At 34.8% G+C, this 57,671-nt stretch carries 58 protein-coding genes, 9 tRNA genes and 1 other RNA gene (1 of these 68 running past the window's edge); 55 read left to right on the forward strand and 13 right to left on the reverse strand.

The features are described from left to right. A partial coding sequence (locus ACGHIN_RS07430) for a hypothetical protein (RefSeq protein ID WP_390452215.1) occupies positions 1–260 on the reverse strand: 260 nt, incomplete at its 3' end. 109 nt (positions 261–369) lie between these two features. On the opposite strand from ACGHIN_RS07430, the gene ACGHIN_RS07435 reads away from it, so the two are divergent. From ACGHIN_RS07435 to ACGHIN_RS07665, 47 genes are all read left to right on the forward strand, one after another. Beyond that, positions 370–969 carry a hypothetical protein gene (locus ACGHIN_RS07435; RefSeq protein ID WP_390452217.1) on the forward strand — a complete coding sequence of 200 codons (600 nt, stop codon included), beginning with the start codon at positions 370–372 and terminating at the stop codon, positions 967–969. Between the two features lies 1 nt (position 970). After that, positions 971–2,194, forward strand: a complete 1,224-nt coding sequence (locus ACGHIN_RS07440) for a DEAD/DEAH box helicase (RefSeq protein WP_390452219.1) — start codon at positions 971–973, stop codon at positions 2,192–2,194. Between the two features lie 6 nt (positions 2,195–2,200). Further along, entirely contained in the window at positions 2,201–3,118 is a 918-nt protein-coding gene (locus ACGHIN_RS07445; RefSeq protein WP_390452220.1) for a Lin1244/Lin1753 domain-containing protein, read from the forward strand. A 122-nt stretch (positions 3,119–3,240) separates the two neighbouring features. Further along, complete coding sequence (locus ACGHIN_RS07450) at positions 3,241–4,215, forward strand: P-loop NTPase family protein (RefSeq protein WP_390452221.1); 975 nt, start codon at positions 3,241–3,243, stop codon at positions 4,213–4,215. After that, the gene (locus tag ACGHIN_RS07455; RefSeq protein WP_390452223.1) at positions 4,187–4,660 is read left to right on the forward strand and encodes a hypothetical protein; all 474 of its coding nucleotides are present in this window, start codon (positions 4,187–4,189) and stop codon (positions 4,658–4,660) included. The genes ACGHIN_RS07450 and ACGHIN_RS07455 overlap by 29 nt, the downstream gene beginning before the upstream one ends. A gap of 72 nt (positions 4,661–4,732) precedes the next feature. Beyond that, complete coding sequence (locus ACGHIN_RS07460) at positions 4,733–5,173, forward strand: RusA family crossover junction endodeoxyribonuclease (RefSeq protein ID WP_390452224.1); 441 nt, start codon at positions 4,733–4,735, stop codon at positions 5,171–5,173. Then, entirely contained in the window at positions 5,170–7,938 is a 2,769-nt protein-coding gene (locus ACGHIN_RS07465) for a DNA methyltransferase (protein ID WP_390452226.1), read from the forward strand. Before ACGHIN_RS07460 ends, ACGHIN_RS07465 begins: the two co-directional genes overlap by 4 nt. Position 7,939: 1 nt before the next feature. After that, complete coding sequence (locus ACGHIN_RS07470; RefSeq protein WP_390452228.1) at positions 7,940–9,487, forward strand: DNA cytosine methyltransferase; 1,548 nt, start codon at positions 7,940–7,942, stop codon at positions 9,485–9,487. A gap of 23 nt (positions 9,488–9,510) precedes the next feature. After that, positions 9,511–9,849, forward strand: a complete 339-nt coding sequence (locus ACGHIN_RS07475; protein ID WP_390452229.1) for a DNA cytosine methyltransferase — start codon at positions 9,511–9,513, stop codon at positions 9,847–9,849. A 112-nt stretch (positions 9,850–9,961) separates the two neighbouring features. After that, positions 9,962–10,465: a hypothetical protein gene (locus ACGHIN_RS07480; RefSeq protein WP_390452231.1), complete on the forward strand. Its 504-nt coding sequence runs from the start codon at positions 9,962–9,964 to the stop codon at positions 10,463–10,465. Beyond that, complete coding sequence (locus tag ACGHIN_RS07485) at positions 10,462–10,941, forward strand: ASCH domain-containing protein (protein WP_390452233.1); 480 nt, start codon at positions 10,462–10,464, stop codon at positions 10,939–10,941. The genes ACGHIN_RS07480 and ACGHIN_RS07485 overlap by 4 nt, the downstream gene beginning before the upstream one ends. Next, positions 10,938–11,756 carry a hypothetical protein gene (locus ACGHIN_RS07490; RefSeq protein ID WP_390452235.1) on the forward strand — a complete coding sequence of 273 codons (819 nt, stop codon included), beginning with the start codon at positions 10,938–10,940 and terminating at the stop codon, positions 11,754–11,756. The genes ACGHIN_RS07485 and ACGHIN_RS07490 overlap by 4 nt, the downstream gene beginning before the upstream one ends. Before the next feature lie 65 nt (positions 11,757–11,821). Further along, on the forward strand, positions 11,822–12,430 hold the full coding sequence (locus tag ACGHIN_RS07495) for a ParB N-terminal domain-containing protein (RefSeq protein ID WP_390452237.1): 609 nt from the start codon (positions 11,822–11,824) through the stop codon (positions 12,428–12,430). Beyond that, positions 12,420–13,310, forward strand: a complete 891-nt coding sequence (locus ACGHIN_RS07500; protein WP_390452239.1) for a GREB1-related protein — start codon at positions 12,420–12,422, stop codon at positions 13,308–13,310. The genes ACGHIN_RS07495 and ACGHIN_RS07500 overlap by 11 nt, the downstream gene beginning before the upstream one ends. Positions 13,311–13,336: 26 nt before the next feature. Continuing rightward, entirely contained in the window at positions 13,337–13,522 is a 186-nt protein-coding gene (locus tag ACGHIN_RS07505; protein WP_390452241.1) for a hypothetical protein, read from the forward strand. Beyond that, positions 13,515–13,991 carry a hypothetical protein gene (locus tag ACGHIN_RS07510; protein WP_390452243.1) on the forward strand — a complete coding sequence of 159 codons (477 nt, stop codon included), beginning with the start codon at positions 13,515–13,517 and terminating at the stop codon, positions 13,989–13,991. The genes ACGHIN_RS07505 and ACGHIN_RS07510 overlap by 8 nt, the downstream gene beginning before the upstream one ends. 340 nt (positions 13,992–14,331) lie before the next feature. Continuing rightward, positions 14,332–14,430, forward strand: a tRNA-OTHER gene (locus ACGHIN_RS07515). A 168-nt stretch (positions 14,431–14,598) separates the two neighbouring features. Continuing rightward, positions 14,599–14,671: transfer RNA gene (locus ACGHIN_RS07520), tRNA-Cys, on the forward strand. A gap of 127 nt (positions 14,672–14,798) precedes the next feature. Then, the gene (locus ACGHIN_RS07525) at positions 14,799–15,431 is read left to right on the forward strand and encodes a hypothetical protein (RefSeq protein ID WP_390452245.1); all 633 of its coding nucleotides are present in this window, start codon (positions 14,799–14,801) and stop codon (positions 15,429–15,431) included. After that, entirely contained in the window at positions 15,431–16,036 is a 606-nt protein-coding gene (locus ACGHIN_RS07530; RefSeq protein WP_390452247.1) for a hypothetical protein, read from the forward strand. Before ACGHIN_RS07525 ends, ACGHIN_RS07530 begins: the two co-directional genes overlap by 1 nt. Before the next feature lie 11 nt (positions 16,037–16,047). After that, positions 16,048–16,605 carry a 3'-5' exonuclease gene (locus ACGHIN_RS07535; RefSeq protein ID WP_390452249.1) on the forward strand — a complete coding sequence of 186 codons (558 nt, stop codon included), beginning with the start codon at positions 16,048–16,050 and terminating at the stop codon, positions 16,603–16,605. Next, positions 16,598–18,112 (forward strand): hypothetical protein, encoded by a 1,515-nt coding sequence (locus tag ACGHIN_RS07540; RefSeq protein ID WP_390452250.1) that lies wholly within the window; start codon positions 16,598–16,600, stop codon positions 18,110–18,112. The genes ACGHIN_RS07535 and ACGHIN_RS07540 overlap by 8 nt, the downstream gene beginning before the upstream one ends. 527 nt (positions 18,113–18,639) lie before the next feature. Further along, entirely contained in the window at positions 18,640–19,053 is a 414-nt protein-coding gene (locus ACGHIN_RS07545; protein ID WP_390452251.1) for a hypothetical protein, read from the forward strand. A 500-nt stretch (positions 19,054–19,553) separates the two neighbouring features. After that, complete coding sequence (locus ACGHIN_RS07550) at positions 19,554–19,853, forward strand: hypothetical protein (RefSeq protein WP_390452253.1); 300 nt, start codon at positions 19,554–19,556, stop codon at positions 19,851–19,853. Positions 19,854–20,589: 736 nt separating this feature from the next. Continuing rightward, entirely contained in the window at positions 20,590–21,675 is a 1,086-nt protein-coding gene (locus tag ACGHIN_RS07555; RefSeq protein WP_390452328.1) for a phage portal protein, read from the forward strand. Between the two features lie 96 nt (positions 21,676–21,771). Then, positions 21,772–22,638 (forward strand): hypothetical protein, encoded by an 867-nt coding sequence (locus ACGHIN_RS07560; RefSeq protein WP_390452254.1) that lies wholly within the window; start codon positions 21,772–21,774, stop codon positions 22,636–22,638. 16 nt (positions 22,639–22,654) lie between these two features. Then, positions 22,655–23,941: a phage major capsid protein gene (locus ACGHIN_RS07565; protein ID WP_390452255.1), complete on the forward strand. Its 1,287-nt coding sequence runs from the start codon at positions 22,655–22,657 to the stop codon at positions 23,939–23,941. A gap of 59 nt (positions 23,942–24,000) precedes the next feature. Further along, positions 24,001–24,291, forward strand: a complete 291-nt coding sequence (locus ACGHIN_RS07570) for a hypothetical protein (protein ID WP_390452257.1) — start codon at positions 24,001–24,003, stop codon at positions 24,289–24,291. Between the two features lie 65 nt (positions 24,292–24,356). Next, positions 24,357–24,971: a hypothetical protein gene (locus tag ACGHIN_RS07575; RefSeq protein WP_390452258.1), complete on the forward strand. Its 615-nt coding sequence runs from the start codon at positions 24,357–24,359 to the stop codon at positions 24,969–24,971. Beyond that, the gene (locus ACGHIN_RS07580; RefSeq protein ID WP_390452260.1) at positions 24,961–25,545 is read left to right on the forward strand and encodes a hypothetical protein; all 585 of its coding nucleotides are present in this window, start codon (positions 24,961–24,963) and stop codon (positions 25,543–25,545) included. The genes ACGHIN_RS07575 and ACGHIN_RS07580 overlap by 11 nt, the downstream gene beginning before the upstream one ends. Before the next feature lie 113 nt (positions 25,546–25,658). Then, complete coding sequence (locus tag ACGHIN_RS07585; protein ID WP_390452261.1) at positions 25,659–26,420, forward strand: hypothetical protein; 762 nt, start codon at positions 25,659–25,661, stop codon at positions 26,418–26,420. 40 nt (positions 26,421–26,460) lie between these two features. After that, positions 26,461–26,928, forward strand: a complete 468-nt coding sequence (locus tag ACGHIN_RS07590; RefSeq protein WP_390452263.1) for a hypothetical protein — start codon at positions 26,461–26,463, stop codon at positions 26,926–26,928. After that, positions 26,921–27,181, forward strand: coding sequence for a hypothetical protein (locus ACGHIN_RS07595; RefSeq protein ID WP_390452265.1), 261 nt, complete (start codon positions 26,921–26,923; stop codon positions 27,179–27,181). The genes ACGHIN_RS07590 and ACGHIN_RS07595 overlap by 8 nt, the downstream gene beginning before the upstream one ends. A gap of 58 nt (positions 27,182–27,239) precedes the next feature. Beyond that, positions 27,240–27,797 carry a hypothetical protein gene (locus tag ACGHIN_RS07600; protein WP_390452266.1) on the forward strand — a complete coding sequence of 186 codons (558 nt, stop codon included), beginning with the start codon at positions 27,240–27,242 and terminating at the stop codon, positions 27,795–27,797. Positions 27,798–27,799: 2 nt separating this feature from the next. Next, positions 27,800–28,216, forward strand: a complete 417-nt coding sequence (locus ACGHIN_RS07605; RefSeq protein ID WP_390452267.1) for a hypothetical protein — start codon at positions 27,800–27,802, stop codon at positions 28,214–28,216. A 6-nt stretch (positions 28,217–28,222) separates the two neighbouring features. Next, entirely contained in the window at positions 28,223–28,552 is a 330-nt protein-coding gene (locus ACGHIN_RS07610; RefSeq protein WP_390452269.1) for a hypothetical protein, read from the forward strand. A 62-nt stretch (positions 28,553–28,614) separates the two neighbouring features. Then, positions 28,615–32,127, forward strand: a complete 3,513-nt coding sequence (locus ACGHIN_RS07615) for a tape measure protein (RefSeq protein ID WP_390452271.1) — start codon at positions 28,615–28,617, stop codon at positions 32,125–32,127. Further along, positions 32,127–34,250, forward strand: a complete 2,124-nt coding sequence (locus ACGHIN_RS07620) for a hypothetical protein (RefSeq protein ID WP_390452273.1) — start codon at positions 32,127–32,129, stop codon at positions 34,248–34,250. Before ACGHIN_RS07615 ends, ACGHIN_RS07620 begins: the two co-directional genes overlap by 1 nt. After that, positions 34,247–36,151 carry a hypothetical protein gene (locus ACGHIN_RS07625; protein WP_390452275.1) on the forward strand — a complete coding sequence of 635 codons (1,905 nt, stop codon included), beginning with the start codon at positions 34,247–34,249 and terminating at the stop codon, positions 36,149–36,151. The genes ACGHIN_RS07620 and ACGHIN_RS07625 overlap by 4 nt, the downstream gene beginning before the upstream one ends. Positions 36,152–37,281: 1,130 nt before the next feature. After that, positions 37,282–39,642, forward strand: a complete 2,361-nt coding sequence (locus tag ACGHIN_RS07630) for a GDSL-type esterase/lipase family protein (protein ID WP_390452276.1) — start codon at positions 37,282–37,284, stop codon at positions 39,640–39,642. Positions 39,643–39,658: 16 nt separating this feature from the next. Further along, complete coding sequence (locus tag ACGHIN_RS07635) at positions 39,659–40,162, forward strand: phage holin family protein (protein WP_390452278.1); 504 nt, start codon at positions 39,659–39,661, stop codon at positions 40,160–40,162. Beyond that, positions 40,113–40,688 carry a hypothetical protein gene (locus tag ACGHIN_RS07640; protein WP_390452279.1) on the forward strand — a complete coding sequence of 192 codons (576 nt, stop codon included), beginning with the start codon at positions 40,113–40,115 and terminating at the stop codon, positions 40,686–40,688. Before ACGHIN_RS07635 ends, ACGHIN_RS07640 begins: the two co-directional genes overlap by 50 nt. Further along, complete coding sequence (locus ACGHIN_RS07645; protein WP_390452280.1) at positions 40,685–40,972, forward strand: ubiquitination-like system serine protease family protein; 288 nt, start codon at positions 40,685–40,687, stop codon at positions 40,970–40,972. Before ACGHIN_RS07640 ends, ACGHIN_RS07645 begins: the two co-directional genes overlap by 4 nt. 16 nt (positions 40,973–40,988) lie before the next feature. Beyond that, positions 40,989–41,537, forward strand: a complete 549-nt coding sequence (locus ACGHIN_RS07650) for a glycoside hydrolase family 19 protein (RefSeq protein WP_390452281.1) — start codon at positions 40,989–40,991, stop codon at positions 41,535–41,537. 274 nt (positions 41,538–41,811) lie between these two features. Then, positions 41,812–42,042 (forward strand): hypothetical protein, encoded by a 231-nt coding sequence (locus ACGHIN_RS07655; RefSeq protein ID WP_390452282.1) that lies wholly within the window; start codon positions 41,812–41,814, stop codon positions 42,040–42,042. A 67-nt stretch (positions 42,043–42,109) separates the two neighbouring features. After that, the gene (locus ACGHIN_RS07660) at positions 42,110–42,439 is read left to right on the forward strand and encodes a hypothetical protein (protein WP_390452284.1); all 330 of its coding nucleotides are present in this window, start codon (positions 42,110–42,112) and stop codon (positions 42,437–42,439) included. 15 nt (positions 42,440–42,454) lie between these two features. Continuing rightward, entirely contained in the window at positions 42,455–43,246 is a 792-nt protein-coding gene (locus tag ACGHIN_RS07665) for a GLPGLI family protein (RefSeq protein WP_390452285.1), read from the forward strand. Positions 43,247–43,340: 94 nt separating this feature from the next. On the opposite strand, the gene ACGHIN_RS07670 is transcribed toward ACGHIN_RS07665, so the two are convergent. The 12 genes from ACGHIN_RS07670 to rpsU all read right to left on the reverse strand — a co-directional run bounded on the left by ACGHIN_RS07670 (position 43,341) and on the right by rpsU (position 47,353). Further along, positions 43,341–43,568 (reverse strand): hypothetical protein, encoded by a 228-nt coding sequence (locus tag ACGHIN_RS07670; RefSeq protein ID WP_390452287.1) that lies wholly within the window; start codon positions 43,566–43,568, stop codon positions 43,341–43,343. Continuing rightward, positions 43,565–44,815 carry a hypothetical protein gene (locus ACGHIN_RS07675; RefSeq protein ID WP_390452288.1) on the reverse strand — a complete coding sequence of 417 codons (1,251 nt, stop codon included), beginning with the start codon at positions 44,813–44,815 and terminating at the stop codon, positions 43,565–43,567. Before ACGHIN_RS07675 ends, ACGHIN_RS07670 begins: the two co-directional genes overlap by 4 nt. Before the next feature lie 109 nt (positions 44,816–44,924). Continuing rightward, positions 44,925–44,996, reverse strand: a tRNA-Thr gene (locus ACGHIN_RS07680). A 41-nt stretch (positions 44,997–45,037) separates the two neighbouring features. Then, a tRNA-Gly gene (locus ACGHIN_RS07685) sits at positions 45,038–45,110 on the reverse strand. Positions 45,111–45,196: 86 nt separating this feature from the next. Further along, a tRNA-Tyr gene (locus ACGHIN_RS07690) sits at positions 45,197–45,277 on the reverse strand. A 19-nt stretch (positions 45,278–45,296) separates the two neighbouring features. Further along, positions 45,297–45,370 (reverse strand) — tRNA-Thr (locus ACGHIN_RS07695). 89 nt (positions 45,371–45,459) lie between these two features. After that, positions 45,460–45,532 (reverse strand) — tRNA-Gly (locus tag ACGHIN_RS07700). 85 nt (positions 45,533–45,617) lie between these two features. Then, a tRNA-Tyr gene (locus ACGHIN_RS07705) sits at positions 45,618–45,698 on the reverse strand. A gap of 19 nt (positions 45,699–45,717) precedes the next feature. Then, positions 45,718–45,791: transfer RNA gene (locus ACGHIN_RS07710), tRNA-Thr, on the reverse strand. Between the two features lie 107 nt (positions 45,792–45,898). Next, positions 45,899–46,189, reverse strand: a complete 291-nt coding sequence (locus tag ACGHIN_RS07715; RefSeq protein ID WP_390452290.1) for an HPF/RaiA family ribosome-associated protein — start codon at positions 46,187–46,189, stop codon at positions 45,899–45,901. Next, on the reverse strand, positions 46,186–47,073 hold the full coding sequence (locus ACGHIN_RS07720) for a tyrosine-type recombinase/integrase (RefSeq protein WP_390452292.1): 888 nt from the start codon (positions 47,071–47,073) through the stop codon (positions 46,186–46,188). The genes ACGHIN_RS07715 and ACGHIN_RS07720 overlap by 4 nt, the downstream gene beginning before the upstream one ends. Positions 47,074–47,155: 82 nt before the next feature. After that, on the reverse strand, positions 47,156–47,353 hold the full coding sequence (gene rpsU, locus ACGHIN_RS07725) for a 30S ribosomal protein S21 (RefSeq protein ID WP_007846872.1): 198 nt from the start codon (positions 47,351–47,353) through the stop codon (positions 47,156–47,158). Positions 47,354–47,672: 319 nt separating this feature from the next. Here rpsU and ACGHIN_RS07730 point away from each other — a divergent pair, with 319 nt between their 5' ends. The 8 genes from ACGHIN_RS07730 to rnc all read left to right on the forward strand — a co-directional run. After that, positions 47,673–50,810 carry a T9SS type B sorting domain-containing protein gene (locus ACGHIN_RS07730; RefSeq protein WP_390452295.1) on the forward strand — a complete coding sequence of 1,046 codons (3,138 nt, stop codon included), beginning with the start codon at positions 47,673–47,675 and terminating at the stop codon, positions 50,808–50,810. A gap of 86 nt (positions 50,811–50,896) precedes the next feature. Further along, positions 50,897–51,298: a transfer-messenger RNA gene (ssrA, locus tag ACGHIN_RS07735) on the forward strand. A gap of 444 nt (positions 51,299–51,742) precedes the next feature. Continuing rightward, the gene (locus ACGHIN_RS07740; protein WP_390452296.1) at positions 51,743–54,025 is read left to right on the forward strand and encodes a phage tail family protein; all 2,283 of its coding nucleotides are present in this window, start codon (positions 51,743–51,745) and stop codon (positions 54,023–54,025) included. Positions 54,026–54,028: 3 nt separating this feature from the next. Next, positions 54,029–54,364, forward strand: a complete 336-nt coding sequence (locus ACGHIN_RS07745; RefSeq protein ID WP_390452298.1) for a hypothetical protein — start codon at positions 54,029–54,031, stop codon at positions 54,362–54,364. A 1,145-nt stretch (positions 54,365–55,509) separates the two neighbouring features. Then, positions 55,510–55,677, forward strand: coding sequence for a hypothetical protein (locus ACGHIN_RS07750; protein WP_390452299.1), 168 nt, complete (start codon positions 55,510–55,512; stop codon positions 55,675–55,677). 242 nt (positions 55,678–55,919) lie between these two features. Next, positions 55,920–56,159, forward strand: coding sequence for an acyl carrier protein (locus tag ACGHIN_RS07755; protein ID WP_002976354.1), 240 nt, complete (start codon positions 55,920–55,922; stop codon positions 56,157–56,159). A 34-nt stretch (positions 56,160–56,193) separates the two neighbouring features. Beyond that, entirely contained in the window at positions 56,194–57,438 is a 1,245-nt protein-coding gene (gene fabF / locus ACGHIN_RS07760; RefSeq protein ID WP_390452306.1) for a beta-ketoacyl-ACP synthase II, read from the forward strand. Positions 57,439–57,447: 9 nt separating this feature from the next. Continuing rightward, on the forward strand, positions 57,448–57,671 hold the start of the coding sequence (gene rnc, locus ACGHIN_RS07765) for a ribonuclease III (protein WP_390452308.1). It continues 538 nt past the right edge of the window; the window shows 224 of its 762 coding nt (coding positions 1–224); the start codon lies at positions 57,448–57,450; its stop codon lies off the right edge, out of view.

A 57,671-nucleotide genomic window follows, 5' to 3' on the forward strand; every position in this document is an offset into this window, starting at 1 on the left:
CTTGGGGTTCCGCTACTGTTGAGGCTTGGGGTTCCGCTACTGTTAGGGCTTGGGGTTCCGCTACTGTTGAGGCTTGGGGTTCCGCTACTGTTGAGGCTTCGGGTTCCGCTACTGTTGAGGCTTCGGGTTCCGCTACTGTTGAGGCTTGGGGTTCCGCTACTGTTGAGGCTTGGGGTTCCGCTACTGTTAGGGCTTGGGGTTCCGCTACTGTTGAGGCTTGGGGTTCCGCTTATATCAATTCCTATAATACAATTGAACATAAAATTTCTGATAAAGTAATTCTAAGGTACTATTACGAGAATAGAGTTGTATTGGCGGATGTAAGCAGTTTAAAAACAGTTTAAAATTAACACTTCAAAATAAATTAAAATGTCAAATAACGCAATCGAAATTAACGAAGATCAATTACAGTGGTTGGTTGATCAGGTAAATCAAGAAAAGCAAATTGAAATCAAATCAGGATCCCTTAAGGACCATTTTCTTACCTACTCTTACGAATTGCTTGTAGGTCTTATGAAAGGTGATGAAATTTCCCGGAAAGGGGTTCATATTGTACATGACGATATGTTAGAATCTTTTAAGCTTTTAGATGTATTCTTTGCACATGTTGATGGAGCTTTTCACTGGTCAAATAACCAGACTCCGATTCAGGAATTGGAAGAACATGAGGACTTGGATAACTATTTCGTTTCGGCTTTCAAAATTACCGGAACCGAAGAAAACAAATCTGTAATTCTTTCCGGATCTAAAGTGGTAAGTGTCGGGACAATTACATTCAGCACACCTAAAATTAAGCTTGACAACAGCAACTATCTGTATGTTGAGGAGTTAAAAAACAGGCTTGATACTGTAATTGAACAGGTGGAAGCTTATATGAACGGTAAAACAGCTCCTCAATATGAGCAGCTTTCCATGGAATTCCCAGATGAAGACAGTGAACAAGATTTTGAAAATGCAAAAGTAGATTAATATGTCAATAGCTGAAATCGTAAAGGAAAACGCACCCAATTTATTTACCATTGATGAAAAGCCGAAATTTACTTTAAGGCCGTATCAAAAGGAAGCGGTTGAAGCTGGCATAAGATACTTCCAGGGCAACTCAAAAAAGAACGTTCTTCTTATCCTAACAACTGGAGCAGGTAAATCTGTAGTCATTGCAAATATGCTTACTCCATTGACCGGGAAAACGATCATACTTCAGCCCTCCAAAGAGATATTGGAACAAAACTTTGCAAAGTATATCAGTCAAGGCTTTAAAGCTGCAATTTATTCAGCTTCTGCAGGTCAGAAAAAGGTCGGCCCGGTTACTTTCTGCACAATCGGCAGCATCATTAATAAAAAGCACCTTTTTGAAGGTCTGGAACATATAATTATTGATGAGTGTCACTTGGTAAATCCGAAAGGAGGGATGTACGAAGAGTTTATTTCTGCTTTCCCGAAAGCTAAAGTATTGGGACTTACAGCAACCCCTTACAGGCTTCATAATTCTTTAGAGGGCGCTCAACTGAAATTTTTAACCAGGACCAAACCTAAAGTATTTGATGAGGTTTTATACTATATCCAAAACAGTGAGCTTTTCGATAACGGATATCTGGCCAAATTAGAGTATTTCTCTTTTAATGTTGTGGATAGATCAATGCTTCAGGTGAACAGTTCAGGAACCGATTTCACAGAACAGTCTTTGAGGAGATATTACAGATCTATTGATATGCCTTCCATTATTGTGAAGTACGCGGGCAGGTTACTGGCTAAAAAACCGAACCTTCTTATTTTCTGTTCACTTATTGAAGAAGCTGAAAATGTAACTAAAAGGATTCCAGGAGCTGTAATTCTGACGAGATCTACCAGAAAAGAAGATCGGGAAAGAATTCTTTCACAATTTAAATCCGGGAAAATAAAATGTGTTGTAAACGTAGGTGTACTTACTACCGGTTTTGATTACCCTGAATTAGAATGTGTCCTTATCGCCCGTAGTACAATGTCGTTGGCACTCTACTACCAGATCGTAGGACGGGCAATGAGACCATTTACGTTTCCTGACGGCACAAAAAAAACTTCATGGATTGTAGATCTGGGAGGAAATGTGAATTTCTTCGGGAAAATTGAAACAATGAAAATAGAGCAAACTCCTACAGGATTGTATTACATATCCAACAATGGGAGGCAGCTCACGAATGTACCATTTCAAAAATAAAATAAAGTGGCAAGACCTTTAAAAACAGGATTGGATTATTTCCCATTAGATACCGATATCGCTTCAGATGATAAAATTGAACTGGTTGAGGCTGAATTTGGTTTAAAGGGCTTTGCTGTTGTGATTAAACTTTTCTGCAAGATATATGCTGATAAAGGATACTACTATAATTGGACTGAAGTAGAGAAACTTTTGTTTGCTAAGAAGATGGGTGAATCCGTTGGCTTAGTCGATGAAATTGTTAAGAGGTCGGTTAAGTGGGGGTTATTTAATGAGCCCGTGTTTAATCAGTTTCAAATACTAACATCGTCTGCAATTCAAAGTAGATTTTTAGAAGCAGTTATAAGGAGAGAAAACATTGAAATGTTTAAAGAATTGATGCTAATTGATATTAATGATTACAAAAATAAAGTTAATGTCAACATTAATTCTATAAATGATAACAATAGTACACAAAGTAAAGGAAAGGAAATAAAAGGAAAGAAAAAGAAAGGAGCGGTTTCGCCTCCCGGCGAGTCTTCTCCACCTAAAATTCCTAAAGATCAAAAACCAAAATCAGAAGGTAAAGGTGATGGAGATCCACCAAAAGCCCCACAGGAACCAATATCAGATAAAATTGATTTTAACAAACTCTTGCAATTGATAAACAAAGAAACCGGGCGTGGATTCCAGGTAATAAATGAAAAAGTAAGAAAAAGTTTTCGGGCTAGGCTTAAAGAAGGGTACTCCAAAGAGACAATTTTAAAAGCAATCAAGACAGCTCCTCAAAGTGAATATCATAAAGGAACAGGCTGCCAGTATCTGACCCCTGAATTTTTTTCAAGATCTGATACCCTGGATAAGTATGGAAATGACACTTCAGAATCTAAGCAAATTGTTGAACCAATAAATAACGAAGCTCCAGCAGGAGTTTGGAATGTATGAGTTTCATAGACTTACAGGGTAATGTACAAAGGAAAATGCGTCATATACGCGAACATGGTGAATTGATCCCTGTACACTTCGGATTTCACACATGGAACCAATTTGACAAGGGCAAATATATTATGGGATCCAGAAAAACCACCATTTTGATTGGTGGTGAGCCTAACCATGGTAAATCCCAATTCACAAATGAACTTGTAATGCAGCTGATTGAAAAACACAATTTCAAAGTGGCTTTATTTACAACGGAATCCGGAGATGTGGAAAAGGTATTTACCCATTTTTGCGGTCTCTACCAAGGGAAACCATATTCCCTGATTCGACCAGATGGAACTAAGAATCCCTATGCAATGACAGAAGCTGAGGCCGATGAGGCTGAACACTATCTTTTAGATAAACTCTACATTTTTAGGCAAAACCGGAAAGATTCCAAATATCAGACCCTTGAGAATATCTATAATGAATTGGAAAAAGCCGAGAAGTTCTACGGGATAAAATTTGACACCCTTGTTATTGACCCAATTTACGATGTTGATGATTTTGAACCAAAGGCGGATGAGGTATTGAGGGTTTTGAATAGGATCAATTTGGAAGCTGAAGAGAATAACCGGTACGATATCATAGTAAACCACGTAGGGGACACTCATAAAACTTTTGACCCAAAGACCGGGAAACGTAAAAAATCGCTGGCTTTGGCAGATGAGTTCTACGGAGGAAAGAACAACAACAGGAAAGCGATGCTTCAGGTTTTAGTTCACAGGCCGGAGCCGAACAATGATCCCTCTATAGGTCCAATTGTTAAAGAAAACCAGACAAACATCCATATCCTGAAAGTAAAGCCGGAAGGGATTGCAAAATGGGGAGTTTATGAAATTTACTTCGACTGGAAAAGCCGGAGATATTACGAGGACTATGTTGAAAATGAAGTGACAAAATTCGTTTTTGCCAGCTGCACAAAGTTTTATGATCGAAGTCCAGTAAGTAATTTGAATATACACAATTTAAGATTTACACCAGAACAAGCATTTGACAATGGACCACCGCAACCAACAACAGGAAACTTCCAAGATGACGATGAAGACGACTTCCCATTCTGAAACAGCTGCAGCTTTCAAAGCCTATATGGCCAGATGGAATGATAATGTTGTAACTCAGGATGATATAGAGACACAGTTTATTGTCCGTGAGAAGCTTACTAAAGCTTTTGGAATGATCGAATTCTTATTGAATAAAAGCGATGAGAAAGCAATGATAAAGGCTAGAGGCAATCTGATTCCAGGTTCCAGAGAAGCACTGGATAAAGAAGTTTTTGCCATGAGAGAAAATCAAAAAAAATCCTGGTATCACGATATGAAAACCGTGAGTAATACATTGAGCTACGTCCGCATTATTCTTGAAAATGTTTACGAGATCAAAAACAGGAGAAGTTATGAATGTTTCAAGCTTCGGGCAGACAATGCGAAACTCCGATCCGAGAATGAAAAGTTGAGAGAAGAAATTTCAAAACTTAAAAATGAAAAAAAAATAAACCCGAATGGTTAAAGCCTCTCCAAGAGCTTTACGCCCAAAACAGAAGAGATAAAAGCAATTACAACCACTCCAAAAATAAAGAAAATGAATCTGAAGCTAAAAATATTAGGAACTCCACAGCCAAAACAGTCAGCGAGGTTCGCAATAAGAAAAAATAAGGGAGGACAACAATTCATGCAAAAGTATCAATCAAAAGAAGTAGTACAAAACGAACGGAATATTGCATTTGATGTGAAGTCACAGCTTCCCGCTGAATTCGTTCCTTTTAGTGAGGCTATCAAAGTGAAGGTATTATTTGTTTTTCCTCCGTTGAAGAATTTTACCAAAGCTAAAATGAACGCTTTATCAACAGGATCAATTATTTATAAAACTACAAAGCCGGATCTTACTGATAACCTTATGAAAGGGACTATGGATGCTTTAAATGGGATTGTTTTTACCGATGATGCAATAATTGCCAAAGTTGAAAGTCAAAAAATTTATGGAACTGTTCCCCGAATAGAATTAGAATTTGAAGAATTATGAGATACGAAGAATTTTTAAAAAATAAAGTCATTGTTTCTGAAAACTTCGGATTTGAAGTAAAAATGGTGTCACCAAAATTACACCTACATCAACCGGATATTGTAAGATGGTGTCTGAGGGGAGGAAGAAGGGCAATTTTCGCTTCTTTTGGATTGGGTAAGTCAATGATGCAGCTTGAAATCGGAAAGCAGTGTATTATCAAGGAAAACAAGCCATTTTTGATAGTTTGCCCCCTAGGTGTAGTTCAGGAATTTAAGCGAGATAATAAAAAGCTCGAAACAGATTTAAGCATTGTTTACATTACAGATACCGACGATATTGCGACGCAGCAAGCCGAGCAAAAAGTTCAGGAAAATTACGGAACCGAATATGAAGATGATTTTGTTCATGAGTACATCGATACTCTTGAAAATCAAGAATCGAGAATATTTAATTTTCGAGCAGACACCATATATATCACCAATTATGAGCGGGTTAGAAAGGGCGATATAGATCCTTCAGTTTTCAGTGGCGTTTCATTCGATGAGGCTTCAATATTAAGAAACCTAAAAACTGAAACTACAAATTATGTTTTGAAATACTTTAAAAAAGTTCCTTACAGATTTGTAGCTACAGCAACTCCTTCTCCGAATGATTTTATTGAGATTTTAAATTACGCCGATTATTTAGGGGTTGCGGACCGTGGGCATCTTTTAACAAGATTTTTCAAACGAGATCCGAAAAAAGCAGGAAACCTGCAGCTGTTGGAAAACAAAAAAGATGAATTCTGGAAGTGGGTTTCTACCTGGGCGGTATTTATCAATACTCCTTCAGATTTAGGGTATGAAAATAAAGGGTATGATTTGCCTCCACTGAATTTTATCGAGCACCGGTTAGATTTAACTTCAGATGAATATTCAACAAATAAGTCCGGTAAGCTGGTTTTATTCAAAGACAATACAAAAAGTCTTTTAGATACAGCAAAAGAGAAGCGGGAAAGTATTCCGGAAAGAATTAAAAAAACGATTGAAATACTGGATTCTAATCCAGATAAAAATTTCATTCTTTGGCATCATCTGGAAAGTGAAAGATATGAACTGGAAAAAGCGTTAAAATCCAGGGGAGTAAGTTTTAAAAGCGTGTATGGCTCCCAAACCAATGCTCAAAAAGAACAAATACTTTTGGATTTTTCAGAAGGCAAATTCCAGTATTTAATCACAAAACCTCGCATCGCAGGATCCGGATGTAATTTTCAAGAATACTGCAGCGATATGATCTTCGTGGGAATTGATTACAAATTCAATGATTTCATCCAGGCAATTCACAGGATTTACAGATTTGGCCAAACCCTGCCGGTAAACATCCATATCATTTACACCAATAATGAAGACGAGGTATTTGCAACGCTTCTTAAAAAGTGGGCCAAACACAAAGAACTTCAGCGAGAAATGATCGCTTTAGTTCGTGAATATGGACTTAATTCAGAATTAATTAAAATGCAAATGGAAAGACAAATATTTAATCAAGGTGATAAGATTGAAATCGGAAATGCAATTCTTTACAATAACGATTGTGTAATTGCATTGGATGATATTAAATCAAATTCTGTAGGTTTAGTAATAACCTCCATTCCTTTCGGAAATCTTTATGAATATTCCGATAATTACAATGACTTTGGACACAACGACAGCAATGAGAAATTCTTTGAGCAAATGGACTTCCTAATTCCAAAGTTGTATGACAGTTTAGAAGATGGCAGATTGTGCTGTATCCATGTCAAAGACCGTGTAAGGTACTCTTACCAGAACGGAACCACATTCGAAACAACAGAATCATTCACATCTGATACAATTGATGCCTTTACCGGAAAAAATATCAAAAAGGAAATTGCATTTTATGAAAATGAGATCGCAAAGTTCCGTGAAATGATAAAATCTTCTCCATCTCAGAAAGATATTTTTCAGGATGTAATATCTGGCTTTGAATTAACAATTTCAGAATTGCAAGAAAAATTAAAATTAAGATTCCATTTGATTTCAACAATTACCATCTTAACCGATGTTGTGGCAGAAAATGCACAGACCTACAGATTAGGTTGGTCCGAAAACTGCAAGGATGCGACTTCATTAGGAAAAGGCACAAACGAGTATGTTTTGATCTTCAGGAAAATAACCAATACCGGAAATTCCTATGCTCCTAACCGTGTTTCAAAAACTAAAGAAGAATATACCCGCGGAAAATGGCAGATTGATGCTTCCGGATTATGGCTTTCAAACGGAAATTGCCTTGTAACATTCGAGGAACTTCAGAAAATGAGCAGTTATGAAAAAATAATGGCAATCTGGAAGAAATGGCAGGATGAAGGGTTGTACAACTATGAAGCACATCAAAAGTTTCTGGAAATTATGGATGAAAAAGGAAAGTTGGAAAGCTCAAAATCTACATTTCCTATCAAAAAGGAAACCGATAAGGTTTGGACCAACATCAACCGATTGAGAACCCTCAACGCCAATCAAGTCCAAAAGAAAAAGGAAAAGCATGTATGCCCACTGCAGTTTGATATTGTTGAAAGGTTAATTTTTGAATTCAGCAATGAAAATGATGTCGTATTAGATCCTTTCGGTGGATTAATGACGGTCCCTTATTTAGCTTTAAAACATAACAGAAAGGCTATCGGAATTGAGCTTAATTCAGATTATTACAAAGATGGACTTTTCTATGTTCGTTCAATGGTTGAAAAAATGAACATGCCTACTCTATTTGATTTACTTGAAGAAACTTTATAAAATGAAAAATAAATATATTAAACTAGGACTACTTTCGATCAGCCTTTTATATGTTGACCTTTTCTGCGGAGCTGGGGGAACTTCTACCGGAGTTGAAACAGCAAAGGTTCACGGCGAAAAATGTGCAAAAGTAATTGCGTGTGTCAATCATGATGCCAATGCGATCGCCTCACACGCAGAAAATCACCCGGAATCGATCCATTTTACCGAAGACATTAGAACACTTGAATTAGGTCCTTTGGTTGAATATGTAACCAAAATGCGTAAAGAATATCCATTTGCAAAATTGGTTCTTTGGGCTTCTTTGGAATGTACCAATTTCAGTAAAGCAAAAGGTGGTTTGGCCCGTGATGCTGACAGCCGAACTCTTGCAGAACATTTGGACCGTTATATTGACGCTATAAACCCTGATTCTGTTCAAATTGAAAATGTAGAAGAATTTATGAGTTGGGGAGACTTGGATGAAAAAGGAAAGCCGATCAGCAAGGATAAGGGAAGATTATTTACTAAATGGGTAGATCATATTAAAAACTTTGGTTACAATTACGATTATCGTATTTTAAATGCGGCTGATTATGGGGCTTTAACTTCACGTAAAAGGTTCTTTGCACAATTTAATAAACCGGAATTTCCAATTGTATGGCCGGAACCGACTCACGCTAAAAACCCGGTTAATGGATTGTTTGAAAGTCTTGAAAAATGGAGGCCAGTTAAAGAGGTTCTGGATTTTTCTGATGAAGGTGAAAGTATATTCACCAGAAAGAAACCTTTGGTTGAGGCAACACTCGAAAGAATTTACCAAGGATTAATAAAATTTGTTGCAGGAGGAAAAGAAAAGTGGCTTTTGAAATATAATTCAATTAATGGTAAAACAAAAAAACATATTCCACCAAGTATTGATGATCCATGTCCAACCGTATCTTGTCAGGGAAGGTTGGGCGTAGTAAGTACACAGTTTTTGTCAGCTTACTACGGTAACGGTCATAATCATTCTGTTAATAGACCATCTCCTACTGTCACAACTAAAGATAGGTTGGCATTCATAAACCCTAAATTTTTATGTTCTTACAATTACAAAGATGAACCGAAAGACTTAGAAGACCCTTGCCCTACAGTCTTAACAAAAGATCGTTTTGCGTTGGTAACTCCCCAATCATTAAATGAATCAGTTATTTTACATTGTGACTGTGGACATACATGGATTACGACTGAAATCAAATACCTAAAAGAACCTTGTGAAAAATGTGGAGGTTTTGGAGGTCAGGTAACATTTATAGATCAGCAATTCGGAAAAAGCAAGCCATCTTCAGTAGATACAGTTCTGGGAGCTGTAACCACTAATCCTAAATACGCCAAAGTTTCCGCAGAATGGTTGATGAATACCAACTTTAAAAATATTGGAAGCAATATTGAGGAACCTGCACCAACCATCACCGCAAACCGTAAATGGCACTACTTAATGGATGCTCAGTATGGTAGAATTGGAAACGATATTAATCAACCTTGCTTTACATTAATTGCAAGAATGGATAAACCCCTCCATATTTAATGGAAATTACTCAAAAAGGGGAAATGTTACCATTTATAAAAATTGAAGGAAATTTCATTGTCTATGAAGTCTATGAAAATGATTCTCCAATGATGATGAAGATAAAAGAATTCATGGCTTTTTATGGTCTAATGGACATCAAAATGAGAATGCTGAAGATCCAGGAGTTAAAAGAAATTATGGGATTCCCTAAAGATTATGTTTTGATAGGAACCCAGGCAGATCAGAAAAAATTCATCGGAAACGCCCTGTTTCTCTTTCCGGAATCGAAAACAACAATGGCTGGATTAAGATTGAAAGTGAAGATTTTCCAAAAGAAAGTGGATGGTTTTGGATTAAAACAAGTGATGATACTCTTGTAGTATATTGGGTAAACCACAAAATGAAATTTGTTGATAATGACTGTAGGTATTATTTCAACGATGTAACACATTACAAAAAAATTGAAGAACCTAATCCCCCAATATACTAGCCATGACAAAAGAAGAGCTACTACGAATTTACTCGGCTTATCTGCCGTATAACGTAACGATAACGGACATTTCAAATGATCAAGAATTTATTTTAGATCATGATAATTTAGCAGGAGTATTGAATGATGCTGAACATCTGGATACTATTAGGCTTCACCTTTATGACCTCTCCTATCTCACTAAAGAAATAGAGCATGCAGGGAAAAATTTTGTGCCAATTAAGAAATTATGTGATATGGTTTATTATGGTCAGGAAGCAATTGGAGATCCAAGTAATGGAGACTTTGGGTGGGGACAGGAGTTTGGGAGTAATGGAGTGGTAACGGGAACACTAGAGATATATAATGATCTGACAATATGTTGTTACTCTAATAAAAAAGGTAAACCATATAGAGCAATAAACCAGTTTAGTGCTTATCAAAAACTTTTAGAATGGCAATTTAATACATATAAACTTAGGAAAGATCAGTTCATAAACAAAGCTACATTAAATCAGAAATCATGAAAACTTTAAGTATAAAACAACCGTGGGCTTCTCTTATTGCTCATGGAATCAAAGACATTGAAAACCGGAAATGGAAAACAAATTTTAGGGGTCGAATCTATATTCATGCATCTGCTTTATGGGTTCCAAAACCTATTGACGCGGGAAATCATGGGCCAATCTACACAGATGCTCAATGGAACGAAATTTTGGAAAAATATGACAATCATCTGTCTTCACTTTTGGATCCAAAACAAATTTTTGATAAACTTCCTACTTCTGCAATTATAGGAGAAGTTGACATCATTGATTGTGTGATAAATCATGAAAGTATCTGGGCGGAACAGACTTCAAGTAGAGCCTTTGCAGATAAACAATATTATTTTGATAAACCAATTTACAATTGGGTTTTAGCAAATGCTGTACACTATGAGAAACCAATACTAAATGTGAAAGGGAAGCTTTCTTTCTGGGAATTTGAAAATAACTTATTATGAAAAATTTAAATTACACCGAAGAAATGAAATTCAGATACAGCGGATTAGAATTTCAAATAACTAACATTTCTGATAAAAAAATTCTGTTTAAAAACCTAAAATATCCAGGTTCCTTAGACAGTATGGGAAAAGCCGCCTTCGAACAATTGTTTATTTCAGGAAAAGCAACATTTATTAAATCTTATGGCGATCTACCGAAGTTAATAGCCACCGATTGGGATTTTGTTTGCGCAAAAGAAATGATGTTTTACCAATATCTTCCAATAAAGTTCCCAGAAAGTCAGGTTTTGCAGATTGAAAAAAGGCTCAATGTTTTTTTATCCCTTATTGCTAAAATCGTGACGGATTTTAAAGACACTTATGGAAAGGAAGAGTTTTACAATTCCTACATTTATTTGACGGCCAAAAGACAATACGTTTCGAAGGAAAAACCAATGAACCGCCCCGGATATCATTCTGACGGATTTATGACCGATGATATAAATTATATCTGGAGTGACCGGAACCCAACCATTTTTAATTCTACCAGATTTAATCTAACTTTAGATGATCAGCTTTCATTGAAAGAAATGCAGGAGCAAGCGTTACCGGAAAATGAAGTCACCTATCCGAATTATTCTATTCTTAGATTGGATCAGTTTAATATCCACAAAGTGAATGAAAATGTTGAGGAGGGTATGCGGACCTTTATTAAAATCTCATTCAGCAAAGATAAGTATGATCTGGAAGGCAACTCCCACAACTATGAGCTTGATTACAATTGGGAAATGAAACCCAGAAAGAAATCACGAAATATTCCACAAAGCAAATTCTAATTTCATTCATAAAGTATTCTTTTAGAATACTTTTTTGTATATTTGTGTTATAATTGATTGAAAAAATGGGTATCAAGAAAGATAGACGTAATTATCGTAAACACTCTGAAGAAAATCAAGAGTTGATAAATAAATCTCTCACAGAATTCGGTGCGGGTCGATCTATCCTAATCGACAATGAAGATGAAATTATAGCAGGAAATGAAACCTATACTCAGGCTGAGAAATTGGGTATCCCTATCAAGGTTATAGAAACTGACGGAAAAACTTTAATTGCTGTTAAGAGAACTGATTTATCTACGGATGATGAAGCGAGAAAACAATTGGCAATTATTGATAATCTCGCAAACGATAAATCTGAATTTGATTTTCAGCTCCTTTCAGACGATTTTGAAATAGGTTTCCTTGAAGATATAGGATTTGATAAAATTGACTTTATCCCAAAAGAAGTTGGAGAAAATAACCCTTCGGAAGAATGGGAAGACATACCAGAGTTTGAACAAGAAGATTTATTACCTAAAAACAGGGTAATTGTTTCCTTCGAAAATGATGAGGATAGATTTGCATTCGCTAAGCTTATCGGCGCTAAAATAACAAGGGATACGAAATCTATTTGGTTCCCGGAAAAGAAACCTGACAATGTAAAAGATTTAAGGTACAAAGATGAAGAATAAATTTACTATTTACATCGTTTCCAAAGGTCGATATGAGATTCGATTGACAAGTGAATCACTTTCCAGAATGAAAGTTGATCATTATATAGTTGTTGAGGAACAGGAATATGACTTGTATAGGAAACATACTAAAGGAAACCCTTATGTTACCTTATTGATTTTGGATAAAACTTTCCAGGATAACTACGAAACCCTTGACGATCTTGGAAACACTAAAAGTAAGGGACCCGGACCAGCCAGAAACTTTGTCTGGGATCACTCAATGAAGAACGGATTTGAATGGCACTGGGTTATGGATGATAATATTCAAAGCTTCTACCGATGGAACCGCAACCGACAAATTAGGGTAGAGACCGGAGCCATATTTGCAGCAATGGAAGATTTTTGCATGAGATATGAAAATGTTGTCATGGGTGGCCCAAACTATTTCATGTTTGCATGCTCAAAGCAGAAGACAGCTCCCTTCATTCCTAACACGAGAATTTACAGCTGCAATTTGATCCGAAATGATATCCCTTTCAGATGGAGAGGCCGTTATAATGAAGACACTATTTTATCTCTTGATATTCTTACTGCTGGACTTTGTACTGTACAATTTTACGCTTTTCTGCAGGAGAAACTGAGAACACAAGTTTTGAAGGGCGGCAACACCGGAGAATTTTACGCTAAAGAAGGAACACTTCCTAAATCGAAAATGCTCGTAGACGTATACCCACAATATTCAAGATTAGTATATAAGTTCAAAAGAATTCATCATCATGTTGACTACACCCCTTTCAAAAAAAATAAGTTCATTAGAAAACAAATAGATATTTCACCGGGGGTGAACAACTACGGAATGGAAATTAAAAATATTACTACCTTAGATAAAAATTCTTAGGTATGAAACCCGAAAATAAAAAACTCATGGACTTACAAAAAGTTTTAAAAAATAAGGTGAAAAGAGCCAAAGAGAAAAAGAAAGATCTGGAAGTTCTTATCGATAGTGGATCTGCTTCTCCAAGACATAAGCAGGAATACGTTGAAATAAAAGCGAAAATAGAAGCCTGGGAAGACACTCTTGACTTAATGGACGGAATGATTGATGATTAATAAAAATACACCGATGGACAAACAACGGGATAACAACGGTCGATTTACAAAAGGAAATACTGAGGGGAATAGATTCTCTACAGAAAACCAGCCCGAAAATAATGGCAGGAAATCTAAAAATGTTTCAGACTTCCTAAAGGAGTACGGAGATAGTAATGATGTGACTTTTGAAATTACTGTCTTCAAAGACGGAAAAAAGAAAGTTCAGAAAGGCTCTATTAAGAGCAAAGCATCAATAAATGAATTGATCGCTATAACAATTATTAAAAATGCCATTCAAGGGGATAATAAGACAATAACAACTTTTCTCGAAAGAACAGAAGGGAAAGTGGCTCAAAATTTAAATTTAGGAGGGCAAGAAAATAATCCAATTAAGACTTCTCGTTTTCAATCTGAAGAGGAGGAAAAAGATTATTTGGAATTCGTACAACAAAAATACAAACCTAAAAAAGATATCAAGAAAAGGTAATTTTTTTTATTCAAAAAAGTATTCTTTTAGAATACTTTTTACTAACTTTACAAAGTTAATTTTTAGTAAGCTAAAGCACTTTAGAAAGGGATTAGCAAGGACCGAATTCAAAGAACGTTTATTATTCAAAGCATCCCAATCAGCGCAGAAGTTCAAACAGTGCTTTTTTTCGTTAATACAAACTTTTTTTCATATTAATATTTTGTGTTTAGTGAAGCTCTCTGCTGTGAAGCCCAGAGCTTTTTCAAAATTCTTTTCTCATTTAAGAATTAAAACCAAAGTGAGGGGTGTCGTTATCAGAGAAGCCGTTTCCTAACCCTAAAAAGCGAAAGTGTGATCTGGAGAAGTGGCGGAATTGGTAGACGCCGGAGTCATGACCGCGATATAGCAGGCAACAATCTGTTGAAATGCGTTACAGGTTCGAATCCTGTCTTCTCTACAACCTATTAAGCAGCGCGAGAACGAATATAAGTAGCTTATGTGTGAGGTTCCGGTATCCTGAAACAACTGGTGACATCTTGGAAAGAATAGAGATATGACAAGACAGACAGGTATTAGCACACTAAACGGTAAAAATATTCTGACAGCCGGGAAAGCACCGGCAACCGGGAAAGTAGCTCAGTGGTTAGAGCATGACGGTGCAAACGACAAGGTCGGTGGTTCGAATCCACCCTTTTCCACAACATGGCGTTAAACTACAGGAAATTGTGGCCGTGTTATGATTCTCATGTTTAATTTGAGTTTTCATGGTTATTAGTTTTTAGCCCGGCTGGAATATTCCGGTCGGGCTTTTTAAACAACATTTGTATGACAGAGAAAATTATACAAAAAGCTTTATTGAAGAACTGGCATTCTCATCTATATAAATTTATCAATGTTTTCTATTTTGATAACGAAAGTGATTGGTTAAGTTTTTTACAAAATGGTTATTGCTATGAAGTAGAGGTCAAAGTAAGTAGATCCGATTTTAAAGCTGATTTTAAAAAACCAAAGCACGAGATCCATGAAAAGAATGATGCAGGAAAGGGATTATACATTGAAAAGGGAGGCTTATCAAGATTGTTAGAACCTTCTTGGGAGTTCTGCAAACATTTTCCTGAATTAGTAATTGCAGAAGAAAGAATGTCTTACAGACATAGAAGATATAATGAAATGGATATTCATCTTTCTTACACCCCTTACTCAAAAATTGAGATCAGAGAAATGAATAATTTAAAACTTCCGAACAAATTCTTTTATGCAGTTCCCGAAGGTCTGATCAAGCCAGACGAAGTTCCAAATTATGCAGGTCTTTTGTATATAGACGAAAATTTGAATGTAAAAAAGGTTAAGGATGGTAAATTCATCCACAAAGATGTATTAAGTCCCGTAAAGCTTTTCAATAAAGCCTATTATGCTTATGCAGCAAATTTATACCACAATCTAAACTCTACTAAATAATGAATACATTAAGAAAAAATCAACGTGTTTATTTTATAGGAGAAAATCTGCCTTATGAAGTAAAAGCAGCCTCAAATAGATATGCAATTGTAACGAGAGATTTCGACAAGAAAGAAGATGATGACCTATTAGCATTTGAGGTTAAAAGAGGAGCAAGTCCATCTAAAAAAGAAGCTTATAATAGATTGAAGGATAACCCAGTCTATAGTATCATTGATTTTCAAGAAAACTGGAAAGCTCCAAATAATCTAATTTTCAACCATTATGACTATTCAAAGCAAAAAGATATTGATGAATGTCTTAAAGATTTGGAATCAGGTGAAGTAGAATTATCAAAAAGACATGGTTGTGTATTAAATATCGATTGGACTAAAACAACAATCATTGCAAAAGGTGATAAAATTTGGATTAAAGACAATCTAATGGAGGAACTCGTTAAACATGGTTTTAATGAAAAAGAAATGTCTGGATTTGTAAATAAGTTCAAAGGAACAGAACAAACTGCTTTCGATGTTTACAAGGATGAAGATAATGGTACTGAATCTCACTGGGTAAGTGTTGATATTGGATGTGAAATCCCATTAACTGCTTGTGAAAAACGCTAAAATTTTATTCAATGTACGTATCAATAGACACTGAAACTGGCGGATTCTCAAAAACTAAAAATGGAGTTTGTGAGATCGGAATGGTAATTGCCGAAAGAGATTTTACGGTTGTTAATACTTTCCACTACCTTATAAAACCATACTGCCAGGAGGACAGTGATGAGCTAGTCGTTTACCATCCAGATGCCATGGCTGTAAATGGTATTTGTATTTCGGATCTCGAAACTAAAGGAAAAGATGTAACAGATGTGATTGGAGCTTTCATAGCTGAATTATACCATGTGAAATCTGCAAGACCCGAAATTACAATTATTGGACATAACTCTAAAAGATTTGATTTCCCAGTATTAAATTATCTGTGCGAAAGATTTAATCAAAAAAACGCCTTTTTAGATCACTTCCAGTCTGAAGATACAATGCTTCTTGCCAAAGAAAAGCTTTTCCTTCCATCCTACTCATTGGAAAGCTTATGCAATCACTTTGAAATTAAAAACGAAAAAGCTCACTCGGCTTTAGGAGATGCGTATGCTACCTTAGAACTCTTTAAACACTTACAGGGACTTGACTAAAAATCCCAACATATCAGAAAGAAAAACACCTACAGAGATCCTGAAGGATTTTGTTCTTTCTTCTTTCGAAAATTTCATTTACTACTTTCAAAAAGAATATAGCGGGTACAAACCGAACCTCTACGATTATCAGTTAAAAATTACAGATAAAATGGAGGATGTATTACGAGGTAAAACAACACGCTTAATAATCAATATGCCTCCCAGGTATAGAAAGACAGAAATAGCCGTAAAAATGTTCGTTGCTTACTCAATGGCTATTACCAAAGGTAAAGCAAAGTTTATCCATCTTTCTTATTCTAAAAGTCTTGCTTTGGATAATTCAGAGGCAATAAAAGATATCATCACGTCCGCTGAATATCAATACTTGTTTCCAGAAGTACAAATCAAAAAAGACAGTAAGGCAAAGGAAAAATGGTACACAACCGAAGGCGGCGGGCTGTATGCCACCGCTTCCGGAGGTCAGGTAACCGGATTCGGGGCCGGAAGTTCTCCGGAAGAATATGAAGATGATCCTGATGAGATAATGGATGAAGATTTTGAAGACTTCTTAGTATCTTCTACGGAAAACCCCTTGGCAGAAATAGATCAAATCGGATATCCCCCTGAATTATTTGGCGGGGCAATTATTATTGACGACGGTAACAAGCCGGAAGATGCGGAAAGTAATTTGGCTCTTAATAAAATAAATCTTCGTTACGATTCAACAATTAAAAACCGTGTAAACTCGAGACATACTCCTATAATAAACATTCAGCAAAGGATTGCCCCAAATGATCTGAGCGGGCATTTAATTAAACAGGGAGGCTGGGAGATATTAAGACTACAGGCTATCGATGAAGATGGAAATGCTTTATGTCCGGCCATACACACAATTGATGAATTAAAAGTTTTACGTGATCAGAATGATGTTGTTTTTGAAGCCCAATATCAGCAAGATCCAAAAGCAGCTGACGGTTTAATGTATCCGAATGGAATTATTGAGGTTGAAATGGATAAGAAATTTCTTATTGATAATGCAGATCTTTTATTCTCTTCCACTGATGCAAACCAATCAGATGGCAATGATTATTTCTGCACGTGGTTCTGGGCCCTATATCAGGGAAGATTATTTATTTTCGACTGTATACTGGAACAGATCTCAGCTAAAAATTTAAAAGAACTCTACATAGAAAAACATATTCAAAATAAGGTCCAGGTAGCCGTTATCGAACAAAATAACCAGCAAACTTTCATTGGTGAAATTGAGACAAAGATACCATGTGCTGTAATTCCCATCACTGCAAAATCAAATAAGCTCGCTAGAATTATTGCCAAAGCTCATTTCATAAAATTCGTTTCATTCTTAAAAGATGAAGATAATACATCATTAGAAAAGGCTAAAAAGCACCTTAAGAAATTCAATAAAAATGGCACTTCTGACGATAAGCACGATGATCCGGAAGACGCTTTGACTTTGGGCTTGGATTATATGTGGGTTAATTATCAATTCCTTTTTGCTGCATAATTATGATAGTTACTGAAATACATAATGTAAAATATTATCCTGAAGATTTTGCTTTTGAGAGCGATGTCAAGATAGGAGTTTCAATGTCTGAATTCTCAATTGAATTTAACGACCCAGTTATTTTCATTGATAAAGATCATTGTGATTGCATACACACTTTCATTAAGACCGAAGATAAAAAACTAATAACTAAAATAATTACCGATAAGCAGGACATCGATGAATTTATAATATTCCGGATCCTGATTGGTAATCAAAAACAGAACTTAAAAATCAGATTTCTAAGATGAAAACAGAAGTAATGTGTAATAGGTGTAATACCGTCATTGCTAATGATGATGGAGTTTTTTTAATTCCAGTTAAAACGAGGACCCGTTTTAACTACGAAACCGGAACCGCAAACATTCAATGCCATGTTTGTTATTATGTAAATATTTTCAAAGGAAACGAGCTTGTTCCGGATTGCGATAAGATCAATAATAGATATCAATTAGAACAAATGTCAATTCAAAAAAAACAATAACCAAATGAAAGGAAATTTTAGAATAGTTCAGGAATCGGAAAATAGATTCATAATAGAAAAAGAGGTTAGCACATACGAAGGCCATCCAATTCGATTTTTAGGAATCGTTATTTGGATGAAAGAAGTAAAAGTACAAAAATGGAAAAAGGTTGACAAAAGAGGTATAGTTCCTTGTTCACCATATATGCTTTTAGAATTAAAAGATTCATGGTATCTAACATTAGGAGAAGCAAAAAAGGCTCTGGAGGACATTAAGAAGTATCCTAAAGTAATATACATTGATGAGTATAGTAACATCCCTTTGCCCCCTACACCTGCTCAGCCTAGAACAAAAAAAGAAAATCAAGTACCAAAAACACCACCGCCTCCACCTCCCCCGCCTCAATCTCCAAGAACGGTAAAACAAGGTGGTAATTGAGTGGCTTAAACAATAAAGGATATGAAATTTAAGAACAGAAAACTTATTTAGTCATTTAGAATATGGGCGATTTATGATGTTTTATTCTCAAAGAAATTTGAATTGAAAAAATATGATAATAAGAATACAGTTTATGTCATTACAAAATTTGATTATAATGAAATCAAAAACGCCAAACTATAACTATTAATTCATTAAAAATAAAATACTCATGAAAACTGCAATTATTAGCATTACTGCCTATGTTATTGGCTTATTAATATTTTTCTTTATGTGGTCATTCTATTGGCTCACAATTGATTTTACAAAGTGGAATCAGGAAGGAAGAGTAACTTTTTTAATATTTGGAAATCTTTTCTCCATTATTACTCCGATTACTATCATCGTTTTTAGATTTTTAGAACCAAATACAAAGATAAAATGATGAAAAAATACGGCTTACTCCCCAACGGAAAGAAAAACCTTAAACCTAAATTTATTAAACCTAAAAATAAAAGACGATGTTAGACGGAAAAGCAAGAGATGATTTTCAAAAATGGATGAAAGACGAAATGATTATTCTTCCGGAGGGCGGATTCAGTTCTCTTTCGGATAAATTTAAAGCTTCTTTGATAATTGATTGGTTGGATGTAGTTTGGATTGTGATAACAATTAACAACACTTATTATGATGGTTATCATTTTTTTTGGGAGATTAATATTGCTAACGCCTTGAGAAGTGATACTGGGTTTGAAAACAGAGAAGAAGCCACAATATCTGCAATTAAAAAGGCTAACGAAATATATAATTCAAGACCATGAGTTTAGAAGAAATAAAAACCAACTGGACGGCAACCGATACCTTGATCTACAGGACCCCGGAAATAAAACTTGCTTCTCTGGAAGCTGCTAAAACGAAAGTAATAGCGAAAAATTAAATCTTATGAAAGAGACATTAATTATTATTTATTCAATTTCTTTTCTACTATTCATTTTCATGGTATTCTTTGAAAAGAAGTTGACAGTTTTGGACCTTATCCTGGGAACAATCTTTTTGATTATCCCGGGAATAAATATAATAATGCTGACTTTTTCACTCTTCTACTCTATCAGGAACGGTGAAATCACATTGATCAGTATTAAGAATCGAATCATAAACTTTTTAAATTACAGAATAAGATGAAAAATTATATAGAAGTAAAAGAAATTATTTTAAAAATAGACACTCCTTTTACCTTGGTTGATGATTTACATCCAAATAAAATGATTGGCAAATTGATTGCACCTGGAACTTCTTAATAAATTGTCTGATTTTTAGCATTGTAATTCCAAAAAATATTATATTTGTAATGTTATTCTAAGGCATAAGCCACAATTCTAAATATTTAACTGGCTCCGAAAAGGATTTAGATTTTCAAGCACATCAGATCAAGAAACAGATCCTGATGTTATTCCTTTTTTCAATACTGTTCTTTTTGAGAGTTGGGATTCTTACAACTCTTCTAAATATCATAATTTTTCGCTCAATAACTATTATTTAAATAAGGCAATAATTTTAATTTCAGATGCCTTCAATGCATGTCGAATTATAGAAAGGGATATAAAAGGGAATATTATTGAAGGCGGCGGGCCTATAACATCCTTGCTCACTAATCCGAATTATAAACAATCTTTTGAAGAACTCGGAAAAGACTTTATAAGAAATCTTTTCTCCGGAGGGTTCTCTTATCTTCTTCCCTACCATGAAAACCCTGCCTATGTTAATTTCATTGATAAAGGTTCATCGTTGATATGTCTTAATAATGATAATATTGATTTTGGAGGGCGATCAATAAAATTGTTCCAGAATGACATTTCTTTTGACTACACCTATAATTTTGAAAAGAAAGTATTTAATTACAAACAAATAATACCTTTTTACGATATCGCACAAGACCCAAAAAACTCTTTTATTGGTGTTTCAAGGGTTAAAGCCCTGGAGCAGGAATTAAGCCAAATTTGGATATCAAATAAAGCGATTGACAATCAAATAAAACTCTCCGGGAATATTATCGTTACCCCTGAAGCCGTAAAGGAAAGTGAAATGTCAATGAATACTCTTGACAAACCAATTGTTTCGGTTACCGGAAAAACTCACAAACAAGATATTGAAGAGAAGTTGAATGCTTCCGGAATTATTTTTGGAAAATCTTTAACGGTTGCAACGACAGCTCTGAAAGCCATTAACCTTGCTGAAAGCTTGAAAGATTATGACTATAATTCCAAATTTAAGCAAGAAGCTGGCCGTATCATCCTAAATCTTTTTGGCATTCCCAGAAAATTACAAAATATAATCACCCAATCTGAATTAAAATCAGATAAGGAGGGAGAGGATATTGACCTGTATGAAAAGGTTGTTCTTCCTGTGGCAGAAAACTTTGCAAAATCTATTAATTCTCAATATTCCAAGCTAACAAAGACCAAAATAGAATTAAGCTACTCACATCTTTCTGTTTTTGCAGAACGTCAACAAAATACATTCAAAACAGAAAGTGAACACAAACAAATGGTTTCCGGCTATGTGTCAAACCTATATGAGAAACAATTAATAACACGGGATGAAGCCCGAAAATTATTGAAAGATGGAAAAATTATCGAAGGATAAAATAAAGGATCTGGAAAAAAAGGGGAAAGTAAACACTGAAGCCCTTCAGCAGTCATTAAAACAAAAAAAAGAGGCAAATGCCAAACCAGTAAATAAATGATAAAACTTCCTTTTTTAAACAAAGAATTTGCTTCAAAAGAAGAAACCGTAAAATTTCTGAAGGAAAACAGAAAAAGGCTTATTGATTTAAAAAAATCAAAGGATCACGAAACCCCTACTGTGAAATTTCAATACTCATTTGAGTATCAAAAAACTGTTACAAATAAAGCTGAAGAAGAAGAGATAGTAAGCCCTCAAGATGCGGATACGATCAAAGTAAAAGTGGTTATGAATACTACAAATTACCTTGATTCACATTTTGATGTTCACCTTCCGGGAATATGGAAAAAAACCATTGAGCAAAATGCGGCGAAAGGATTTTATCATATTCAAGAACATCAGACATCTAAGTTCGATTATATAATCGCTTATCCTGAAGATGTAAAAGTTTATACAGAATTTAAAAATTGGAGTGAACTAGGATACTCTTTCCCTGGCCAAACAGAATGTTTGATTTTTGAGTCAATTATTCGGAAAGATGTTAATCCTTTAATGTTCGAGAGATACAAGAAAAAAAGGGTTCGCGAACATTCAGTAGGAATGAGATATATGCAAATTGAATTAGCTGTATATGATCCAGAAGATGAAAAAGAAATGGATTTCTGGAATAAATACATTGGCCAAATTGTTAACCGTGAGGTAGCTGAAGAATATGGATTTTTTTGGGTTGTTCCAGAAGCCAAATTAAGAGAAGGATCAGCTGTGCCTTTTGGATCGAATGATACTACTCCTACTCTTGAGGTAGAAGAAAAAGAAAATACGGAAGACTCTGATAAGAGCATTTCTAATGAACCGTCACCGGACATTCAGCAGGAACCGCAGACAACACAGAAGTTTCCCCCAAGCTCATTATTAATTTATTAATCTAAAATTCAAAAAAATGGACGAATTTATTGAAAAATCTCCGGAGGAATTTAATGCGTTATCTGCGGAAGAACAAAAAAAATACCTTGCGGATAAAAAAGCAAACGACTTAAAAGTTGTAAAGGAAACTGCAACAACAGCAGCCAAAGAAGCTGTAAAAGCGATGGAACCACCTGTAGGGGTTTCCAAAGAAGATTTTGATACTTACAAGACAACAACAACTGCTATGATTGAAAACTTAGGTAAAACAGCCGGAAATAAAGAAGAAAATGTTTCTACCATTGCTAAAAGCTTCAATGATCAATATGAAGAAAAAATGAAGGAAACAGAGTCTGACAAAGGCGGCATCAAAGGTAAAATCACAATTAAAGCATGGACAAGTACTGACACTATGACGGTTACTGATGTTCCTGCCGGAACATATCCTGCAGCAGGTACCACAGGTATATTGTCTGGAGTTTTAGCCTTTTTCACTAGGCTTATTCCTACTTTTTACAGAAAACCAAGACCATATTCCAAGATTTACAACTATGTAACTGTTGAACCTACCGAAGGTGAGATTTCAGCTACAATTATTTCTGAAGATTATGTAGGCGAGGCAGCTATTACAGAAGAATGTGCATTAAAACCGATTGTTAAGGTCGATTTTGAACCAAAAACAATCAACTATAAGTACATTGCTGTATTCTGGAAAACGTCAAGAATTCTATTAAGAGTGCTTGCAAAAATGGGGGTTAACCTTCAAACTCGCTTTAATGAATTATTGATGGAGAAGATTCCAAACGAAATTCTTACTGTGACAAAAGCAGGAGGAGTTGCATTTACAGCTGATCCGGATTTCAAAGTTCAAGATCCCAATAACTTCGATGCAATTGTTGCGGTATTGGTAGACTTAATTAAAAAAGGATTTGTACCGAATGCTATTTTATTAAGCCCTTCAGGATTTGGAAAACTTACTACTTCCAAAGCTTCTGACGGACATTATAATCTTTCGAATGGAGGATCTATTCAAATCATTGGTTCAACATTAAAGTATGGTGACTTTGATGTTGATTTAGTTCAAGATCCAAAATTAACAGGAGAAGAATTTGTAATTGGTGATTTAACCTTAGTAAAGGTATTTATCGACAACCAAATTGAATACTACCAAGGAACAAACAATGAAGATGATTTGAGAAGAAACCTGGTTGCTAATGTTTTAGAACAAATGGTAGGTATCGGCATCCCAACTGGAGCTGAAACCGGGATCATCAAAGATACTTTTGCAAACGTGAAAAATCTAATTGCTGAACCAGAAGTGTAAACAGGAGGTGATTCTCCTGTTTATTTTCAATTCATTTTAAACTTAATAAAATTAAAAAAATGGCAAACGGAAACGAACAAAATGTTCAGAATAATGATGCTTCAAAGCCCGAAGCTAAAGAGACAAAAACACCTAAAGTAGCGAAAGTTTCCTCTCAGGATTTTTTCGAAGAAAAAGCTAAAGAAGCTGGAGAAAAAGGTGAAGATGTAATTATTGACCTTACTCACAAAGTTAAGGTTGAATTCCTGAAGGACACTAAATACATTAAAAAAGGTCACATTCAGGAGATTTCACAGCAAGCTTTTGAAACTTATAATCAGCACGAAGACGTTGTAAAAAAAGTTAAGTAATGTATCTATTAGACCTTTCATATTTCTCCGGTGACATCCATATTCCAAATTTGGAAGAAACTTGTATGAAGAATTACGAAATATACAAGCTTATTTCTAAATGGGAAATTGAGGCTCTTGAATTAGTTCTGGGTAAATGTCTTGCAGATGAATTACTTGAACAGTTCGAGATCACCGGAGTTGAAGGATCTAAAGAATTTAAACTTAAAGATAACGCAGATCCTAAGTGGAAATTTTTAATAGAAGGTAGAAAATACCAGGAATCTGACTCTGGCGTATCTGATTTTTACGATCTCACCTCTATGGGTTGTGGATGCAGGACGAGCACTTGTCCCCATCATAAATGGGAAGGAATTATCAAAAAGGTTCCTTTGATCATTGAAGGCAAAGAGGAGCATTATAAGGAAAGCCTTTTAGCTTATTATGTTTACTATATGTGGACCTATGACAATGCTTCAAGAACTTCAGTTGCCGGAGAACAGAAGATAAAAGTGAAAAATTCCTTTTCTGTTTCAAACCAAACAAAAAGAATTTCAGCCTTCAATTATTTTTGGTCCTGGGTAAGAGCCTGTACATACGGCGGGAAGGTTGGCCTTCATGTGTTTTTAAAAGAGCATTCCGAACTTTTTCCAAGTTTTGAAGAAATAAAATTTCAAAATCAAAACATCTATGGAATATAGAATACTAAATATTGAACATATTTTAGGTCATGTTATAAATGAAAATAAAGATTCGTTTATGGCATTAAGTCCCACTAAAAATATTTCTTATTCATGGGGTGATCAACAGGAGTTAAACCAATGGATAATTGCTAAAAATAGCGATATTGCCGGGAAGAGGGCTTTTGCCATTAAAAACACTTCCAAGTATCCGCTAATATGGCTAATTACTCCCTATGATGGAAATATTTTATTGAAAGAAAATGTTATTCCGAGCATTAAATTTATTATATGCTCAGATACACAGGGAGAATGGCTAAATTCTACAAGAGAAAAGGAAACAATGCCTTTCTTGATTGATATCGCCAACAATCTGATTGAGGTGATATCAAGACATAAAAACACTTCTATTATTAATAAAGCTTCAAATCCGATCAGTTTCAAAAAAGTCTACAACTATCCGGTTTCAAAAACCGTAGAAAATGTGGAACAAGTCCCGGAAGCAGAAACTTTGGATATATGGGATGCTGTCACTTTAAAGTTTGATATAAAAATCGACGATAACTGTTTAAAAAATTTAAAATCATGCCAATAAATATGACAAAAAACTGCGGGACAGCAGTTAAAGGTACCGGAACCCGAGGTTGTCGTACCAAAAAAAAATACATCGAAAGACGCTTTCTAATTGAGAAAGGGTTTAAATTGGATGTGAAAACTGATACTTTAGATCAGGCAAAGGTAACCGAACTTATCCAAAAGGGGATTTTAGTTCCGCTTCCTGTTAATTTGGGAGCTGCACCAAATCATAAAGAACCGACTTATGAAACAATTCAGAAACAAGATTACTACGTTTCCGGAATGGTTTTTAATTGGGGACTTCAATTTGAATCAGATGCTTGTTTATCAAGATCATTGAGTGCTTTATCAAGTAAAGCATGGGATTTGTTGGAAGTTGATGAAGATGGATTTCTAAATGTGGTTTATACTTCTGATGGATTCATTAAAGGATTCGATCTTAATTTGGCCAGACTCGAAGGTATGCAGGACAATGACGGTACAGTGAGTGCTAAACAAACTTTCCGTATAGAATTAACCAAGCCAGGGTCTATAGAATACATGAAAGAATGGGACACAATAGCCCCAACTGAAGTAAAATGGATGAATCTACAAGGAATAGATGAAGTTTTGTTGACACAAACAGTAGATGATAAGATAAAAGTGACATTTGCCTGCGATCAAAGCTCTCCAATTGACGGTTTACTTACCGCAAATTTCAGAGCATTAGATTCTTCCGGTGCAGCTGTTGCCGGATTTGCCGTTACTGCCGAAGGAGAAGGTGTATATGCCGTGACAGGATTGACTGCCGGTCAGGATTATACAATTTCCCTTTATGATTCAATCAAGAATACAAGAGTAATTGTACTGGCAAATTACTTTTACAAGTCTGACGATTTAAAATACACTGCATAATTTAACATTTAGCGGTGCTCATTTGCACCGCTTTATTTTTATGGACGTTTTAGAATGGATAGAAAAAGCAAAATCTTTTAATTCAAATTCACTTTTGAATAAATTTACTGTTAGAATCATTACTGACGAAAAAATTATCGATCTCCAAAGACAACAATGGAGGGCCGGAAAAGACAGTAAAGGAAGAATAATTGGTTATTACAAAAAATCAACTGAAGAAATATCAAACGGCCGAAAAATCCAAGGTGATCCTTACGACCTTTTCGATACGGGAGATTTTTGGCAAAGAACCTACTTAATAGGTGTTATTAGAGGAGATAATATTGATTTTGAATTTAATAGTGCTGGACAAAATAAGAAAAGCTTATTTCAAACCATTCAGTTTCATGGAGAAATTACTAATCCGGAAGAGATTTTCGGATTAATGGAATTTTACAAAAGTAAATTCATAGAATTGATTGAACCAAAATTTATTAAAGAACTAGAAAAATACTATTCAAATGTGTAAATGTGAACAAACAACAGGTTTAAACATCGCTTTAAGAGACGCTTTTTCTCTTACCACTTCAAATTCTAAATTTGTGGTTTGGGAATCCAAAAATAAAGAAATATTCGTGGGACCGGAAAAAAAAGCTCAAAGAAGGCTCAAAGAAGGAAATATTGATTGTTATTTTATTCCAAAGCAAACTGACAATGTAATTTCCTTTGAAATTGTAGAAAAGCCGCCGTTACCCGAATTAAATTCAAAGAAAACAAAGTAAAAACTAATAGAACAGCTGAAAAGCTGTTTTTTTGGATTAATCACTAAACTAAAAAGTTATGAGTTTATATAAAAATTGTAGGGATCTTCCAATTCATAATTTTATCGAATTAACCCGGACAAATGATCTATCACTTTTGATCAAAGAGATTGAAGATGAACCTGAAGATCCTTTAGTTCTCCAAGAAAAATATGCCGAAATAATCGATGAGTATAATTCGTATTTTACAAATAAGAGCAGAAACCCTCAAATTTTAAATCAATCAAAATTTATACTGCTTTCATTACAACTTATCAATTTAAAAGTACTAAATGAGCTAATTTCAACGAGGGGAATTACTGCCGAAATTGAGAATCTTTGCAAAAGTATAAATGTTGATCCATTACAAATAGAAACCTATTTAGTAACTACCAATAACGAGCTAACTAAATTACAAAGACAACTTGAAGAAAAAGAGGAAGATCCGAGTGAAAAAGATGAAAATTCTTTAGAAAAAACCTTAACTTTGGTGAAAGAAAATGGATTCAATTTCGATCGTTATAAAACTCCAGTAATTGAATTCGTTTTTGCAATTAATCGACTGGAAGAAAAATCCCGTCAGTATAAAAAATTATAGTCATGAAAACGATTTATTTATTTCTATTGTTAGCTTTCTCAATATTATTTATCGGGTGTTCTTCTGATAATGATAATTCAGAAGAACCTAAGCCAAATATAACTGCTTTTGTTGGTAAATGGTCCGGGAAATTATATAGTGATAAATTTGGAAGTGCTTATTATGGTGATTGGGAATTTGAAGTCAAAGCAGATGGTAGTATTATAAACGGCAAAGTAATTAAAGAGGGTCAACAGACTTATACAATAAATGGTAATATTGAGGTATTGAATCCAGGGTATAGTGCAAATTTAACTGGAACTTTCTCAGGCGGATCTTCATCAGGGAATTTCCGTGGAACTTTAAACAAAACTGGAAGTGTTGCAGGAACTTGGGGCCCGGGAAATGAAGATGATTATTGGAGCGGTAATAAAAAATAATATTTAATGCTTTACGAAAAGATTGATAATGCCGAAATGTTAAAAGATTTTGTTGAAAGACTGAATCTTTTAAGCCTTTATGACAGATATAATCTTTATAATTTTGTTTTTGAACCTCATATTTTTGACATTACACCAAAATTCTATCCAAGGACCAGAACGGTTTTTTATGATATTTGGAGAATATCTGTGGGTAAATTTAATATTTATGCTACCATTAAGACCAACACGAGACTTCCTATAGAAAAGCCGGGACTTAATACCGGCATGTACGAAGAAATATTTTTCCATATTCATCCAGGTGATCAGATAGGCATAAGCCAAGAAGCTGTATAGCAAAGTTTACCATTGACGGTATACCTCAGGCCGTCATACATTTAAAATCTTTTAATTCCGAATTGCTTGAAAGCGATAGAAACCTTGTGTCTATCGTTGAAAAGTCAAATAAAATTGTTGACGCCTTTAGCAATATAAAGGGGTTAAGAGAATTTTTGAATCTTCTTGAAAAGTATAAAAATGTCAATAAGGAAGTAGATGAAGAGCTTCAAAAAAGAAAGAAAACATTAACAGATCTTGAAAGAGCTGAGCGGGCACTTAATAAAGCCAGAGCAGAAGATGCTGTCGAAGTTCAAAAATTAAGGGTACAAACCCAGGAACTCAACCGGGCCAACAAAGATAATGCTAGAGAAGCATTGGGATTAGTAAGTGTGTACCAAAAGTTTGCTCAGGAAGTCAGAGATGCCAAAAACCGAGCTAAAGAGCTTGGGGCAGAGATGATCTTACTTGAAAATAAATATAGAAATGGTGAAATAACCACCAGACGATATAATACAGAACTCAAAAGACTTTCACGTGAATATACTGAGGCCAGAATTAAAGCTTCAGGACTGGATCAGCAAATTAAAAAACTTGATGCTTCTGTAGGTGACCATACCAGAAAGGTAGGTAATTATGAGAATGCAATTAAAGGAATCAGCTCAGCATTCAGAAATGCAATTGCTGCATTTGGGGTTGTCAGCGCTATTGATTTATTTGCCGATATCGCCCGTAAAGGTTACGAAACTATAAAAGTGCTCAATGCTCAGAACATGGCATTAAAGCAAGTTTTTGAGACAGAAGCACAAATAAGCTATCAAAAGCAATTTTTATCAGAACTTACCACTAAATATGGTTTGGATCTGGTCTCCACAACAGAAGCCTACACAAAATATTCAGCAGCTGTAAAAGGAACATATCTTGAAGGGGAAAGAGCCAGGGTTATCTTCGAAAGTTTTGCGGGAGCTTCCGCTAAATTAGGGCTTTCCGCCGATCAAAATGCCGGAATTTTCCGAGCATTAGAGCAAATGATATCTAAGGGAAAAATCCAAGCAGAAGAATTACGAGGGCAATTGGGTGATAGAATGGCCGGAGCATTCCAATTGTTTGCGGCCGGAATGGGAGTTTCCACCGCTCAATTAGATGCAATGCTGAAAAAAGGTACTGTAGTTGCCGATGATGTCCTTCCAAAAGTTGCAGAAAGATTAAATGATGTTTACAACCTTGAAACAGCAGGCAATATGGATACATTAGCTGCTGCTCAAAACAGATTGTCAAACGAATGGGCCTTCTTCTTAGATGAAATTGCGAGTGATAAGGAAAGCGTTGATTTCTTCGCTGGAGGAATTGATGTTCTGACTGAAGTAGTTCGCTTCTTAATGAATACTTTAGTTACTGAAGGAGCTGCAGCACGAGAAACTTTAGATGCATTAATTAGCTTGATCGGCGCTTTGATGGATGTTTTAGCATCCCTTACCGGACAAGCAGATACTACATCTACGGGTTTAGAAAAATTCAGTGCTACTTTGACCTATATCAGCGCAGATGTTAATCTTTTAGCCGGAGCAATCAATTATCTCGCCGCTACGGTGTCCAATTTCTTTTCTACAATGTTTGAAGATGATGGATGGGACAAGTTTAACAAGAAAATGGAAGAATCCGCCGATAATTTCATTAGAAAATATGAAAAGTGGGATAAATTAACTTCAGACGCTGATAAAAAATGGGAAGGATTGGGAGAAGGCGATATATGGATGATGAATGAAGAGAAAAGGACCGCTAAATATACAAAAGCCTGGAATGATGCTAAAGAAGCCAAAAGAGCCTATTTCCAATTTGACGGAAAATACTTTTCCACTAACACCGGAAGAAATACAGGTAAAAGTCTTGATGAGTACATAGATCGAGGTGACAATCTTGTAAAAAAAGATGTTCATACTAAAACCGTTATTTCCGACGACAAAGCTGCTAAAAAGGCAGAAAAAGAAGCTGAGAGAATGAGAAAAAAGGCTGAACGAGAAGCCGAAAAAGCAAGAAAGATCGCCTTTGAAAATGCTAAAGCGGAAATAGAAGCTAAAAAAGCATCGTTAGATTTTATTGAAAAGTCAACAGGTCTCGAAAAAAAGACAGCCGAAGAAAAAGAAGTGTTTTTCAAAACCCTTCAGGACCAAAGATTAAAACTTCTGCAAGAAGAATTTGCTGTAAACTTAAAATATGCAAAATCTGAATCAGAAAGGGAAAAACTAAGACAAAAAAATAAACTTGACACCTTTAATGTTGAAAAAGAATACTTAAGCAAAATAAAGGATGCTCAATTAGAATCAGTTGCTAATTCTGAAAATCAATATAAACTTTCCAATAAATCAATCCTTGATAAGTCTGTAGAGTTGTCAGATCAACTCGTTGAAATTGAGAAAAACAGAATAAATAAAATTCTTGATTTCGAGTTAGAAGCTTTGGCTAAAAAATTTGAATTGAATGAGCTCGAAGTTAGAAACAAGCTTCAAGCTGGTGAAAAACTGACTAAAGCTGAAATTGAGTTTTTAGAAAAAATAAACGAAGCTCGTAAAAACTCTAGTAAGGAAGTTTTGGATCTGGAAAAGAAAAATCTTGATTTAAAACAAACACTAAAAAAATTGGATGTAGAAAAAGAAGAAATTCTCATCCAAAAATCTAATGAAAATGATTTATCTGCACAGTTAGATCTTCTTCAATTAAAAAGAAATGCAGATGTAGAGTACTTAACCGAAAAGGCAAGACTTTATCCTGAAAATGCAACTGAAATTGCTAAGGAAATTGAAAATATTACCTTGGAATATCAGCAGAAAGAAGCTGATACAAGAAAGGATTATTTTGACCAGGCAATAGATTCACAAAGCGAATTTGTAGAAAGAACCGCAGCAATTAAGGAAACAGAATCAGCATTTATGATGTTGAAAAACGCTGAATCCGCTGAAGATTATGCAAAAGGCATCGGAATGATGGCAGGGAGTTTAAAGGCTTTTGCTAAAGAAGGTTCTGCAACCTGGAAAGCGATGGCCACCTTACAAGCGACCTTGAATATGTTTGTCGGAATTTCCCAGGCTCTTGCTACTGAGAAAAATATGTGGACTATGATTGCTAGAATAGCATTGGTTACCGTTACCGGTATCATGGCAATTTCAAAAATTCAATCCACTCCGGTTCCGAAATATGCAGAGGGTACTTTATATGCTGAACAATCCGGAATTGCGATCACCGATGAAGAAGGACCGGAATTACATTATAGTAAAGACTGGAAGTTAAAGGATAAGGGTTCGTCAAACGGTCCAAGATTAAAACAGGTAATGCAAGGAGATAAAATTATCCCTGCTGACATGTCAAAGCTCATCATGAAGCTCAATTTACCAGTAAATAAAGAAGAACATCCGGAAAATTTAGATTACGACAAATTAGCCTCTAAAATTGCTGAAAAAACTGTTTTCGCTCAAGAGAAAGTAAAAAAAGAGCATTATATCGCCTTAGACGGGGAAATTGTGAGAATTGAGACCAAAGGAAACAGCCGAATAATTTATAAAAGTGAAAACAATAGGCCAACCGGACAAAGATTAAGATAATGAGCAGTATACAACCAATAGAAAGAAATACAGTTTCATACTTCCTTTATTTTGAGAAGGAAGATTTAACATTTGAAATAGATAAGCCTGTAGAATTGGAAAAATCTGATATCGAAATCAAACAAAATACAAATAAATTTGGCAGGTATATAACCTTTGCTGACAGTGTAGTTTTGACTTTCAGCCCTAGATTAAACCACAAATTTGAAAAGCTTTGCGACTATTATGAATTATACAAATGGCAAACAGGAATTTTCCTTATTATAAAGGTGGATGATCAAGAATTTTACAGAGGAAGATTAAAATTAGATTCTGCCGAAACCGACTATATGTATTATTTCAAATCTAAAATTGATGTGAATAATATCCGGGAAAAAATTGAGGCAAAAAAAAATGAAAGTATAGATTTACTTTCTCCAAAATCAATTGACAACAAAGATATTACTCCGATTGAGATGGTTGAACTTCTTACAAAGTTCAAAGAGATTTTCGTCGATAATTACGCAGAATTAAATGCCGCGGATATACCTTATTCCAGAGACGTAACGCCCTTGGGAGTTTTTGACTTTTTTTATATTAATGCATTCAACAAGGCTGGAAACGTTGGTGATGGATTTATAGTACTTCCAGAACTAATACCTATTCCTGCCAACCTTAATTTTACTCATTATAAAAATTCCGATAAAACGACAAAATTATCGATCACCATTAAAGATGTAGATATCAGCTTTAATCTGGATCGAGTTCCGGTGATTTCCCTTGAAAGAATCACAAGGTTTTTTGATTCAAATGGTGTCCTTGTCAACACTGTTACTGATGTTTTAGTCAGTACAGAATCTAATCGGATTGTTATTCCATATTTAAGCGATGAACTTATTTTGACTCCTTTTCAGGAAGTTTATTACTTTTTTACGGCGGTTAAGCATAAGCAGAATGACCCTATTGACGGTTACCTTACTTTTAATAAGAATCCATCGATACACTATTTTGGAGTTGACAGATTTGAAAATACCATTACCAAAGCAAACAGATTGATAGAAATAGGTAAGCAGGTACTTAAATCAATTACAAACAATTCGGTTTCAGTAGTGGCGCCAAAATTCACAGATCCAAATGGTCCATTTTATGATATTTTTGCTACTTCCGGTTTGTTTTTAAGACAATTCAATGATCAGCCATATTATTGTACCTGGAAAAACTTCGTAGACTACATTCAAAGCGCTTTTAACTGTGACTACCAAATAAATGGAAATGAAATTTTCATAGGTCACGAAACAGATTTTTATACTAATGTCGAATGTGGTCGAATTCCTTTTAGCCCTGAAAGTGATAGTTTTAAAATTTCTCCGAATCAAAGATTGATTAAATCTAATTTCATCTTATCATATTCGAAATATGAAGATGATAAAAGCAGCTCCAATACAATTGATTCCTTTCATGTAAAAGGTGAATGGTATTTGGCCAATTCTCAACCTTTGGAAAACTATTCTTCAGAAAATAACATCAATTTTATCACCGATCAATATATGATCGAAAATACCAGAAGGGAAAGTTTTAATAAGGATTCAACGAAAACCATTCCTAATGATAAAGACATTTATATCATTGATACAATTTTTCAAAATGGAACATTACAAAACAGAAGTGATGAGGGAATGCTGGTTGAAAACATTTACAGCCCAACAACCACTTATAATTTGAGGTTATCTATCAAAAGGCTGATGATAGATTATTATTCAGAAACACTATCTAACATATCTCAATTTACTTCAGATACGATTAGTTGGAAGAACACATTATATCTTAATAATTTAAAAGCTAAAACTAAACCAACGGTTCCGCTTACCGTCAAGACTAAAAACATAGAGCTAGTAGAATCAGATGATATAACTCCGGATCAGTTGCCGCAGCCAATTCTTAACGGTGATAATTTCGAATTAAACCTAGCACATCGGATTAAGTTTAATGAATTCATAGAAATGGCTAATAAAATAATAAATGACAAGGGATTTGTTACTGTTTATGAAGAAGACGGCTCTGAAATTAAAATTTATATTTCAGAAATGAAATATTCATGGGAAAACGAAAAGGTGTATAATATTAAAGGAGAAAGAAAAGCATGAAAAATTTAGATTTACAAAAATATCAATTTATAAGATTTGACGATCATCTTTCCGGAAGTGAAAGATATAGCGTTGAAGTTTGGGATCAGGAAAAAATTTTCATCTCCTTGGTTACTAATGAAATTTATGCACAATATTTAGATTTAGGTTTAGAAAATGATGAAATTATATCTGAAATTAATATAACCACTTTATCCGGAGAAAAACTTGATAATGGTAACCAATTTTACAGTAAACTATTGTCTTATGGGACTATCCACTATTTTCTGTTTATCTTATCCTCTATTCCATTAAACTGCAAAACATTTTACTTTACCATAAAGACTAATAAAAGAACTTTTTTCAGTAACCTTTTCAACCTTATAAATGACGAGTATAATATAAGCAGGACCACTCTATTAACATACTACCATTCAGAAAATTTTTATAACGCTAAATATGCAGATTCAGGTTTTTTGCCTCAACAGATCAGATTGCCTTTTTATTATTCTCATAAATATGATGAAGTTGAAGCTGAAAAATACACGGATTCATATCGTTTAGAAAACACTTATAGATCCGGGAAAATAAAAAGGACGTTTTTTGAAAGCTGGAATGTGATGTTGAATGATTATAACTACGATGCTTTATCCGTAGCGTTGGATTCCGATTTCATCTATTTTGATGAAACCTACTTTAATGTAAAACCATTTGAACGTGAGCCAGATCAAGAAAACAAAGGTTTCACTATTTCGAAAATAGACGGCCAAAGAGTTGCTAAAAGAAAATTTGATGATTCGGTCTTTTCCAATATAATCGTTATTAAAACCAGCGATCACACTTATGACTTCGATTATCATTCGGACTCTAATTCCGGAGCTTTAAATTATTTCCAGGTAGCAAATACATTTAACAATTATGAAGATTTCTTTGGTCCCATTTATAATTGTAACCTATTTATGAAAATAGAAAAGGTCCCGGATAATGGATATTTAATGCTTCAGATGAAGGATATTGTCGTTACTGTAGGGATGAAAATTAGTTATTGTGATAAGGATGATCTGGTATACATGCCAAAAGGAAAGAATAATGAACTTTCTACATCGGGAAACTATCTTGACAATTTTAAGTATAAAATCATAAACTCTTTAGGATTTGAAGGTTTTACAGTAATGACATCCACATTAAAAATGTATGATTTAGATTCTATTTCTAATTGTATAGATCCTATATTGACAGGTATTGCATTTATGTCTTCTTCCAGCGTTAAATATACTTGGGATATCAACTCTATTGCTAATTCAGAACAGGTGCTTTTTATGTATTCCCTTGATGGAATACATTTTGACCAACTTTTAATTGTTAATACAGGAAGTTTAACTACAAACGAGCTTATTATCGATTTACCTGCTTTTGTTATTGATGGCCAAACCGTCTACTTTAAAATTCTTACAAATAGTAATTTCTGTGGTCAAAGATCATCTCTTATAGTTGATGAAACTTATGTGAGTACTCCAGGAGGAATTTTAGTACAGTTGTTGAATATTAATTATAATCCAACTACAGGGTATACGGATTATACATTAAAAGTTTCTGGTGGGGACTTCCAAGGCTACGTTAAGAAAACAGCAGTTTCTTCTTTTAACTCTATGAATAGACAATTAAATAGTACTCAATTTGGAAATACTAATATTCCATCTACAAATTACAGTTCTACTGTCCCAACCACTTTATTTGAAGGTATTTATAATGAAAGTATTCACGTTTCATGTCAATATGCTCCTTTCTCTACAGATCCAGGAGAAAACCCTGGAGAACCAGATCCGATTGCAACAATAGAAGGATCAATAGAAATACTGGATAGTAATTTAAATCCTTTACCTAACCCTATAATAATATCTGCCTCATATAGTACAACTTAATAAAAAAAACTAAATTTGTATAATCATCGTGGCATAAGCCAAAACATCCAATAGCACATACAGTTAAAATACTTGAAATTTCAAACGGAATTAAAGTAATAGAAACTATTGAAACAGTACAATTCGAAAGAATAGTTTCTTCAAACGCCATTTTATTTTTAAGAGAAACAAACGAGTATTCTGGCAACCCTCCCAATGAAACCTTCCAACTGATTGACAATGTTGGTCAATATTATCACTTACCTGCTAAACCTTCCGAAATAATTTTACAAGATATTTCCGGAAACACCTATAATTCTACAACGGGGCAACAATTAATTGATAATTCCAAAAATTTACCTTCATTAAATATCATTACAGAAAGTTATGCTGAATTAAAAAATATAATTTCATCCGGTTACAAGGATAATTTAAGAATTTCATCTCCGGAACCTACTTTACCTGGCTTATATAGACTTGTAGAATTCGGGACCTATGCGAATTTAACACCCGCAGTAGATGAAAATGGTAATCCAACCGATATTATAGCTGAAGATGGGAAAATAAATGAAGCGTTTTTCGATGGCTCAGTTTGGAGAAATTCAAAAATTGCAATTCCTCAAGCTGAAAATAAAATCGAAACATGGGTTCCTGGAAATTATTCAGCAGGTAGACAGCTAATAAATCCGGAAGACGATACAATATATGAAGCAAACTCATCCGTTACTTCATCAGATATTCCCGGTATTTCGGCAAAGTGGACTAAAAAAGTTGGCGGATTTACTGAAGAAACATTTAATAATCAAGCAGAAAAGTATAAAACTTTTTCTCTTGAATCAAAGGATGTTTCGGGAATTAATTTCACACAAAATATTACACCTGGACAGGGGTCTTCTATTTATATAAAACAGATCACAGATGCTAAAACAATTGCAAAAGTTAGAGTAAAAGCGGCTAGCGATGGTGTCGGCAATTTCACTTTAAAAAGATCAGGTGTCAAAACTGAGTTTGCTTCTAATATTCCTTTAGTCACTGGATGGAATGATTTTGAAGTTGATTTGGATATTTTACCAACAGACTTCATAGGCTTTAACACTGCCACATCTACAGCTAGTTTATATTTCCAAGATGGTACAGGAGGTCAGTATGTTGTGGATAACGGCACCGTTTTCGATGGTGATTTGGCAATAGAACTTTACTCTGAAGGTGAACAAGTTAATACTTTCGAGCAAATCGTTAAAGCTGATCTTTCAGGCAATTCGGGTGAGACTCTTGGAACAAACGCCTTTAATGCCATAAATTCTTTATCAAAGCCTAAATTAAGAGAAGTGGATTACGGCGTTGTTTCAGCCTTTAATCTACCGGATGAGACAGACTTACTGGGAAATAATAAAATCACTGTAACCAACTCGGCTATTTCCGGGAATTTTGCTTATAGTGATTATGCTTATTCTTTTGGATTTACCTGTAGTTTTACCCAAACTTACACCAATGAAACGATTGCTACGTTAAATATTGGCTCTGAAACGATTGTCATTTATGCAGGTGGGACTATGGCGGCTAATGTTAATGGAACGGTAAATGCCCTTCCAAGTTTTAGTTATGTAAATAAAACAGTAAAATTTGTTGTTGTTGCCGATGCTTATTTTTTAAGTGTCTACGTAGACGGCCAAAAATTTGGTTTCCTTAATAAAAATAAAAAGGCTACACAGTTCAATTTTGTGTTGAATAAATTGAATGGAAAATCATTTGGAAATATTGCTTTCTGGAACAGAGATATATCTTTTGAGCGAGTTACTCAGTGGAATTTAGATCAGAACCCTTTCAATCTTAAAGGTATTAAGGATAAATTGTTTCCGGCAAAAGGTTACCAGATAAGTAACCATTTACTGGAAGGTAACCCATATTTTAAAATTCCGGCGGAACAAACAATAAAGTATTTTAAAGGAAAATATTTTTTATACTATACCGTAGCAAGGTCGACGCCATCAGTTTTTATTGAATCCGGAATTGCGGTTGCTATTTCAGGACGTCCAGATGGCGGGTTCAAACAGTATACCAATGACGCGATCATAGGAGGTTTAAGAAACAAAGCCGGAGTTACACGTGCAATGGGATCTTGCTTTGTTGAAAAGGATGGATTCATGTATTGCTTTGCAGCTATGGATTACACTGCCCCAAGTGCCGGAGGTAAAATCTTTAAAAGTACTGATGGTTATTCCGATTTTACTTATGTAGGTGATTTTATTCCAGGTGGTTCAATTCCAGAACTGGCAAACATATCTATTTTCCCAGATAAAAAAGGAAATTATTATTATGGTATTGTAGAAGGCAAAGTAAATGGAGTTTGGATATCCTATTTGGTACGATCACTAAGTTTTGAAAGTGGTTGGGAAATGGTCCAAGTTCTTAATTCTTTAGAAATTACCTCAGGTGTAATGTATGGTGGACCGGAACTATTAAGATCATCAAATGACGATCGTTGGATGTGTTTTTACCATGCGGCTCACGAAGCCCCGCAACCAGGTGACGATGTTACGAAAGTAGCTCCGACATCATTGTTTTATGCTGAATGCTTTGATACGGGGGCGCCTATCAATTGGGTTAACAAAAAGAAAGTTTTAGACATTAACGATGAGTTAGCCTTTTACAATGCGTTCAATTGCGATCAGGTGGCGACTCCTCAAATTTATGAAGAGAAGGGAAAGACATATTTGTCTTATGTTTTAGCTCAAAATATCAGACCGGGGGCACCGGCCGATGAAGAACAGTTGTTTTGCCAAATCAGGGTAGCTCAGTTTGATGGAACCAAAGAAGAATTGGTTGGAATTGTCCCTTTTGAATACGATACAAACCCTGTTTTAAATCTTGGCAACAAATTTAATTTGTCAAATGTGACTGAACGTGTTTTACAATATCCGGACACATTTACAAAGATTGTAGCTTCCGGAACATCCATTACAAATGGAGTTGGCTCTGATGGAGGATCAGGTATTACCGAAGCAAATACATGGAGGGCAAAAATTCAAGCAACTCTTACAAGTTTTACCGGACGAACGATTACGGTTGTGAATGGTGGCGTGTCGGGTCAAAACACGACTGGAATGAAAAACAATTTGCCCGCATTGTTATCCGGGGTAACAGGACAGGTTGTAATTCTGGAAGGAGCCATAAACGATGCTCAGACAGCGGGCGTAGGACTTCCGGTTTCCACCACAATATCCAATCTGAGTTCTATGATCGAAATGGTGATTAATTCAGGAAATTATCCTGTATTATCCACACCAATGCCTTTAGATTTTTCTATTACGGCTGTATCTAATGCCTACACAGTGCAAAAAAGAGACAATCTTGTACTCGCAGTCCACATGCTGGCGAAACGATATAAAACAAGACTAATAGACTTTGATAAAGCAGCAGAAAACAACGTGAGCTTTTTGGTTGATGGAATCCATCCGAATATCAACGGATACGCCTTCATGGCAGATATAATAACTCCAGAATTAGTATAACGGTTAAATATAATTTATGATTTTAGAATTTTTAAAAGAAGATTACCAGGCTATTATCCTGAAATTATATGTTATAGGGATTCTTTGGAGTTCTGTAATTATTGCAATGATAATAGATTTTTATTTTGGTATCCGAAAGGCTAAACAGATAGGTGAAGCCAGAAGATCTGAAGGTTATCGAAGATCAGTCGAAAAATTTAACCATTATTTCGGAATGCTCTTATATGCTTTCATTTTCGATGCGATAGTTCCAATATCTTATTTTTTTGAATTTCCATTTTCCGCAATACCGTTTGTTTCCCTCCTAGCAACAGTAATTCTCGTTTTTACGGAAGCTAAATCCGTTCAAGAAAAAGCTGAAGATAAACAAAGAAGAAAAGTACAGGCTTCTTTTATTCAAGTTATGGAGATGCTTCAAAAAAGAGAAGATATTTTACAAGAATTAATGACAAAGGTAAAAAAATCCGAAAATGAAAATAGCGATAATAATAATGACGGTTCTCCTATTGATGGGGTGTAAAACTAAAAATGTTTCCAAAACTTCTGAGGTCACGAATGAAATTTTAAAAACTCAAATAAAAAAAGACAGTATTAAAAATGAATCGAAAACCCAGCAGAAGAATATTGAGAAGGAAAATTTTCATGTTGAGAGAACGAAAGAAAGTCAAACAGAAATTGAAATTAAGGGCAAAGCAGAAGTTGATAAGCCACTTGAAATCTACAACATTGAAAACGGCGATACTTTGCAAGCTATTAAAGTTTCCGGAAAAGCAGAAGTTCAGATCCGATCCAAAAACTTAAAATCGGATCTGATTAAAAAGGAAAATTCTTCTGAATCTTTAATTGAAAAACTGAACGAATTTTCAGAAGCCATTGTCAATGAAAATAATGTAAAAGAAAGGGTTCAAAGAGTTAAGAAAAAATCCAGGGAAGCAGTAACCCGAACCGGAACATTTTGGAGCTTTGGACTTATAGGGGGACTTGCTGCTTTTGCTTTACTATTGATTACCCTATTTATTTACTTTAAAAAATACAGAAAGAAATGAAATTTGTTGAACCAATAAATCAAGATAATGAATTAATGACCGGATATTATATGTTCGATTGTCCAGGATGTAAATGTAGTCATTACGTTAATACGAATGATAAATGGGGAAACGTAGTTTGGGATTTTAATGGCAACCTTGATAAACCAACAGTAAGACCATCAATATTAGTCCATCCTAATCATAAAAATGGCAGGTGTCATTCATTCATTACTGATGGGAAAATACAATATCTCATTGATTGTGACCATGAATTGGCAGGAGAAACGGTTGAACTTCCATAAATTTAAAAATTTGATTATGATTAATAGAAAAAAATTCTTTGACGGGTATAAAAATAGTCTTGATTCTAATAAAAAATTGGATCAGACCGAAGTAGATGCTATTACAGTTTTCTTGGATTTTGTTGATGCTACATGGAAAACATTTACGATTCCACAGTGGGCTTATGTTTTCGCTACAACTTTACATGAAACGGATGCAACATTTTTGCCCATAAAAGAGGCTTATTGGTTATCTGAAGAGTGGCGAAGAAAAAACCTTAGGTATTTCCCTTATTACGGCCGTGGCTATGTTCAAATCACTTGGAAAGAGAATTATAAAAAATTCTCAGAAGACATTGGTGAAGATTTTGTAGAGAATCCGGATCTGGTAATGATTCCTAAATATGCCTTCAAAATTTTAGTTGATGGATTTAAAAATGGAGCTTTTACCGGGAAAAAAATCTCTCATTATATCAATAATAATGTAAAAGACTACAAAGGAGCCAGGCGTTGCATCAATGGGACCGATAAAAAGGATCTCATTGCGAGTTATGCAGAAACTTTTGAGCGAATATTAACAAATTAAAAAATGAGATGTTTTTTATCTGTCCCGGACGAGTTCCGGGATTTTTTATTGAATCAAATTGCGGTTTCTCTATGCCAAGAAAACAAATCCAGGTTATAATTCCTATAGCAATTGTTTCTCGGTCCTTACATTGAAACAACATACAACCTTTTATAAAATCTTTCACAAAATCTTTCATATATTTTCTTTTTAAAATTAAAAATACAGTAATAAAAGTTTTCTAGATTACTGATTTCCGTAATGTTATATTTAAACATCTATATAATTTTCGAGTATGAAAAATATAGAGAATTTAATAATCAAATATCTTCAGGAAGGTTTTACACAACAGGAAATAGCAAATAAATTAAAGGAACAGAATATTACACCTAATAGTCTGAGCTCTGTTGAAAAAAGATTGAAACAAATCAAAGAGGACAACGAAGCAAAAACTCTTTTTCATCTTGCATGTATTTTATATAATAAAAAACTTTTAGAAATTACGGATTCCCGCAAAGGTGAATAAAAAATTATTTGTATACTTGCTTCTGATTGCAATCACCAAATTATTAACATTTTAAAATTAAATTACTATGAAAAAAATCCTTTTAGTTGCTACAATATGTGTAGCTGGACTAGCAAGCGCTAAAGATGGTGAAGTTAAAACTATCGAGAAAAAAACTGAGAAAAAAGAAGCCGTAAAAGAAATTGACTCTAAAGAAGCTGAAGCAGCAATGCAGTGTATGCAGGTTGGTATGTTAGTTTGGTGTACTGACGAAGTTGTAACAGACACTGTATGTTGGGGTGAAGGCTCCGGCACTGCCACTTACGAACAAGCTGTATCTGATTCAATTCGCAATTCACAACTATTAACAGAGTTTACTTGTGGCGCAGGAACTGGTAGTGGTCCCGGCGGAAACTAATTAAAATTTAACGAAATGCGGTTTTACATATTCTTTTTTTTATTAGTAAGCGGTATTATTTACGCTCAATCAGAACAGCTTAATTCCGAGTATGAGGTAATTTACAAGGTTAAAATGTACCCTGATACAACGTCTAAAAACAATGTAATGGAGGAAAACGTATCTTTACTAATAAAAGGCGATAAATCTTTGTTCAAAAGCACAAAAAAAGCAATCCGAGATTCGATAGCAATGGCAGTTGGGAAAAAAAGTTTTGAAAATCCTGTAGATGGTAAAGTCATATTGGATATGCGAACTGTTCCCGGTGTTAACTTTAAATCGGAAGTTTTTTCTGAAGGTGGAAGACAAATTATTTATAAAGAACTATTGAAAAACCGCTTTTCTTATCCATTAGAAGATCCTATCGAATGGAAAATTGAAAGTGATACTAAAACAGTGGCTACATATTTATGTAAAAAAGCTATTGGAAAATATAAAGGAAGGAATTACATTGCTTGGTTTACGGAAACTGTTCCCATTCCTAACGGTCCCTACGTTTTTAAAGGCTTACCGGGTTTGGTATTGGAAGTTTACGATACCAATGACTATATAAGCTTTTCTATGGTAAGTTTTAAAAAAGTTGCAAAACCATTAATTCTCATGAAAGATGCAGCTTCAACTAAATATGAAATCTATCACAAGGCAAGACAAAATTTTATAGATAATCCTTCGGTAACCTTTATGAATCAAACAGGACTTTCTGTACGACCTTCAGATGTTTCAAGAATTAACAGTAATGTCAAAAGATTTAATAATTACATAGATTAATTTATTGTAATTCATGGTTATTAGTAAAAAAAACACCTGGTCCGTCCAGGTGTTTTTGCTTTATAAAACTGAAACCTATATAAACACAAACTTTTTAGAATCCATCTTGAAGTTTTTTAAACTCCTTTTCAGCAAATTCCTCTATTTCTTTTATTATTTTCTTTCCGAGCTTATTATCGAATGCTCCCCAGGAATTAACCTCAGAGAACATCAGTGGGTTAACATTGTCTACTCTAAATAGCACATAAGACAAGTTAATATTATAGAGTATATAATATTTTTCCTCATTGATTTCGTAAAAGAATCGAATCTTTGGTTTCATGAAATTGAAATTTTCTTTAAATACTCTTTGTTTCTGTCATCCTTTCCAACGGTGTATTTTTTTGTTGTTTCAGGCGATAAGTGACTAGCCATCCCCTGCGCTAAATTAATCGGAATTATTGGCGTTTCTGGCTTATTCTGAAGCTGATCTAGTTTATCAAGGAATAAATGTTTCCAAGAATAAAAATCTTCAGTGACTATTATACGTTCTTTTGTGATAGGATCTATAATATCCTCAGCACGTTTTATATTATTTCTCCATCTTCTTTGAATTTGCTTTGAACTTATTGGAGTTTTTCCCGGTTTTAAACCTTTTGAAAATAAATAATCATCTTCACTTTCACACTCTAAAAGTATTTGTCTCCAATATGGTATTGCAGCCGGAATTATAACCTTGGTTACCCATTCATATCCCTTTCTTTTTTTAATTAGCACATGATACTCCTGATTATTTATATCAACATATTTTTTTTGTACTCTAAAAAGCTCTGTGGATCTAGCTGCTGAATACCTAAAAATATTTGTGTATCGATAAAAAGTTGGATATCTATCATGAAGATACTGTAAAACAATATGTACTTTTCTTTCATCAAGCAATTCTCGCACTTCCGGAACCTCAATTTTTTTCTTCAAAGATGTTATTGGATTATATTCTACACATCCATATTGTAAAAGCTCATCGAATAAAGTTTTTAGACAGCTTCTTTGTTTGTTATAAACAGATTCCGTTGTAAAAATACTTTCCAAAATATTTTTAAGATGTAAGGTCTTTGTTTCTATTATTCTAAGATTTTCATATTCAAGTTTTGGTATCACTTGTTCTATAAGATTTAAAACTTGTCTTGAAAAGGAGATGTAATCATCAGAAAAGATTATTTTATTTCGGACCCTCCAAAGAGCCTCCATAAATTTCAGATCCGGATTCAATTCACTCTTATATTCATTCATGAATTTTTTAGTGATTGGATTGTAATTTAATACATCGAGCTTATGCTCCATTTCCTCTTTGTAAACCTCAGCGTATACTTTTAGTTCGCGTAGGTTTTCTTTTGTGAATTTTTTCCTGTATTGAAATCCGTCAGGATATCTTTCTTTAAAATTTGGATCATAAAATCTGCATTCTACAAACCATTCATTTCTAAACTTCGATTTTGAAGTAAAATTCATGCAATCCTTTGGAGAAAAGTATACTCCGGTTCTCTTGCATCCGTTCGTGAGTTTTACTAACTCAGTGTTTCGTTTTCTCATTTTGGTAGATTTAATGTTGACGTTAATGTTGACATCAAACAAAATCTACCTTTGTTAAAGCTGAATAAAATCAGAGAAAAACCCAATGTAGGAAAGGTTTTTCACTTAGAGCCAACTACGGGACTTGAACCCGTGACCTCTTCCTTACCAAGGAAGCACTCTACCGCTGAGCTAAGTCGGCGTCAAACAAAAAAATCACACTAAGCTGCGTGATTTCTGTTGAGCGGAAGACGGGGGTCGAACCCGCGACATTCAGCTTGGAAGGCTGACGCTCTACCAACTGAGCTACTTCCGCAATTTTGTTTCCAAAATTATTGGTAACGCTGTGCAAACTTATAAAAAACCTTTTAAATCTGCAAGTTTTCTTTTGTAATATAAATGTGGGGAGAGCAGGATTCGAACCTACGAAGCCGAAGCAACTGAGTTACAGTCAGTCCCATTTAGCCACTCTGGAATCTCCCCTCATGTTATATTAAAAATGAGCCTCCAGAGGGATTCGAACCCACGACCCCGAGATTACAAATCACGTGCTCTGGCCAACTGAGCTATGGAGGCAATTTTAAAGGACTGAAAGCACTCAGGGAAACTCTACCCTACGCTGTATCAGGTGTAAAAAAAAATCACGCCTATTGGGTGATTTATTGAGCGGAAGACGGGGGTCGAACCCGCGACATTCAGCTTGGAAGGCTGACGCTCTACCAACTGAGCTACTTCCGCAATTTTGTTTCCAAAACTATTGGTAACGCTGTGCAAACTTAAAGAAAAGCTTTTAAATCTGCAAGTTTATTTTCAATATAAAATGTGGGGAGAGCAGGATTCGAACCTACGAAGCCGAAGCAACTGAGTTACAGTCAGTCCCATTTAGCCACTCTGGAATCTCCCCTCATGTTTATATTAAAATGAGCCTCCAGAGGGATTCGAACCCACGACCCCGAGATTACAAATCACGTGCTCTGGCCAACTGAGCTATGGAGGCATTTAAAAAAAGAATTCAAAAGATCACTGTTCCTTTTTGCGAGTGCAAATATAGAACGGATTTTTTGAATTCTCAAATTTTTTAATAACTTTTTTCTAACTTTTTTCCTAAGCCATTTCTTTTTTCTTGATTAATAGCTTTTTAGCAGTATCAACACAAAGGTCTAAACTTTCTTCAAAAGTTGTGGTTGTTTTCTTTACGACGATGTCGTCTCCCGGAACCGCCAAAATGATCTCGGCAGTTTTATTTGCTTTATCTGTATTATTTTCCACTTTCAAGAAGATTTTACATTCCTGAATTTTGTCATAAAAGGTCTCAAGTTTGTTTACTTTTTTGTCAATGTGAGATTCTAATGGTTCGTGAGGAGTTAAACCAATTGATTGTACTGTGATCTTCATAATTCTTCTTTTTTTGAGGCTCTTGGATGAGCCTGATTAAACACTTTTTTCAATTGTTCGATGTTAGCATTCGTATAGACTTGAGTACTGGCAAGACTGGAATGCCCTAATATTTTCTTTACTTTTGAGATCTCAGCCCCGTTGTCCAAAACGTGTGTCGCAAAGCTGTGTCTCAGAATATGGGGACTTCTTTTTTGTTTAGAAGTTATAAGACTAAGGTACTTATTAACTACCACATAAACAAATTTTTCGGTGAGTTTTTTACCCTTCTTATTCACAAAAAAACAGGATTGGTATTCATGTTGAGGATTTCTTATTTTCATATAATCCGTTAACAAGTTGGCCAGATCTCCGGAGATCGGAATAAATCTTTCCTTATTTCCTTTTCCTATAACTTTCAGTTCTTTTCCCGTTATGTTTACATTCTCAAATATCAGACCACAAAGTTCGGCCTTCCGCATCCCTGTCTGATACAGCACTTCCATAATACATTTTTCCAAGATGTCATGCATTTCTTCAAAAACATGGTCATTAAGTTTCTGCATTTCATCTTCAGACATGGGAATCTGCTTTTCCGGATAAAATTTCAGGGAAGAGATGCTTTCCGTTGGAGAAACACTGATTTCTCCTATCTTCAGGAGGAAAAGATAGAAACTGCGAAGTGAAGAAAGCTTTCTATTGATGCTTCTTTTGGAAATGCCATTTTCACTGAGTTCTACAATGAAATTCCTTATCACTTTTTTATCTGCCCTGGAAATATCTTCAGAAGATTCTGTTTTAAGATAGAAATATGAGAAATCTTCAAGGTCTTTTTTGTAGCTTGTAATGGTATGAGGAGAATACCTCTTCTCGAACTGTAAATATTCTAAAAATTTATCTAACATATATTTAGAGTATAAACAAAAAATTCACTTCTCAAATATAAGAATTTAAGAAGTGAATTTAGTATGTGTTTAAGAAAATATCTTAAGCCTGCTCTTCTTTGCTAAGTGCTCTTTGTTTGTGAGCAGCTTTCAATCTAGCTTGTCTTAAAGTTACAGAAGGCTTAATAAACTGTTGTCTAGCTCTTAATTGACGAACTGTTCCAGTTTTATCAAATTTTCTTTTATATTTTTTTAACGCTCTATCGATGGATTCTCCATCTTTTACAGGAATTATTAACATATTTTACATCTCATTTTGGATTGCAAAAGTATACATTTTTTATTAATCTGCAAAATTCACATCTGTTTATTTTTATAAAATCATATCTTTTTCCTGTTCAAAAATTATAAAAAATTCAAAAATCCACCAATCATTCAATCATATTACAATCAATTAATTAGCTTTCATAACAAATATTTAGTTAGATTTGCAAAAAACTAAAAATCAAACAAATGAAAACATCTTTTCTCCATTTCGATAGGTACTTCCGGCTAAAAGACCTGTGTTTTTCATTGTAGTTCTGTACTTTCATAAGCTTTAATAAAAACGATAACCGGATATGATAAAAAAACTATTATTTTCTTTATTATCCATTTTTTATGTTTCACTTTCTGCACAGGAGGACTGTATTTCAGCTATTACCGTATGTGGAAATTCCAATATCAATTATACTCCTGCAGGAATTGGCAATACCTATGAAAGCCTAGGAGGCTGTTTATCTTCCGGTGAACACCATTCCGTATGGTACAAATTTACAATTGCTACCAGCGGCACTCTTACCTTCAACCTTATCCCTACAGGTCCTGTTGATTATGACTGGGCAATTTACGGACCCAATGTGACATGTTCAAATCGAGGCTTCCCTATCAGATGCAATGCGTCAGGAGATCTTGGCAGCACAGGAATGAATATGACCAATACCAATACAACTTCCGCAGGCGGGCCTACATCACCTTACTGTAAGTATATGGATGTCATTGCCGGACAAACCTATTATTTATATATAGACAACTGGTCCAGCACTGTTTATACTTTCAATTTAACCTGGGGAGGAACAGCTACATTTGTATCTCCTTTTTCGAATACTACCATTGCACCGAATCCCTTTATTCCGCCCGGAGTTGCAGGACCCACTCCTAATTCGCCAAGAGAAATATCAATCTGTGACAGCAATACTCCTTATAACTTTACTACTTTATCTCCCGGAATATTAAACGGAAATACAAATTTCACAGTCACTTATTTCAATAATGCCAACGATGCTGCTACGGGGAGCAACCCCATTACAGGTCCTACCATTGTAACTCCCGGATCTACCTATTATTATAATATCAATTATAATGATCCGAATAATCCGGGCAGCAGTCTTAATTCCTGTAAACAGACCGGCTCATTTATTTTTAAAATTAATGCCTTAACAGCATCCATCACTGCTTCAACAACTACATTATGTCCTGGTGGAAGCATTACTTTAACATCAAACTATGCGACAGGCAATACCTGGTCAACAGGAGCCACCACTCCATCCATTATTGTAACTGCACCGGGAACCTATACCCTTATAAGCACTAATGGAAATTGCACAAGCCCGCAAGCTTCAGTAACCATTACTGCGGATACGGACCCGAATGTACAAATTACAGGTAATCTTTTATTATGTGATACTCCAACACAGTTAACTGCCACTTCTATTGGCACAGGAAATATTTACACATGGTCTACGGGAACTACAGGAAACACTATTTCAGTTTCCACCTCGGGAACTTATACGGTAACTGTCAAAACTCCAGCAAATTGTACCTATCAAAAATCTGTGACCGTTACACAAGGTGTTGTTCCTGTAGTACAAAACGCAAGTTTAAGTTTATGTTCGGATACCTCAACCGCCACTTTTGATCTTACATCAGCACAAAACAGCCTCAGCATTACTTCAGGAGTAACTTTCGATTATTATCTCAATCTGGCAGATGCTATTGCCGGAAATGCCAATACTATTGCTACCCCAACAGCCTACGTTTCCGGAAACACTATTATTTATGTCCGGGTAAAATCAACGACATGTTCCAAGATTGCAAACCTCCAATTAACCGTAAATCAAAAACCTGTCCCTGTAATTACCGCTTCCGCCAATGTTATCTGCAATAACGGAAACATAACTCTGACTTCGAATTTTGCAACGGGAAATACCTGGTCCACCGGACAGACTACTCAAAGTATTACTGTAAATTCTGCCGGAACGTATACTTTAACCAATAATAACGGATTGTGCACAAGTGATCCGGTTTCAGTTACCATTGCCAATACCCCTAATCCCAATGTGCAAATCTCAGGAAATTTAACATTCTGCGGGGGATCTTCAACCACATTAACAGCTACAGCAACGGGTACCGGAAATACGTTTTCCTGGTCTAATGGAGCTACAGGAGCTACAAACACGATAACAGCAGCCGGAACTTATACGGTGACCGTAACAACTCCTTTAGGATGTCAGTATCAAAGCTCGGTTACTGTAACGATGGATCCTATCATTACTGTAAATATTGCCACTCCTGCTGAGATCACCTGTACCAATACCCAGGTTACTCTCAACGCTTCGGGATCTGTATATCCACCCGGATCCACTTTCTTGTGGACTGCTTCCGGAGGAGGAAATATTGTTTCGGGAGCCAATACTTTAACACCGGTAGTTAATAACGGAGGTACTTATACCCTTACCATCACGAGCTCATTAGGCTGTACCAAACAAAGCTCCGTAACTGTAGTTAAAAATATCACTCCTCCAACGATCACCCTAAGTGCTTCTTCTATTAATATCTGTAAAGGAGATTCTGTTGTCCTTACAGCATCGGGAGCTGCCACTTATACATGGACAAGCCTACCTGGTAGCGGAAATACCCAAACCGTTTCTCCTGCTGCGACCACAACATATACTGTAACCGGAACAGGTGCCAATGGCTGCCCTGCTTCAGCCAGTGCTTCAATTACTATTAACGTAGTTCCTGAAATAACAGCATCATTACCGAACGTAGAAATATGTCCGGGAGATAAGGCCACCCTGAATGCCGGCGCAGGCCCTAATTATTCTTACAGCTGGAGTACGGGAGCAACAACACAGACAATTACTACCTCTGTACCAGGGACATATACCGTAACCATCAACAATGGTTCTTGTTCAAAAATTCTTACTGCCATAGTTTCTTATATTAAGACTCCTGAAATAACGAGCATCACTTATCAGGATCATACCTTAACAATTAACGTAAAAAATATTGCCAACGAACCTTTGGAATATTCCATTGATGGTGGTGTTACATGGCAGTCGTCTCATATTTTTACCAATGTGCTTAAAAACACACCGTATTCTATTAGGGTAAGAAAAAGAGGAGTTTTGTGTGATACGCACACGGAATATTATACTTTTTTAATGACCAATACGATCACACCTAACAGTGACGGTATCAATGACGTTATTGATTTCGGAGTGATCAGCAAATTCGGAAACTTTAAAGGAAACATCTTTGATAAATATGGCAAGGTAGTTTTCCAGGTGAACTCAAAAAATCCGATCTGGGATGGAAAGTATATTGGCAGACCTTTACCTACGGATACCTATTGGTATAGTTTATCCTGGATGGATGAAATTAGCAAAAGACCGATTGAATTATCCGGTTGGATATTACTTAAGAATAGGGAATAAAACTTACGATAATTGATATTTAAAAAAGCTATAGATATATTAATTATATTTAAACAAAAAGCTTTATTTTTGCATTCCTTATTCATGGGGTTGACTGGTTTCGACAGCAAGGTCAATGGGTAAGTAAGCATGCAGAGAACCGTAGCGCGATCTCTATAATCCCTTGCTACAACATTTTAACTGGCAACGAAGAGTTCGCTCTTGCAGCTTAATATCGAAGTATAGTAGATCAAGCGTTTTCCCGAAGATTTTAGTAGGGAAGCAAGATATCTCACAAATGCTCTGTTCTGCGGCGTTTGGTCCTGAGATATAGGAATGCGGAAATAAGGTTTTAGATGCTTCGGCTAAAACTCGAAAATTTTAGAAGATAAGCTGGAAGTTGGGTGTCTGCTCTCTGCTTCCCGTCGAAAACCAATAGTAGAATAAGCATGTAGAAAGCTTATGTATTGCTTGTTTGGACGAGGGTTCGAATCCCTCCAACTCCACTAAAACCACTGATAACCAGTGGTTTATTTTGTTTTTAAACAACATTTAGCCAACAATTTACTTTTTTCTTCAAACTTTACAATATGTTCTCTATGCATTCACCTGACAAATAAAAATCCTCTGTAACCATTTATCAACCTACTTACAGAACATCACTATATCAAAAGAACAATAAAATCATATACACACTCAACAAACGGCTATAGATAATATCACATCAACCAGAGAGAAAAGAAAAAAGTTGAAAAATCTATTTCAAAAATACAAATCGAAGATACCCTACTATGATTTTAAAAGTCAATTTCCTTTTGATGATGAGGGGTGCGTTTTGGGTACTGACCCTGTTCTCTTAAATGCAGAGAATTTTTCAAAAATAATTTTTAACCCGTCAAGTTTTGTCGCTGCTCACATCTACATTTGGCTCATAACAATTAAAACTTAAAGTTATGATGCAAAGATCAGAGTATGTCCTGAGTAGAAATCTGGATAGTCCTTATGGAAAAAACAGTGTTTTTTTTGAAACCTTTGTAGTGCCTCCTGAAGATTTCGACAAGATTCCTGAAACCAAAGAAACAGAAGGCATAAAATACACTTTCATATTGTGTGAAAGTGGTGTTGAGGTGTTTGACAGGTATCAAAAAGATGAGGTAAATGACAAAGAATTTAAAGTATTTTATGAAGAAGATGCCCCTGAAAAAAGTAATTTTTTTGGTACTGCCTGTCGAGTAAAAATGGGGAAAGAAGCCAAAGACTTCTTTAACAGAATTTACAGTATAGACCAAAACATAAATTTTAGAGGATTGGTTTATGACTATACTGTAAATGGCTTCGACAATCTTGTAAAGGTATTAGCAAAAGAGAAAAAGATAAATGAAACTCTTTTAAAGGGGGCAATTTATTTGGAAATTGCCGAACAAAGCAAACTAAATGAAGTCTACAAAAAAGTATTCTCATTAAACAACCAGTTAGCAGACTGGATGAAAGGAGGTATAGAAACCATTGAGAAATGGAAGTTCACTGAGGAAAACTACGACTACATCAAGTATTATGTAAACCCGATGTACAATACCTATCAAAACAAAATAGGAACAGGAGGTTTTGCAAAAGAGGAGGTGAAATATAAACCGATTATTCCTGTACCTATTTCTGCCAGAGAATACAAGGCTATGCAAAATGCTTCTGAAATTGCAGCAGCAGGATTTAGTAAATTTAAAGAATTTGCAAATTATTTTGAAGAGGTTTCTTTAGCCATAGTCACAACTGTAGTTAAAGCAACCCCTAATATCACAGATGATATTTTCTTTGCTGTTGTTTTCTATTTAAAAAATTTCATTGAAGACAATATCCCCGAAAGTATTAAAAATGTCTATAACAAGCTCAAAACATTCTTTAAGAAAGTATTGGAAGTTTTTTCGGGGGTTAGTGCAATTATCGGAGAGAAAATAAATCAGGAGGTTGCTAAAATCAATGCTTTTCTTTGTGGTTTGCTAAATGGTCTCATTTCTTTGGCTCAAACAGTTATTATGCTGTTAGCAATGGTTACAGACAATATTCCTTTTTTGGAAATGGAGAAAATGAGTCCGTTAGAATTAGCTAAACATCAGGAAAAATTGGAGTTCATAGAAGATTTTGTAGATTTATTTGCTAAAAATTCTAAAGAATTTCTTTCAGGTATTAAAAGCCTGTTCAGTGAGGGGAAGATATGGAAAGAACTCTCAAAAGTAATTGATGGACTGAAAAAGAAGTTTGCTTCGATAAAAGATTATAATCAGTATTTTTGGGCGTATTTCATTGGTGCTGTTGCGTTTGAACTTATCTTAGATGCTATTATTGCATATTTTACAGGGGGAAGCTCTTTAGTAGCTGACTTGTCTGCAAAAATCAGCAGAATGGCTGCTAAAGCAGAACAATTAGGTGCGAAGGGAATACAGCTTTCTAAAAATTTAGGGGGTAAAATTGCTAATTCTGCACAAGACCTTTACAAATGGTTGGAAAAGGAGTTTTTAGAAATGCTGGAAGCTATAAAAAGTGGCAAGGTTGCTGAATGGATTAGAAAGAAAATTGATGCTATATTTGGGGGAGGAAACCAAATATATGACGAAACAGAAGAGCTTTTTAGGGATATATTTAAAAAACTTATAGTTAATAGTAAAGGTGTCCTTTCTAAAGAAGAGTTTCTTAAAATAGCTCAACAAATAGAGAAACATTTTGAAACCAAACTCCACTGGATAGATAGGGAGAGCGAAGAATTTGCAGAACTATATAAGAAATGGTATGATAATCCTATATTTGCCGTATTCCATAAAAGTACATTTAAAAATGGTAGATATGAAATAGTTTTAGAAGGACCTGCAATTTATTTTTTTAGAGGAGCAAATAAATTAGGTATTCCAGTAGAAGTAACAGCATATACCTTACAGCACGAGCTAATTCACATGAAATTATGGTATAAAATGGTTAAAAAATTCCCTGAAATGGCAGAGCTTTATAAGAAAATACCAAGATGGTTAGATGAAGCTAATGTATTAGGAGAAATTTTAAAGCAAAATGCACAAAAGATTGGCAAATGGGAAACGGCTGATATTATGAATGATTTGAATACTTTGAATGATAATTTTAGAGATTATCCCCATTGGAAAGAAAGTCTGCAAAAAGTTTTGGGTAAAGACCACTTAGATCTAAAAGATTTTGAAAACTGGAATTTAGATGAAATATTAAAAAAATTATAAATTATGAAACATACAAAAGTAGAAATAGAACAAATGATAAAAAAACTTTTAAAAGATGTTAAAAGACCGTATTTTGATCATATGCCTTTTAAGATTGACGAAGAAAAAAATGTAACACCATTGTTTTCTGAGAAAAAAATTAGAAATGCTTGGAGAGTTGTTGTATATGTGCAAGAAGACCAATTTCCTGATAAAGAAGAATATAGTGTTATTGTAATTATAATTAATGATGATAATGGTGAAATTGTAAGTTATGCTGATATGTCTTGCGGAAGACCACTTCCACGAAAAGCTAAATTAGATGATGATGGAAATTATACATTTGCTCCTATTAAATAACAAAAAGAACAGAGAGACTGTTTAAACACGGTCTTTTTTACGTATCTTGTGCTTATGAAAAATACTGAAAAACAAATACTTGATTTATCTAAAAAATTCTAAATAATTCTGGATTTGGTTATGATGACGAAAATCAAATAAAATGTACAGAACTAAATGAGGATTATTTTTTCGGGACATAATAAGAAAGAAATCAAAATATTTGGCAGGTTTCATTTCTATGGGGAGAAGAAGATTTTGGAAAAAGCAGAGGAGCTTTTCTACCTATTTTATTGGTTCATTCCCTCAGACAACAAAAATTACTATTCTTTGTTTAAACGATGGAAAAACACTTCTTGCCAGTACTGTTATAAAATTTATGTTAGAATAGAAAATGAAACATACAAAAGAACAAATTGAACAAATTGCTAAAGATGTTTTAGAAAAGACAGATTTTGTATACTAAAGAAAAAATGATTATTCGAGAAAACGAAGATTTCTATATGAATGGGAAAAAATTGATTATTGGAACGTATCTGTATTTTTTGGAGAAGTAGACTGGGAAAAATCAGTTAGCCGGACTTATAATCAATGATGAAAATGGTCATCCTATATACTTACAACATAGTTTTAATAGTTTCATTTATTATAAGATTCATGATAATGGAGAAATCTCAACAAAAGTAAGGCAAGGTAGTAAATAACAAATCTGTGTCATTAGTGGTACTCCATTAACATTCTATTTACCCAGTTGGAGAGATAGTTGCAAAACTTCTTCTGCAATCACGCGATGATACCAATTTCCATTTAGTATAAACTCCTTTTTCTCCTCTTTTGGTTTCTTTGTTAAATAAATTACCTTCAACCATTTCATCTATTCCAGATGGTGAACTTATTAATAAAAAAACAGGGAACACTACCGGAACACTTATACAGTCCGTTGATTATATTTACAATATTAGGGGGTGGCTAACATCAATCAATAACCCTAATAATTCTTCTAGTTTTAATGGTAAACTATTTGGATTAGAACTTAAATATGAAAACCCTCTTATACTTCAAATTCCAATAAAAAATACAATGGGAATATCTCTCAAATTGACTGGGCAACTTTTAATGATGGAGTGCTAAGAAGATATACTTATTCGTATGATAAACTTGATAGAATGTCTGGTGCCATCTACTCTAAACCTAATAATACATTAATTAATACAGGTGCATATGATGAATGGGTATGGTATGATTTTAACGGAAACATTACACAATTAGAGCAATTTGGAGGTATGTTCACTCGGGCTCGTCCTATAGATATTGCAGATAATGCTTTAAGGTAAAATATTTTCCCACTTAAACATTACTCATTTTGGCAACTACATCAAATCATAGCTCAGAAACGATCCTTTTATGTTTTTATATAAGGGCTACATCATCAAAATATAACCATCTGAAAATTAAACCAATAAATTATCCTAAAACAAAATCCCCCTTCCTTTGAGACAAAAAAGACTAAAAAAATGTTTTATCGTAAAGAATTTTATATATTTGCACCATCTAACAATTAAAAAAATAATTTACTATGTCAGACATTGCATCAAGAGTAAAAGCTATCATCGCTGATAAGCTTGACGTTGAAGAAACAGAAGTAACTCCTGAAGCTAGCTTCACTAACGATTTAGGAGCTGATTCACTAGATACAGTTGAATTAATCATGGAATTTGAAAAGGAATTCAACATTCAAATCCCTGATGATCAAGCTGAAAAAATTACTACTGTAGGACACGCTATCGCTTATATCGAGGAAGTAGTAAATAAATAATATTCTTCAACAAAAAAGAAATTAAACAAAGTTTATGGAATTAAAAAGAGTAGTTGTAACCGGTTTTGGCGCAATAACACCGATTGGAAATAATGCAAAAGAATACTGGGAAAATCTTGTTAAAGGTGAGAGCGGTGCAGCTCCGATTACTCTTTTTGATGCCACAAACTTTAAAACAAAATTCGCTTGTGAAGTGAAGGGCTTTGATCCATTGCAGTACTTTGATAAAAAAGAGGCAAAGAAGATGGATCGAAATACCCAACTTGGGTTGGTAGCTGCAAAAGAAGCGGTTGCCCATTCAAGAATCATAGAAGACAATGTAGATAAAAACAGAGTCGGAGTAATCTGGGGATCAGGTATCGGAGGTTTGGAAACATTCGAAACTGAAGTATTAGGATGGGCCAATACGGACATTCCGAGATTCAACCCTTTCTTTATTCCTAAAATGATTGCGGACATCACACCGGGGCATATTTCTATAGAATATGGTTTCCATGGTCCAAATTATACTACTGTATCTGCATGTGCCTCTTCTGCTAATGCTATTATAGATTCCAAAATGCTGATCCAGTTAGGAAAAGCAGACGTAATTGTTTGCGGGGGCTCTGAAGCTGCCGTTACAGCAAGTGGTGTTGGTGGATTTAATGCAATGATGGCACTTTCTACAAGAAATGATGATCCGAAAACAGCTTCCAGACCTTTTGACAAAGACAGAGACGGATTTGTATTAGGGGAAGGTTCGGGATGTATCATTCTTGAAGAATACGAGCACGCGGTAAAACGTGGGGCTACAATCTATGCAGAATTAAAGGGTGGCGGTATGAGTGCGGATGCACATCACATGACGGCACCTCATCCTGAAGGTTTAGGAGCTTATTTAGTAATGAAGAATTGCTTGGAAGACGCAGGGTTAACTGCTGATGAAGTAGATCATATCAATATGCACGGTACATCTACTCCATTAGGAGACATTGCAGAATCTAACGCGATCTCAAGATTATTAGGCGAGCACGCTTACGACATTCAGATCAATTCTACAAAATCAATGACGGGTCACCTTTTGGGTGCTGCCGGAGTGATTGAAGCTATTGCTGCGTTAGGAACTATTATTCATGGTATTGTTCCTCCTACCATTAATCACTTTACTGATGATGAAAATATTGACAGCAGACTTAATTTCACCTTTAATGACGCTGTGAAAAAAGATGTAAAAGTAGCCATGAGTAATACTTTTGGATTTGGTGGGCATAATGCCTGCGTTCTGTTTAAGAAAATCTAAATTTACTGAATGGAGTTACAGAAATACTTTTCTAAATTCCTTCTCAAACACAGAAAAAGAAAATTAACGGAGAGAGACTATTTCCTTAGCACCCAGCTCAATATGATGTTAGGTACTGAGGTTCAAAATATTAACCTTTATCGGGAAGCCTTCTCTCTTAAAAATTCTTCTAAAAATCAAGAAAGCAACTACGAAAGACTTGAATTTTTGGGAGACTCTGTTTTGGGGACCGT

Origin of the sequence: Chryseobacterium barbadense, assembly GCF_042849955.1 — a bacterium.
Taxonomy (GTDB): Bacteria; Bacteroidota; Bacteroidia; order Flavobacteriales; family Weeksellaceae; genus Chryseobacterium.

Bases quoted from the DNA above. Each gene is read 5' to 3' on its own strand.
- ACGHIN_RS07610 (WP_390452269.1), top strand. From the start codon at position 28,223: ATGCTTTACGAAAAGATTGATAATGCCGAAATGTTAAAAGATTTTGTT.
- ACGHIN_RS07750 (WP_390452299.1), top strand. From the start codon at position 55,510: ATGTCTGGTGCCATCTACTCTAAACCTAATAATACATTAATTAATACA.
- ACGHIN_RS07465 (WP_390452226.1), top strand. From the start codon at position 5,170: ATGAGATACGAAGAATTTTTAAAAAATAAAGTCATTGTTTCTGAAAAC.
- ACGHIN_RS07495 (WP_390452237.1), top strand. From the start codon at position 11,822: ATGGGTATCAAGAAAGATAGACGTAATTATCGTAAACACTCTGAAGAA.
- ACGHIN_RS07595 (WP_390452265.1), top strand. From the start codon at position 26,921: ATGTGTAAATGTGAACAAACAACAGGTTTAAACATCGCTTTAAGAGAC.
- fabF (WP_390452306.1), top strand. From the start codon at position 56,194: ATGGAATTAAAAAGAGTAGTTGTAACCGGTTTTGGCGCAATAACACCG.
- ACGHIN_RS07665 (WP_390452285.1), top strand. From the start codon at position 42,455: ATGCGGTTTTACATATTCTTTTTTTTATTAGTAAGCGGTATTATTTAC.
- ACGHIN_RS07575 (WP_390452258.1), top strand. From the start codon at position 24,357: ATGAAGAATTACGAAATATACAAGCTTATTTCTAAATGGGAAATTGAG.
- ACGHIN_RS07580 (WP_390452260.1), top strand. From the start codon at position 24,961: ATGGAATATAGAATACTAAATATTGAACATATTTTAGGTCATGTTATA.
- ACGHIN_RS07510 (WP_390452243.1), top strand. From the start codon at position 13,515: ATGATTAATAAAAATACACCGATGGACAAACAACGGGATAACAACGGT.
- ACGHIN_RS07455 (WP_390452223.1), top strand. From the start codon at position 4,187: ATGACGATGAAGACGACTTCCCATTCTGAAACAGCTGCAGCTTTCAAA.
- ACGHIN_RS07605 (WP_390452267.1), top strand. From the start codon at position 27,800: ATGAAAACGATTTATTTATTTCTATTGTTAGCTTTCTCAATATTATTT.
- ACGHIN_RS07435 (WP_390452217.1), top strand. From the start codon at position 370: ATGTCAAATAACGCAATCGAAATTAACGAAGATCAATTACAGTGGTTG.
- ACGHIN_RS07460 (WP_390452224.1), top strand. From the start codon at position 4,733: ATGAATCTGAAGCTAAAAATATTAGGAACTCCACAGCCAAAACAGTCA.
- ACGHIN_RS07675 (WP_390452288.1), bottom strand. From the start codon at position 44,815: ATGAGAAAACGAAACACTGAGTTAGTAAAACTCACGAACGGATGCAAG.
- ACGHIN_RS07660 (WP_390452284.1), top strand. From the start codon at position 42,110: ATGAAAAAAATCCTTTTAGTTGCTACAATATGTGTAGCTGGACTAGCA.
- ACGHIN_RS07550 (WP_390452253.1), top strand. From the start codon at position 19,554: ATGTTAGACGGAAAAGCAAGAGATGATTTTCAAAAATGGATGAAAGAC.
- ACGHIN_RS07450 (WP_390452221.1), top strand. From the start codon at position 3,241: ATGGGATCCAGAAAAACCACCATTTTGATTGGTGGTGAGCCTAACCAT.
- ACGHIN_RS07590 (WP_390452263.1), top strand. From the start codon at position 26,461: ATGGACGTTTTAGAATGGATAGAAAAAGCAAAATCTTTTAATTCAAAT.
- ACGHIN_RS07720 (WP_390452292.1), bottom strand. From the start codon at position 47,073: ATGTTAGATAAATTTTTAGAATATTTACAGTTCGAGAAGAGGTATTCT.
- ACGHIN_RS07730 (WP_390452295.1), top strand. From the start codon at position 47,673: ATGATAAAAAAACTATTATTTTCTTTATTATCCATTTTTTATGTTTCA.
- ACGHIN_RS07600 (WP_390452266.1), top strand. From the start codon at position 27,240: ATGAGTTTATATAAAAATTGTAGGGATCTTCCAATTCATAATTTTATC.
- ACGHIN_RS07545 (WP_390452251.1), top strand. From the start codon at position 18,640: ATGAAAGGAAATTTTAGAATAGTTCAGGAATCGGAAAATAGATTCATA.
- ACGHIN_RS07755 (WP_002976354.1), top strand. From the start codon at position 55,920: ATGTCAGACATTGCATCAAGAGTAAAAGCTATCATCGCTGATAAGCTT.
- ACGHIN_RS07570 (WP_390452257.1), top strand. From the start codon at position 24,001: ATGGCAAACGGAAACGAACAAAATGTTCAGAATAATGATGCTTCAAAG.
- ACGHIN_RS07625 (WP_390452275.1), top strand. From the start codon at position 34,247: ATGAAAAATTTAGATTTACAAAAATATCAATTTATAAGATTTGACGAT.
- ACGHIN_RS07490 (WP_390452235.1), top strand. From the start codon at position 10,938: ATGAAAAATTTAAATTACACCGAAGAAATGAAATTCAGATACAGCGGA.
- ACGHIN_RS07740 (WP_390452296.1), top strand. From the start codon at position 51,743: ATGATGCAAAGATCAGAGTATGTCCTGAGTAGAAATCTGGATAGTCCT.
- rpsU (WP_007846872.1), bottom strand. From the start codon at position 47,353: ATGTTAATAATTCCTGTAAAAGATGGAGAATCCATCGATAGAGCGTTA.
- ACGHIN_RS07560 (WP_390452254.1), top strand. From the start codon at position 21,772: ATGATAAAACTTCCTTTTTTAAACAAAGAATTTGCTTCAAAAGAAGAA.
- ACGHIN_RS07530 (WP_390452247.1), top strand. From the start codon at position 15,431: ATGAATACATTAAGAAAAAATCAACGTGTTTATTTTATAGGAGAAAAT.
- ACGHIN_RS07635 (WP_390452278.1), top strand. From the start codon at position 39,659: ATGATTTTAGAATTTTTAAAAGAAGATTACCAGGCTATTATCCTGAAA.
- ACGHIN_RS07525 (WP_390452245.1), top strand. From the start codon at position 14,799: ATGACAGAGAAAATTATACAAAAAGCTTTATTGAAGAACTGGCATTCT.
- ACGHIN_RS07500 (WP_390452239.1), top strand. From the start codon at position 12,420: ATGAAGAATAAATTTACTATTTACATCGTTTCCAAAGGTCGATATGAG.
- ACGHIN_RS07745 (WP_390452298.1), top strand. From the start codon at position 54,029: ATGAAACATACAAAAGTAGAAATAGAACAAATGATAAAAAAACTTTTA.
- ACGHIN_RS07480 (WP_390452231.1), top strand. From the start codon at position 9,962: ATGACAAAAGAAGAGCTACTACGAATTTACTCGGCTTATCTGCCGTAT.
- ACGHIN_RS07485 (WP_390452233.1), top strand. From the start codon at position 10,462: ATGAAAACTTTAAGTATAAAACAACCGTGGGCTTCTCTTATTGCTCAT.
- ACGHIN_RS07620 (WP_390452273.1), top strand. From the start codon at position 32,127: ATGAGCAGTATACAACCAATAGAAAGAAATACAGTTTCATACTTCCTT.
- ACGHIN_RS07505 (WP_390452241.1), top strand. From the start codon at position 13,337: ATGGACTTACAAAAAGTTTTAAAAAATAAGGTGAAAAGAGCCAAAGAG.
- ACGHIN_RS07440 (WP_390452219.1), top strand. From the start codon at position 971: ATGTCAATAGCTGAAATCGTAAAGGAAAACGCACCCAATTTATTTACC.
- ACGHIN_RS07470 (WP_390452228.1), top strand. From the start codon at position 7,940: ATGAAAAATAAATATATTAAACTAGGACTACTTTCGATCAGCCTTTTA.
- ACGHIN_RS07655 (WP_390452282.1), top strand. From the start codon at position 41,812: ATGAAAAATATAGAGAATTTAATAATCAAATATCTTCAGGAAGGTTTT.
- ACGHIN_RS07565 (WP_390452255.1), top strand. From the start codon at position 22,655: ATGGACGAATTTATTGAAAAATCTCCGGAGGAATTTAATGCGTTATCT.
- ACGHIN_RS07650 (WP_390452281.1), top strand. From the start codon at position 40,989: ATGATTAATAGAAAAAAATTCTTTGACGGGTATAAAAATAGTCTTGAT.
- ACGHIN_RS07715 (WP_390452290.1), bottom strand. From the start codon at position 46,189: ATGAAGATCACAGTACAATCAATTGGTTTAACTCCTCACGAACCATTA.
- ACGHIN_RS07535 (WP_390452249.1), top strand. From the start codon at position 16,048: ATGTACGTATCAATAGACACTGAAACTGGCGGATTCTCAAAAACTAAA.
- ACGHIN_RS07640 (WP_390452279.1), top strand. From the start codon at position 40,113: ATGAAAATAGCGATAATAATAATGACGGTTCTCCTATTGATGGGGTGT.
- ACGHIN_RS07645 (WP_390452280.1), top strand. From the start codon at position 40,685: ATGAAATTTGTTGAACCAATAAATCAAGATAATGAATTAATGACCGGA.
- ACGHIN_RS07475 (WP_390452229.1), top strand. From the start codon at position 9,511: ATGTTACCATTTATAAAAATTGAAGGAAATTTCATTGTCTATGAAGTC.
- ACGHIN_RS07670 (WP_390452287.1), bottom strand. From the start codon at position 43,568: ATGAAACCAAAGATTCGATTCTTTTACGAAATCAATGAGGAAAAATAT.